The sequence below is a fragment of the Duncaniella sp. B8 genome (assembly GCF_005304985.1).
GTDB classification, from domain to species: domain Bacteria; phylum Bacteroidota; class Bacteroidia; order Bacteroidales; family Muribaculaceae; genus Duncaniella; species Duncaniella muris.
Genome location: NZ_CP040121.1, coordinates 3169554 through 3227224 on the forward strand (window position 1 = coordinate 3169554; position 57671 = coordinate 3227224).

The following is a 57671-nucleotide window of genomic DNA, read 5'->3' on the forward strand; positions in this document are numbered from 1 at the left end:
GCCAGACGTGAGGCTATACGTAAATCTCAGGCCGCTATGCAATATCTTCAGGAGTCTGCAATGATTGAAGCGCGCCAGGAAGTACGTTTGCTTCTGATAGATATAATTTATGCAAAGCAGCGTATTGCCGCTACAGAAAAGATCTGTGACGGTCTTTCTTCTCTTCAGAAAACGTTCAGAAAGGCTGTCGATGAGGGCAATGAGACAAAACTCGACTATAATAAGTCTGTGATTGAAAAGATTGCAGCAGAAAGAGAATTGAAAACATTGCGTGGAGAATATGCTGCGATGCTTGCCTCTCTGCGAGCTATGAACGGAGGCAAAGACGTTGAAGATCTGGTAGCATCAGTCGGGAATGTTTATCCGGAGGTGGATCTGGCTTCTCTTCGTCCGGATGTGGAAAATATCAGGGCAAAAGATCCGGCAATAGCGGCCATGAAAGCTGATGCTGAAGTTCAGAAGTCATTGCTTAAAGTTGAAAAGCGATCGTTGCTGCCTGGCTTTACTCTCGGTTATAGTCATGAATGGGAGATGGGCGACAGATTCAACGGATTTTCTGTTGCTGTAAGCCTCCCGTTCATTACGGGTAATAAAAAAGTAAAAGCCTCCCGTCTGCAGGTCAGGGCCTCTGAAATGCAACAGGAAATGGAACTGATACGCCTGTCGGCTGCTATGTCAGGTGACTACGAAAAGGCTCTTCTGTATCGTGAGCTTCTCGATCAGTATGAAGATATCATGAATGATAATTCCGATTTCGAACTCTTGAAAAAGGCTTTTGATGGCGGACAGATTAATTTTCTGACCTATATGCAGGAACTTAATTATTTCCTCGCCGCTCGTCGTGATTTTCTTGAGACACTGTATAATTACAATTGCGCGTTGGCTCGTCTTCAGCGCTATAACTGACAAGTAAAAGGGGTGTTCAATAACAGTTGTTATAGAACGCCCTCTAATATTTTGAATTGATCTTTTTTGATGGATATCGAAATTTGCAGAAAATCCTTTGTTGCAGGTCTGGCAGCTATGGCTCTTATGGCACCTCAACTGATGTCAGCCCAGCGCAAAGCTGTAGCTGCACCGATGGAAGACCGGAATCAGGTTGTAGATAACACGCTTGACAGTCTGAATAAAGCTCGTTTTGCCCGTCCGCTTGCCGGATCATCGCGCAAAGGTGACAATCCGGTGCTTTTCCTCGTGGGTAATTCCACCATGCGAACCGGCACTCTGGGCAATGGGAATAACGGCCAATGGGGATGGGGGCGTTTCTTCCCGGACTATTTTGACAGTGAGAAAATCACAGTCGAGAATCATGCACTCGGAGGCACAAGCAGTCGCACGTTCTATGAACGTCTCTGGGAGGATGTGTTGTCCGGTGTACGTAAAGGAGACTGGGTCATGATCGAACTTGGTCATAATGACAACGGCCCTTATGACAGTGGCCGGGCAAGAGCCTCGATTCCTGGAATCGGCAAAGACACACTCCATGTTACCATTAAAGAAACCGGAGAACAGCGTATTGTCTATACCTACGGAGAATATCTGCGTCGTTTTATCCGCGAGACAAAGGCGAAGGGCGCGAATCCGATATTGCTTTCGCTTACACCGCGCAACGCATGGGCTGATGCCGACAGTACGGTCATTGAACGTGTCAACGAAACATTCGGTCTCTGGGCCCGTCAGGTTGCAAAAGAAATGAAGGTCCCGTTCATAGATCTTAATGAGATTTCAGCCGCCAAGTTTGAGCGTTTCGGCAAAGAGAAGGTAAAGACTATGTTTTATATTGACCGAATCCACACAAGTGAATTCGGCGCAAGAACCAATGCAGCATCTGCTGCTGAAGGCTTGAGAGGATTGAAAAAATGCCGTCTGACATCTTTCCTAAAGCCTGTTGCGGCAGATACTGTCACCGGCAAAAGCCGGACTTCCGGCCGTCCCGTAGTGTTCACTATCGGAGACAGCACAGTCAAGAATGAAGATTCTGATGAAAACTCGATGTGGGGCTGGGGCAGTGTGCTTCAGGATTATATTGATCCGGCAGTGGCCTCGGTTGAGAATCATGCTGTAGCCGGACGAAGTGCGCGAATGTTCGTTGACGAAGGCCACTGGGATAAAATCTACAATGCCTTGCAGCCTGGAGACATAGTGCTCATCCAGTTCGGCCATAACGATGCCGGACCGATCAATAGCGGAAAGGAGAGGGCCGAATTGCCCGGCACGGGGGCGGAAAGCAAAGTCTTCAAGATGAAAAGTAACGGCCAGTACAAGGTTGTCTATACCTATGGATGGTATCTTCGCAAGTTCATAATGGATGCGAAGGAGAAGGGTGCTGTTCCGGTTGTGATCAGTCACACTCCGCGCAATAAATTTGACAACGGTCTGATTGAAAACAATTCAGCATCATTTGGCGCATGGACTGCCGAGGTAGCCGGGCAGCAGAATGTTCCGTTCATTGATCTGAATGGACTGATCGGCCGCAAGTTGCAGCATATGGCAGACCATGAAGGACTCCTGACGGTGAACCGTTGTTATAAAAACGACCATTCTCATTTTTCGCTTGAAGGTGCCAGGCTTAATGCCCGTGAGGTTGCCGAGATCGTCAACAGACTTTTGGAAGCGAAATAAAATTCTAGATCACAGTTCGTAAAACCACATAACAAAGCCAGGCTTCTGCGATTCAAGAAGCCTGGCTTTGTTTTGTTTTGAGGTCAGAAATATTTGAACAAATATCGAATGCGGGAAACTGTATTTCCCATACGGCGGCTAATTTTGCGGTGGAAACAGGTAGCTCCGTCACGGCTCTTTCATTTAACCTAAAATAAATAGCATATCTTCCCTTACCCGGTTCATTGAGAATCGGGTAATTTTTCCATGTCTGTATATCAAAGAGTTATTCTGGTATCAAAATCTTATTTTTTTCACTTTTGACTTAAAAATCGAATCAGTCTGGTAAAGCTCATCGAGATATGTCTGATCAGTTCGGCTATGCCTTTATTCTTATCTGATTGTTTCTTGCGAAGTCCTTTCCATATTGAGAACACCGAGTAAACTATTCTTTGTATGGTATCGAGGTTTCTGGCGGCTCTTGTTGACTTGCGTTTTATATTGTCCTGCTGAAGATTGTAGTCCAGCCCCCAGTGCATACTTTCTATTGACCAATGGTTGCGCACGAAGATTCCTGGCTTCGGAGTATGCGTAGGCATACTGCTGACGTACAGGCGTTTTTCTGAGGTGTGTACTCCTGTTGACTTTTTGACTGTGGACGATTCATACTCTATGATGGTCATGTTTCCGCCCCATTTCTTCTTGTCTGCGATAATGTCCAGTCCGTCATATACGCGGTAGGTTCTCGTCTCTATCCTGCCGTGGGCCAGTTCGGGACCTTCGGTGTAAGAATATACCGGTGTGTGTTCCACTAGCCTGTCCTCAATGCCGTATCGCAATGACGGCTGGTTGGCTTTGAGTTCTATCAGAAAGTCTCCGCCTTTCTTTCTGATTTTCTCGACAATATCCTTCTGCATAGACATTGCGTCGGCTGTGACAATCTTTCCTGCGACATCTATTTTATCAAGAAGTATCGGTATGGCCTTTATCTCGTTGCTCTTTTCCTGACAGGCTTCGGTGGCGATTGTTATGCCGGTGCTGAACGAATAGGCAGAGACGATATCCGGGCTTCGCCCGTTTTCCTGAACGGTGCCGCGCTCGGCTTTGCCGTCAATGCAGATTATTTCAATGATGCGGCTGGCGCAAGTAAGTCTTTCAAGGAATATGTCTGCGAACTGCTGCATCCTGTCGGCCATATCCATATCGTTGATGCCGTTCTCCACACGGCAAAGCGTGGCCTCAGATGGTACGCCGTTCCTTAACAGGCCCATTTTGTGTAATTTGTTGAGGTTGTATCTGCCGAACTCCAATATCTCGGCTCGTCCGATGCATCCGGCCATACGTCCGAGTATCATCAGCATGATGATATCGTTGAGGCTGTGACGGAAATTGCCTTTGTCCAATCTACGGAAATCCGGCACGGATGAGGCAAACGCTCGAAGTTCTTCCATGATACTGCGCCTTGTGTCAAATTTATTGTTATTACTGTCCGCTAAACTTTTTTTGAGCGATTGAAAAATTAGGGCTGGCACCTATTGCAGGAGTCAGCCCTAAATGGTTATTTTGATGTCGCCAAACTATCTTAAATAACCATGAGTAAAAGTAGTAATTTCTTCGGACAGCCGACATATGGTCAGCTGATAAAATCACTTGATCGTGAAAAAATAGTTGAAATCAGCCGAAAACACGGCGGAGAGAAGTATGTCAAGAGCTTTGACGGCTATACGCATTTGCTTACGATGCTATATGCTGTCATACAGCGCTTCGATTCATTGCGTGAGATAGAGACTTCTATGACAGCCGAGGTACGCAAACTCCATCATGTAGGCATTGACACTGTGCCCAGGCGGAGCACCTTGTCGGATGCAAATGCCAGACGTTCAGAGAAGTTCTTTGAAGATGTATACCGCGACTTGTATGCAGCCAATAAAGACATTCTTTCCTCGGACAGCCGACGCAATGGCACGGAAGAGTGGATAAGACGGCTTAGAATCATCGATTCCACTACAATCACGTTGTTCTCCAATGCTATTTTCAAGGGTGTTGGCCGTCATCCGAAGACGGGAAAGAAGAAAGGCGGCATCAAGGTACACTCGGTCATACATGCCAATGAGGGCGTTCACTGCGACGTGCAGTTCACTTCGGCAGCGACCAATGACTCCTTCATGCTTGCACCGAGCCATTACAGCCACAACGAGATAGTAGCACTTGACCGTGCATATATCAACTATGCCAAATTCGAGGAACTGACGGATCGAGGGGTGGTATATGTAACCAAAATGAAGAAAAACCTCAGTTATGAAATACTTGTGGACTGTATGCACCAGAATCCACAGGGACTGATGGAGTACCGTGAACAGGTCGTAGTGTTCCGTAAAGACGGCATCAACCACATTGCAAGAATAATCACATACGTTGACATTAAGAAAGGCAAGAAGCCAAAACTTATATCGCTTCTCACCAATGACTTCGACATGCCTCTGGAGACAATCGTGGCCATCTACCGTCGCCGATGGCAGATTGAGTCGCTTTTCAAGCAGATAAAGCAGAACTTCCCTTTGCGATACTTCTATGGCGAAAGTGCCAATGCCATAAAAATACAGATTTGGGTAACGCTCATAGCTAATCTGTTGCTCTCGGTCTTACAAAGCACCTTGCAAAGGCGTTGGAGCTTTTCTGGACTGGCTACAATCGTCAGAATTGTACTGATGTATTATCTGAATCTCGAAAAGTTCCTAAATCAGCCCGACGCTGACTTGAAAATCATGCTCGCAGAGGCCTCGGAATCCCCTCCTGAAGATCCCGAAAACTGCTGAGGGGGCTTGTCAAATACAAAAAGTAAGCCCAACTTCTGCTGTTCAAGAAGTTGGACTCACCCTTTTATGGTTTAGCGGACAGTAATAATTTATTGTGTACTTTTGCGGTATGATCAGGCGCATAGGCGTCAGTCGAACAGACTTGGTCAAGTGGCTTCATTTTTTTGGCGTAACTCTTTGATTATCACCTATAAAGTTACTAAAAATCTGCCACTTGGCCAAATTTTCATTGCACTTATTTTCTTGAAAATCAGAGGTTAAAGCCTCTCCACCCGTACTGCTCTCGCTATAAAATAACACATTTGTCGAGAATGAGACGAAATCTTAAATGAAAGAGCCGTGTAGCTCCGTGCAAAAAATATTTCTAAAGTTGTGGAAGTGAGAAAAATTTAACTAAATTTGCACTACACATCAGAGGATGATATTTATTGCAAACAACTTACCCGTAAGTTATCCGGCTTAGTCAAATCTGGTACATTTAACGAAGCGCCGAATAATGAATCGTGTAGGCTGCTTGTCCCGTCATAGGGGCACGGTCTGCCTTTTCCATTATTTGAGCTTCAAGGTTTACCAAAGCCTGACTAATCAAAATGAAAAAGGAATGTCCGCGCCCTTTTCGTTTGCTAAAGCGGACGCAGTGTCTAAATGCGTTAATGAACGACAACCTAAAAAATCTAACAGATGAAATACTCAGATGAATTCAAAGCTTTAGTGAATTATATGCTCGACGGATATATTGGGCATGGTAACCCAAATGCTAAAATTCTTTTTCTCGGCCAGGAGCCGGCAATTGATCGTGAAGCAAATATCGAGCAATATAAAAATGAAATTGCCGGTAATGCCGGACAGTGGCGTAATATTGTCTCCAATGGCATCGGTTATGAATCAGTTGACTCCTCGATAATTGAATTTGGCTCCCTCTTGCATCCCTGGGCTAATCAAAAATTTCAGGTTAGAAGCGGTTCAGAGGAAGCTGGTAATCTGAAAGGGACCGAAGGAACGGCAAGAACGTGGTACAACTATCAGAAACTCATCAATAAAATATTTGAGCTGTATTTAAAAGACAGAAAAACGATGACAAAAGAAGATCATCTTGATTTTCATCGTCTGTCTTTCCACACAGACATGAGTGATGCCGCCTATAAAAGTCACACTGAGTCTGTTGACGGTAAACAATCAGTTGTTGAACGCGTATCTATCCTCTCAAGCGACTTCTTTCGCAACTTCCCCATAGTGATCGCTGCAGTAGGGCACTTCCCGCGAGAGACTTACGGAGACGAATACTTTGGCGATATCTTCAACGTTGAGTTCCTTGGAAATGAAGAAACCGGACTCTATAAGTGGATGAATGTAAGTGTCCGAAATGAAGTGTCCAATCCGATGCTTCTGATTCACACTCCGCAATTTTCATCTTCAATCTCTGGCCGTTATCTTGATCAGATTGCAAAACGAGTTGTTGATTTTGCCAAAGAACACAACATCAATCTCATGCCTGAAGAATAATGGTCGCTCTACTTCTAAAACGATATCTATGGCTTGTTGAAACCCTTCGGAAATTTCCCGAAGGGTTGACACTCGCCGAGATTAACGACCAATGGTCTGATTCCGGGCTCTATAGGGATTGTGGAGAAGCGGAGATTGACCGGCGGACATTCTATAATCATCGCAGAGCTATCGGAGAACAGTTCGGCATTGATATAGAGACCATCAAAGCAGGCCCGTATAGTCGCTATAAAATAGATGATGATTCTCTCAATCACAATCAAACAATTGACTGGCTTTTGAGCACGATAGCAACAGAGAACATAATCACGCAATCACGTAATCTTTCGGACAAGATACTACTTGAGCCGGCTGACAAAGGAGCGATTCATCTCAATGTGATAGTAGAGGCTCTGAAATCAAACCTCATTATTGAAATTGATTATCAGGGTTTCCATATAAGTTCCCGGTCATATAAATCAATTTCGGTTGAGCCTTTGGCGCTTAAGATGTTCAAACGCCGTTGGTATCTTTTGAGCAGGAAGGTGGGGAATGGCGATTTAAGGCTTTATGCCCTTGACAGGATGAACGCCTGCAAATTGACTGATAACCGGTTTGACTATCCGGAGGAATTTTCGCCTGATGATTATTTCTCGAATTACTTCGGCGTTTCAACTGATGGTTATACTTCCGCGCCATGTCGTGTAGTGCTTCGTGCGCATGATGAACTTCCGCGCTACCTTGAAACACAACCGTTGCACCACAGTCAGGAAATCGCATTCAGAGGGAAGAATTATACAGATTTCTGTTATTACCTGATCCCGGCTTTTGATTTCGTGCAGGAGATATTGCTTCACTGTGAACAGCTCGAAGTCCTCCGTCCGCTTAATCTGCGAGAACATATTGCAAAAATACTGCAAAAATCGAGCAATTTTTATAAGTGAGAAGTTATCTTTCCCACACCGGTTGTAGCTTTGTGTCATAAAACAAGAGAACATTGAAAACATCGGTCAGACCTTTGCCATCTGTCTGCTGAATCCGGCAGACTTCGTTCCGAATTATCGGAGCGCACCCCAACGTTTGTTACTCGGCATCGACCCTGCACGCTGTTCACTTCGGTCGTGCATGTTCCATCACCTTTGCTTCGCTCTCGGTGATGTTAAATGCACTCCCTCGTTCACAGCGCACATTGCCGAAGCCTCGACCATCCGGCGCACACGAAAGTAAGACCGATGTTTTCTTTACTCTCGCAAATCGACAAAATTATGCGAGACCAAATTGTAAAATATCTAAAAGACATAACCATTGGCAATCCGAAGGAGCTGTTTGATGTGTTGAATTTCATAGCGCCGTTGATCGATGGCTGGAGTCTGACCGAACCCAAGTCCGGCAGACAGATAATGCGATTTGCATCCGTCAAAGCAAGACAATCCGCATATGTCGATTTTACAATACCTAAGAAATCAGGCGGATATAGGAAAATCAGTGCTCCGGTCAAACCCTTGAAGGCTATCCAGTCAGCAATCAACATACTTCTGCAAGCCATATTCGTCCCCGATGAACACGCCACCGGCTTCGTATTAAATAGAAGTGTCAAGGAAAACGCCTTGATACACGTGGGTCAAACCTGCATATTTAATATGGACCTTGAAAATTTCTTTCCGAGCATCACCAAACTTATGGTGCGCCAGGCTCTGCATCGGGAGCTTGGTGACAGATTGCAAAGCAATGATGTAATCAATATTATTTGCAGACTATGTACAGTTTCGGATAGTGAGGGTGTCGAAGTACTACCACAGGGTGCTCCAACATCGCCGGTTCTATCCAATATAGTTCTCAAAAGCCTTGACAAAGATATGTCAAAGCTTGCTGAAAGAATGGAATGTAAATATTCGCGCTATGCCGATGATATAACATTCAGTCATAGCAAATCAATTCGCAGAATGAGTCCCTTCTGGCAATCAAGACTTTATAACATTATTGCGAAGTACGGACTTAAAGTGAACGAGAAGAAAACAAAGACATTTGTACCCGGCACACGTAGAGAAGTTACCGGAGTCGTTGTAAGCGATAAAATCAACGTCCCGCGCTCTTACATAAAACAACTGCGAGTACTTCTGCACTTGTGGGAGAAATATGGCTATGCACAAGCACAAATCATCTTTACAAGGGATTTCTGCAAGGGTATGGAAAAGAATCTTGTCAATGTAATAGATGGTAAAATTAACTATCTTGAAATGATCAAGGGCAAAGATGACCCAACATATCGTAAGTTCAAAAGCAGATTCAGCCATCTTCAATGGAAAGAAAAGCAATATTCAAACCAAATACAGAATGCAATATGAACATCATTTATCTTCATGGGCTTTCCTCATCGGGACAGTCCAACACAGCAAAAAAGTTGAGGGAGTTACTACCGGAGGACAACGTTGTAACTCCTGACATTCCAGTCAGTCCAATAGAGACTCTTCAATTGTTATTGAGTCTTGCAGGAGAGTATCGCCCCGATGATACAATTGTAATCGGCACCTCAATGGGTGCAATGTATGCTTCTCAGATGAAAGGCTATCGCCGAATCCTTGTCAATCCCGCATTTCACGTCTCAGACCTTCTGAAAGAAAACAATGGTGAGAGACTACGATTCTTTTCAGAAAGAGAAGGCGGATGTGAATCCTTTGAAGTTACAGAAACACTAATCGATCAATTTGAAGAAATGGAGGCAAACCTGTTTTATGTCGGCGATGTGACTCCGGAGTCTGTAATCGGACTCTTTGGCGATAAAGATGATGTTTGCAACTGTCAGGAAGAGTGCTGCGATGGCTATTTTTACTGGTCGTCATTCAAGGGTGGTCATCGTCTTACTGAAGAAGTGATTAAAAACACCCTGCTTCCGGTTATCAACTGGATGAAAGAGCCGGATTACACTTCAAAAAGGATTTTTTTATCATTTGAGGATATAACTCCCGGCGATATTGGCTACATCGGCGACATGAACAACAATGAGAATGCCTTCAAAATATACAAGAAGGGTTTTGGTCGCAAGTGGTACGAAGAAATAGTGCGTGAGTATCAGGGTACGAAGCTGCTTGATGGCCGCGTAGTAGACTTGCATTTCCCCGTTCTTCCTGAAGGAGTGAATGAAGATTCCGTACAACTTGTCTATGGCAATCGTTACTGTCAGAACCCCTCGGTAGAGATCTATGGAGATAACGGCGTTCAAGTCATTGACGGTAAATTTATTATCAACGACAATATTCTTGTCCACAGAACTAATCGGTAATCATCGCGATTTCGGGGGCTGATACAGAAAACATAATTCTGATGCATTAAAACACACACTTATATGAAAAATTCTGCCGGTATGTCCGTTGAGGTACTGACCGGCAGAATTTGCTTCTTGGCATATGCGGTTTTTGATAAATCTAAAAAAAGGTAGCAGGACTATAAGCCGGGTTATGTCACCGCGGGACTTCTACACTTGGACCCGAAGATCCGGAAGGTTGCCGCGGCGCCCGTGTCATTTATCTAATCGGTGCCTCGCTTTGCTTCGGCACTCCAGCAGCCTACCCCCCGGCTATGGACGAGCAGCCCATTGTGACACTTCGCTATTGCGAAAGTTGTTCTGTCACGCGCCGGTATACATGGCCTTGCAACCCATAAGACGTGCGGCATGCCATGTTGCCATGACACCCGGTGGGCTCTTACCCCACCTTTTCACCATTGCCTGCCATCCAGACCCTTGCGGGACGGAATTGTCGGCAGGCTGTTATTTTCTGTCACGTTACTCTGCCGTCACCGACAGCTCACTGTTAGAGAGTATGGTGCTCTGTGTTGCCCGGACTTTCCTCTTGCCGCTCCGGAGCTCACCTCCATCGGCAAGCGACACAAGCGTCCTGCTACCACTGCAAAGTTACGAATAAATTTCAGGAAATCTTTGCCTGTGACGGTAATTTATAGTATTTTTACAGATAAAACCATATCGCCACCATGACTTTTGTTGAAGTTCTTCTGCCAGTTCCTATAAGCGGAACGTTCACCTACAGTGTGCCTGAGGCCTTGGCTGATTCCGTCAGAATCGGTTATAGGGTAATTGTTCCGTTCGGAAGAAAGAAGTTTTACACAGGTATTATTGCCTCTCAGACACAGGTGGCTCCTCAGGGGTATGAGGTAAAAGACATCGCTTTGATCTTAGATGAATGGGCCGTGGTCAAACATCCGCAGCTTAAATTTTGGAACTGGATGGCAGACTATTATCTCTGTACTCCGGGAGAAGTGATGAGAGCAGCCATGCCGGCGGGATTGAAAATAGAGAGTGAGACTTTCGTGTCTGCCGATCCGGATTATGAAGAAAAGCCTTATGAGAGACTCTCGCAAAGGGAAATGGTTGTGATGAACTATATTCTGGGCTGTGAGAAGAAGCAGCCTCTTGATCTGATCGGCAAGAAGACCGGATTTGCAAACATAGGCCCGATAATAAATTCACTTCTTGAAAAGGGAGCGGTGCAGATTTCAGAAAATCTTGTAGAGCGTTATCGTTCTCGTAAGGAAACTTATGTAAGACTGACGGTTGATAAAGGTGATTCCGATGGTTTGCACAAGGCTTTTGATTCTGTCAGGTCTGGCAGCATGCAGGAAAAAGCCCTTCTGGCCCTGATTGAGATTTCGGCTTTCATGCGCCAGGATTCGGAACTTCAGGAGGTGACACGCACGGAACTGATGGAGCGGTCAGGAGTAACGACTACTGTGATCGCGGCGATGGCAAAGAAAGGGATTGTAGATATTTATAAAAAAGAGATCAGCCGGTTTTCATATTCAGGACTTGTCACAGGTGAGTTGCCTGTACTGAGCGAAGCTCAGGCCTCGGCTCTCGACAGTATTCATAAATCATGGTTTGAAAAGGATATCACCCTTCTCCGCGGAGTCACTTCAAGCGGAAAGACTGAAATCTATATTCATCTGATTGACTATGTTCTGCGGCAGGGGCGGCAGGCTCTATATCTTGTGCCTGAAATAGCGCTGACAACCCAGTTGACCCGTAGACTGCAGAGGGTGTTCGGCGACAAGGTGGTGATCTACCATTCGAAATTCTCGGATAATGACCGTGTCGATATCTGGAAAAAGCTACTCGCCTCTTCAGACCCCTGCGTGGTTATTGGGGCCCGTTCTGCCGTGTTTCTGCCGTTTGCGTCATTGGGGCTTGTGATAGTTGATGAGGAGCATGAAAGCGCTTACAAGCAGCAGGACCCGGCTCCGAGATACAATGGACGCGATGCGGCTATCGTGCTGGCTTCAATGCATGGTGCAAAAACTCTTCTCGGAAGTGCCACTCCGGCAGTCGATACATATTACAAAGCTCTGACAGGACGCTTCGGGCTGGTTGAACTTACTGAACGCTATGAAGGTCTCCGGCTTCCTCATGTTGAGATAGTCGACATGGCGGCAGCGAGAAAGAGGGGAGAGGTTGAAGGCACTTTCTCTCTTCTCACCAGGAGACTTGTCAACGAATCTCTTCAGAGGGGCGAGCAGTCGATACTTTTTATCAACCGCAGAGGCTATGCACCGATAGCACGCTGCAAACTTTGCGGTTATGTGCCGAAATGTGAAAATTGTGATGTCTCGCTGACATATCACAGGCATTCCGACAAACTGATATGTCATTATTGCGGTACCCCCTACGGTGTGCCCGAAGTCTGCCCGGCATGCAAGGAACCGGGCATAGAAGTTCTCGGTTATGGAAGCGAACGTGTTGAAGAGGAAATCGACTCCTTGTTTCCGACAGCCTCGATCGCCCGCATGGATCTCGATACCACGCGCAGTAAGGACGGATATGAAACGATAATTGACAATTTCTCAAAAGGGAAGTCTCAGATATTGGTCGGAACCCAGATGGTGACCAAAGGTCTTGACTTCGGACGAGTGAGCGTGGTAGGAGTCATAAATGCCGACAGTATAGTGAATTTTCCGGATTTCCGTGCATCGGAGCGCGCGTTCAATATGATCGAGCAGGTGGCCGGACGAGCCGGTAGGAAAAGTGACAATGGAGTGGTGGCGGTTCAGACATATAATCCTTCTCATCCTTTGTTTGACTTTCTTGTCCGTCATGATTATGAAGGTTACTATCAGCGGGAAATTCAGGAACGCCAGCAATATAATTATCCGCCTTTTGTAAGAATAATATATGTATATATAAAACACAAGGACCCGGCGGCAGTGTCGGCTATCGCATTTGAATTTGCTTCGCGCCTGCGTGTGTTGCTTGGGAATAGAGTCAGTGGTCCCGACGAGCCATATGTGGCAAGAATTCAGACTTTATACATAAGACGTATAATGCTTAAAATCGAGACTCAGGCCTCGATTTCAAAAGTCAAGAGCCTGCTGAATGATATAAGGATAGAGATGACCAACAGCCGTCAGCTTTCAGGTGCGGTGCTTTACTACGACGTTGATCCAATGTAAGGCATAGCATAGCGGGACAGCCGCGAATGCTCCGATGGCATCGGCAAGTCCGTCAGCCCAGTCTCCGCTGCGGCCGAGTCCCATTGCATTCTGAATGAATTCCACAGCGATGCCGAACAGCGTCACTGCAAGGCTTGCAACCAAAGCCTGACCAATGGAGAGTCGCTTGCCGGCAACATGGCGTTCGAATATAAAGGTAAGCGCCAGTCCTCCGAACATGCAGCAGTGGGCAAGCTTGTCAGCCCCTGGAAATAAAGGAAGTTCCTCCTCCCCAAAAGGCTTGGGAAGGAGGGTAAGATACAGGATTATAACCGCCACAGCCAGCGTGAGCTGGTAGGACGGTATGAATTGTAATGCTTTCATTTATAGGGTGTCCGTTAGCGGGCAGCCATAAGATTTGAGCTGACCATGTCACGGTATGCCATAAGCCCGTTGTTAGAAAGTTCGACGATGCTGCGTGTGCCGTCAGGAGCAGGCAGCGCCACATGGGTGTCATCGATGAATGTCATGAGTTCATAGCTTTCGCCGCCGGGAATAGCAACGCTCCAAGTCTGGTCATCCTTGTCAAAATCAAGACGGACTACGGATTTGTCATTTTCAGAGGTTATGGTATAGCCTTTTCCATCGCATTCCACTATGTAGCGGCCATCTTTACCGTCAATCACTTTCTTGCCTGATGCTACGGGGTTGTCACCGCTCCAGAATTCAATCGAGTTGAGCACAATGACATCGGCAAGGCATGAAACTTCATAGACGGGAATGATCCAGAATGCGAAGAACACGAGTTCATTCACAAATTTGTTGCCAACTTGTTGGTTCCATGACAGAAGCTTGTTCGTAAGAGCGAAACTGCCGATACATGAAGTCGAGAGAAGAGAGCCTGTAAGTACAAGCGCGATTGCAACAGGTAAATAGCGTTTTTTCATAAGGATAAAAACATTAGTTGAAAGTGATTATTAAATATTATCCGGATTCGGAGTGTGGTTTGGCAATCAGGCTTTGATCCGTGCTTTGTTGTAAAAGCGGTAGACTCGGTTGACGTAGTCAAATGTTTCACGTCCACGGGAATATCCGTATTTTACCACCGGATCTTTATAGTATCTTGGATTTGATTTCCAAAGGATTGCTTTGGCCACATTGTTGTCCCATTTCTGAGGGTTTAGCCCATATTTTTTTGCAAGATTTATGGCGTCATAGACATGTGCTATACCGGAATTATAGGCGGCGATAACGAACTTCTTCCGCTCGTTTTCGTCTGGGACTTTTGCAGCCAGTTGTTTGTCAAGATCTTTAAGAAGCTTAAGCGCGGTTTCAATCGCTACATCATTTTTCATCACGCTTTTTGCTGTCTGGCCATAACCTTTTGCGGTCTTAGGCATTATCTGCATCAAGCCTCTTGCTCCAGCCCACGATACAGCCGTAGAGTCAAATTTGCTTTCTACATATGCTTGGGAGGCGAGAAGTTTCCAGTCCCAGCCATAGTTTGCTGCATACTGCTTGAACAGATGGTCAAATGGTGTGACTCTGCTTCCGTTGAATGCGTAGCGGCCTCCGGGTTCGTTTTTGCTCATTTCAAAGTAACGTTTGAGCAGCATTGCCTGTTCTTCTCTTGGCTTGTCACTGTTAAGCCATGCGTTGATGCTGTCGCCAAGCCAAGCTCTGTCCGGAGCTACAGCCCATGCTGCTCGTTGTTCGAAACTAAGCGGGAGAGTGATGTCGAGATCGTTGTAGTATGTCTTGTTGATTCGGGCAATATCGCTGTCTACAATGGTAAGCGGAATGGAGCCTTTGCTGACCATTGCGATGAGATCTTCTGTGATCATCGTGTCACGGCTGACAGTGTGGATGTTTATTCCGCCTCCGAGTTCATCGTTTAGATTGCGGATTCGGGCTTCGTATTTTGAATCGGCTTCTACGTAAACATCTTTGCCTACAAGATCAGTGACATCATCGATGAGTTCTGCTTCACCCTTTTTGGGTTGTACAAGTACTTGGGTTGTCACAGTTTCCGGGCCGCAGGCAACTACATTGTCTTTATATTCAGCTGTTATAGGCACTTCATAGGCTATCAGATCGACCAGTCCGGAGTCAAGCATTTCAACCGCCCGTGAAAGAGTAGGGGCGATCTCTATTTTCAGGGCTATATCCTTGTCGACCGCCAAAGACGTCACAAGTTCATAGTCATAGCCCATTTCCTGTCCTTTGTAGATAAAATATGCTTCAGGACTGTATAGTGTCACAACCTTCAGCGTGTCAGGCAATAGGTGGTTTCCGGCTGCTGATGTAGTATTACCTGACACTCCGTTCCGGCTACAACTGTAAAGTGTGGCCAGGCAGAGTACCAGTGTTATAGGAGCCAATATTTTCAAACCATTCTTCATAAGATATGCGTCGGGTTAATAGTTCTTTTCTCAGTTATTATATTTGCGCATAGTTCTCAATGAGAGATGGTGGTCAAGGGGACCTGGTCAGGTCAATATTCAAATACGCCGGCCGATGACTTGATTGTCAACTTGTTTGCAGGCGCATCCTCTACACGGCCAATTATACGTGATTCGATTCCGAATTCCTCGGCAATCGCCATTACCTTTTCAGCTGCTTCCGGACGGACATATATTTCCATGCGGTGGCCCATGTTGAATACTTTGTACATTTCGCTCCACGGTGTCCCGCTTTCTTTCTGTATCAGATCAAACAGAGGCGGAACAGGGAACATGTTGTCTTTGATTACATGCTTGTTTTCCACGAAGTGGAGCACCTTGGTCTGGGCGCCTCCTGTGCAGTGGACCATGCCGTCGATTTCAGAACGCATCTCGCTGAGAAGCTTCTTGATTACGGGTGCATATGTGCGAGTGGGGGAAAGCACCAGTTCTCCTGCTGTCAGGGGTGTGCCATCAACATGGTCTGTGAGTTTCTTCGCCCCGGAGTATACGAGATCTTCGGGCACGGCAGCATCGAAAGTTTCAGGATATTTTTCTGCAAGATATTTTGCAAAGACATCATGACGGGCCGATGTGAGTCCGTTGCTGCCCATTCCGCCATTGTAGCGACTTTCATATTTAGCCTGTCCGAAAGATGCAAGGCCAACTATAACATCGCCTCCTTTGATATTGGCGTTGTCAATCACATCGGCGCGTCGCATGCGGCAGGTAACGGTTGAATCTACAATAATGGTTCTCACAAGGTCTCCGACATCGGCAGTCTCGCCGCCGGTCGAATAAATGCCTACTCCCATCTCACGCAGCGTAGCGAGAAGTTCCTCTGTACCGTTGATAATGGCAGAAATGACTTCGCCGGGTATAAGATTCTTGTTTCGGCCGATAGTCGAGGATACAAGAATGTTATCGGTGGCGCCGACACAAAGAAGGTCATCGATATTCATTACAAGTGCATCCTGCGCGATGCCTTTCCATACAGACAGATCGCCGGTTTCACGCCAATAGGCATAGGCCAGTGACGATTTAGTGCCGGCTCCGTCGGCGTGCATTATGTTGCACCAGACAGGGTCACCGCCTAAGATGTCAGGGATGATCTTACAAAATGCGTGAGGGAATATCCCTTTGTCGACATTCTTGATTGCGTTGTGCACATCCTCTTTTGAGGCAGATACACCGCGGAGATTATAGCGCTGGTCACTCATAATTTCTCGTAGATGATAATTTAACAAACGTGAGTTGGAACTTGTTTGACAAAAGTTTTTACAAAATTACAAAATTTTTATCTAAACAACGAGCCCTCGTTATCCTTTTTGTGTATTCTGCAACAAATATCATGGGCGGTGGCATGGCCTGAATGTTATGTTCCGGCTTCATGACACTTCCGCAATCAAGTTTTGTGGTTTCAGACTGGAATCGAAAGCATGGGAATGTCTGAGTGAAACAGAAGTTTATGGGCAAGTGACGGGTTAAACAGCCTGGCAAATATATTTTTATGTGGGGTCGGAACGACTATGAGCTCGATCTTGTTCTGATTGTCAAGGACTTTAAATTCTTCAATCTCGTTTGACTGTGACAATTGGAGGGCTTTGAATGTATAGGCTGGATAATTTTTTACACAGTATTCTTTCAGATTGCCGAGAGCCTCCGCATCGCCTTTGGGCTTTTTCTTTGAAGGGATAGAGGCCAGTGTGACAGACAGCGATTGCTCCGGGAAAATTCGGTAGAGGGCGTCAAGCGCAAGTATGTCCTGCTGGCGGGACGAGGCGAAGTAAACCACTTCGCGGATATCGGCCACAGACTTGAACCTCAGCGATTCGGGCACAGTGAAGATGCTTGAGCGGCATGAATCAAGAACCTCTGCGGTAACACTTCCGAGCATATCTCTCGATTGCTTGTTTGCTCCGCGAGTTCCCATGACAATAAGCATTGGATGGTGTGTCGAGGCATAGTCTGTGATAACCTCTTCCGGCAAACCTTCCGAAACTTCCGATGAAAAAATGACCGGAGGAATCACTCCGTCTTTCATTTTATCACGCAACAAAGTTTCAAACTCTTTCATCTGCGAATTGCCGAGTTTGTTGAGCTCTTTTTCTTCCTGGATCTCCATGACTGCATCGGCAGAAGTGTCAAATGTCATTGCATCCGTCAATTGGAGCGATGCTGTGTTTGTCAGCATCGGATCTACGTAAGTGTGAAGAAGTTTGATTTTCGCTTTATGCGCTGATGCAATTCTGAATGCCATGAAACAGGCTTGTTTTGATGAATTGGAAAAGTCAATAGGTACAAGAATCTCGGCAGATCCATCGGCGCATTCTTTCAGTGCTGCCGGAGCGAAAATTTCTATGTTTTCAATCACTCTCAGAGCCAACGGCAGATCGCATTCTCTGATCCTGACTCTGATGCCGGAGGATACCACCGGGGTTGAAAGATTGACATTCTGTAATGTAACTTTCACTCCTTCGCATTCAAGAATATTCTTCAACTCATGTGCCTTTTCATAAGTGTGTATGGCGATTGTTATCAAACGGTCCTCCTGCATAGACGTTAATTTATTAAGATTTGATTATTCTATTGAAGTTAAGACTGAGCGGGCTGCTGCTTCCTTAAAAACAAATGGAAGAGCAAAAAGCCGTTGGCATAGCAGACTTTTTACCCTTCCAAAAATGTTATTATGCTATTTATAGATATACTTAATCTTCTTTATTCTGAGCCTGAATGATTTCAACAGCCATGTCATAGATAGTGGTGTCATCAAGAACTACTATGCCCCCATCAGGACCGGGTTCAATATGAACTCCACAATTCTTTCCGAACTCGTAATTTGTGCCGCCAAAGTAATTTCTTACAGTCTGGGGAGTGACATTGAGCTTGTCAGCGATCTGACGGATTGAACCATCAGGCAAACTGTCTTTGATGCGGCGAAGGTCGTTGAACGAGATAGTCTTAGTCATGATACTTATAGGTGTTTGGGGGTTAGTACTTTGTTTAATTAAATAGTGTTGTGGCTTGAAATGTTCCACGTCACTAAATTAAGTTTTAATTTCTAATCAAACAAATAAAAACGCTAAAAATTTCTATGTTTAATAACACCTTTTTTAACTAAACTTTTTCAATATAAATTAACTTAGTGTGTTTCAATAATTAAGAACCAGTCCGATAATGAAAATTAACGAACCGGTTCTTATGAGGTTTGGTTTTGAGATTTTACGTCTGGATATTATGACGTCACAGGTGGAGTCCGCTATATTTTTTCTACTGCAGCGGCGTTGATCCAAGCCCTGTGGGCATTGTCAACCTGAACATCATACCAAAGTGTGCTGATCGAGTCAGATGTCGAGCGGACAGAATCAAGGATCTGCACTCGCGTTCCTTCGTGGAGCAGCATTGCTTCCTGATCACGATCTTTTGGCTCACGGGGCGATGTGCTGAGAATTGTAGATGGTGCTGTCACTATGGCAACATCATCAGCCATAGCTATAGAGGCTGATCTGAAAGCCAGAAAAATGAAACAGAGACAGGCTATGAAAGCAACGATACCTCCGAAGAATCCGGTTTTGCGGACTGCCACCTGGCTGGAGAATATATATGCGACTACTCCGGTAAGCGTGATGACGAAAAACGCGAATGCAAGCCATGACCATGTGTTGGATTTTGCCGAATTAGCAACGGAGTCCAGAGCGTTTCCCATGAATGTACCGCGTTCTCCGGCCCGATCTGCAATCTTGGAGTTGACGAATTCCAGATTGTTGCGGGCATCGTCAAAGGTTGGGTTAAGGCGTAGTGCTCTTTCGTATGAGAGAATAGCTTTGCCCAGTTCTCCCATCCGGTAATAGCAGTTTCCAAGGTTGTAAAGAATTTCAGCTGATGTGCCTTCCTCTTTGATGACATGCTGATATGCGGCTGCGGCTTCCTGAAAATTGTCGGCTGTGTATGCTGAGTCTGCCTGGTGCAGTATGTCAGAAGCCTTGACCGGAATAACCGAGCAAAGACAGATTGCAGTCAGCAGGAATATTAGTTTTCTCATCGTTTGCAGTTTTCGAGGTTATTGATGACATTGACTCCCTTTTCATAGACATTGTCCATCCGGCTTGAGCTGTCAGGAGTGTAACGGGCCATTTCACAGTCGTCAAGCACTTCAACGAGCCCGGCTGTGCTTTCTTCCGAATATCCTTTTGATGCAAGAGTCGATGAAATATTCTCACGGGAGAGCTGAGACACAGGCATTGAAAGCTTGTCAGACAGATAGCCCCAAAGAGCCCGAAGCATTTCCTCATAGAACTTTTCACTGTTTCCGGCTTTCATGAATGCTTCTGCGGCTTTGAGACGTCTCTTTGCCACTTTGCTTGCTTTGGCTGTCCGGCGGCCGGTGACGTCTGCGGAGAGTTTTGTCTGGCGCCGGTTGATAACGATAAGCGCCACGGTCAATACGAGCAGCCCGGCATATAGTCCCCAATACCAGCCTTTGGTAACGACCAATATGTGCGCCTGTTGTGGGTTCTTTTCTCCAAGGTGAATGTGACGGATGTCTGAGTTTTTATTCTCGACATCTTTCTGTTCTGCGGACACCGGAGTTGACAACCCTTTTGCTACTTTGATTGAATAGGCCGGAGTGGTGAGAGTCACATATTGTTTGGACTGTGGATTAAAATATACAAATTTGTCACTGCCGATGGAGAAGTCTCCCACACTTTGGGGCACGAATGTATATTCGACAGTCATAGATCCGTAGACTTCATTTCCGTGGACTTCGGTCTGGATGTCGCTCTTAGGAGTATACTGCTCGAATTCAGTCGGGAAATCAATTTCAGGCTCTTTGACGTATTTGATATTGCCTGTTCCCTTGATTGTATAGATCAGAGTTGCCGGGTCATTGGTGCGGAATGTGTTGCCGACCATACGGCTGTCAATGCTGAATGAGCCTACAGCTCCGGTAAATCCATCGGGTTGAGGCTGGGGGAGGGGCAGGATGTTGAGAGAGCCGGTGTTAGAACTAACTTTGATTCTTGCTTCGCGTGGCTGGCGCACCTGGAACATACCCATGTTGACATTGTCATACTGGACCACTGAAATGTCATAATTGCCGGAGTTGATGGTAAGTTTGCCACTTTTCTGCGGGAAAATTATGCAGCGTTTGAGCACGGCTGTCATATAGTTCTGCCCATTGTATGTCTCCATCTCATTGAGTGAAGGCTGAACATCAAGTTCCTGAATCAGACAGCCGTCAAACGAAGGCTGTTTCGTCGGCATGAATGATGAAATGCTGTATTTGGTATAGAGCTTGATGGTACATCCGATAGCTTCCTGTTCATACGCGGATGACTTGGACAGAATGATGCGTACAAACACGTCATCACTGTTGACCCGGCGACCGGCGGTCTGAGTGTCGACATCATCGACATTGACCGGGCGCTGTGAAGCGGGTTTGTCACGGTCGGCGCTCTCATGAATTGTAAAAGATACGGCTTTGGTTGAGTAGCGCTTGCCGTCAGCCATGACGGATGCGGCAGGGATAGTATATTGTCCTGCCTTGCCGGCTTTATAGTAATAAGTATATTCAACCGATGATGATGAAACGGCTTTGCCGTTGGTCACCTGATAGCTTTGCCGCTGAGAGACCGAAGGACCGTAGAGAAGCGTACAGCCATTGATCTGAGAGACACTCAGGTCTGAACCGTCGGCGTTGCTTAATCTGAAAGTGATCGGGAAGCGGTCTCCTTCATAGACGCGGGTGGGCGGCTGAACTGAAAAACTGACCTGTGCGAACACATTCTGGCAGATCAGCAGAGTCCCTAATAATATAAATAGTGAAAAACGTTTCATTCCTTAAATTCTCAAAATTATAAGAGGTCGTTTAATGAGGGATTACCAAGGATTGGTAACGGGTCTGCGTGAAGGAGCGCCGTTCTTTTTCTTCTCTGCATTGATGCGGGCGCGAGTGGCGTTCTCTTCATTTTCCATAGCTTTCAGAATCTTTTCTGCATTTTGCTGACTTATGCCGCCTTGCTGTTGTTGCTGTTGTTGCTGCTGCTGATCCTGATTTTGCTGTTGCTGTTTATCCTGATCTTTGTTCTGGTCTTTATTTTGATCCTGATTCTTGTTTTGATCCTGATTTTGTTTCTGATCTTTGTCTTGATCTTTCTTCTCCTGATCTTTGTTCTGGTCTTTGTTCTGATCTTGGTTGTTTTGTTGATCCTGAAGGCGCTTCTGGGCTATACGCAGGTTTTCTCTGGCCTGATCATTGTCAGGGTTCTTGTGCAGGGCATTTTTATAGAGATCAATGCTTTTTGTATAATCCTGAGCGTTGAAGGCAATATTTCCGAGATTATAAAACGCTTTTTCTGCAATTGATATATTTTCGGCATCACGAGTCAGATTCTGAAGAATTGTAGTGGCTTCTTTCTGGGTCTCGCCTGATGCCGACCCTTGTCGCAGTAGAGAGGCTGCCAGGTTGAATTGTGCGATTTCGTTCATCGCATTTTCCTGCAGCGCTTTCCGATATGCGACTTCTGCTTCGGCATAACGCTCTTCGTGATAAAGTTTGTTGCCCTCCACAATATAATTGCGCTCATGCCTTGTCGACCCTGATTGTGCAAATGCAGATGCCAGAACCGATATAAAGAATACGAAAATTATAAGTCGTTTCATTTGTTTCCTCCTTCCTCTTTTGTGAAGAAACGATATTTTTTGAGCCATGATATTTTGCGTGTGACAGTAATAGAGTCAATAAGAAGCAATATCAAAGCTATAAAGGCTACAATCGGGAATTGTTCGCTTTGCGGGGAGAAAGATTTGCGTTCGAACTCACCTTGGGTTAACTCGTCCATTTTTGAATCAATGGCGTTGATAGCGGAATTAGAGGCTCCGTTTACATAAATGCCCTTACCGGCTGATGCAATCTGTGAAGCTGTAGCTTCGTCATGCCGGGTGACAACTTCTTCTCCGGTCATGGGATTGATCATATAGTGACCGTTGCCGAGGGGTATTCGGGCTCCTTTTGCAGTGCCGAGTCCGATTACATCCACCTGAATTCCGGCATCAGCAGCCCGCTTGGCCGCATCCACCGCATTGTCTTCAAAATTTTCTCCGTCGGTGATGACTATTATGGCTTTTCCCATGTCATCGGTTGGGGTGAATGAGTTCATTGCCATCTCAAGCGCGGCTCCGATAGCTGTTCCCTGAGTAGGGACCATGTCTGTGGTGATACCGTTGAGAAACATTTTGGCTGAAATATAGTCAGACGTGATCGGGAGCTGGGTATAGGCATCGCCTGCAAACACTATCAGACCGACTTTGTCATTGGTCATCTTGTCAATCAACTTTTCAAGTATGTGCTTAGCCCTTTGCAGACGGCTTATGCCATGATCGTCATCGGTGGTGGAGGCCAGCATTGAATTTGAAACGTCAAGACATACCATAACTTCTATACCGCGTGACGATGTAGTCTCTGAAGCGTCAGCATCACGGCCTCCGGTTGCGCGCGGGCGGGAAATCATAATGACCAGTACGGCGATAATGAGAAGTGCAAGGCTCATTTTGATCCAAGGCATATATTTTGAGACCTCAGGCATCAGGTGGGCGATAACTTCAGGTTTGCCATAGCGGTTCATTTTGCGCCGGCGACTCAGGCGACTCCATATGAAAAGGCCTGCCACTAACGGGAGCAGCAGAAGAAGATATAGCAGGTGTGGATAAGCGAACGAAATCATATTTTCAAATATATATTTCTTATGGAATTGTCCGGAACAAGGTGTATCTTAGCAACACCGCAAGACCAAACAGGCTTAAAGCTGCGATTGCCCAAGGCAGATAATCGTCTTCAGTACTTGTGAAGTTCCTTAAATCCATTTTAGTTTTTTCCAGCTGATCAATTTCGGCGAATATCTCTTTGAGGACGTTGTTGCCCGTCGCACGAAAATATTTTCCTCCGGTTGTTTCAGCGATGCTCCTCAAAGTCGCTTCATCAATAACTACCGGAAGGTTGACATATTCGATACGCCCGAACATGTTTTCCTGAGGGTAGGGGGCAGTGCCATTTGTGCCGATACCTATAGTGTAGACTTTTATCCCAAGCTGTTTCGCAATCTCGGCGGCTGTGAGCGGAGCGACATTACCGGTATTGTTCGAACCGTCAGTCAGCAGGATTATGCTTTTGGATTTGGCTTTCCCTTCTTTTATTCGGTTGATTGATGTGGCGAGACCGTCACCTATCGCAGTCCCGTCTTGCAGCATACCCATTTTTATGTCTCCGATGTAATTGGCAATCATGGATCTGTCTGTTGTCATCGGAATTGCGGTGAAACTTTCAGCTGCAAAAATAACGACCCCGATGTTGTCTCCTTCGCGCCCAGCCACAAATTTTGACGCAACTTCCTTCGCTGCTTCAAAGCGATCAGGTTTGAAATCTCTGGCGAGCATACTGGTTGATATATCCATTGAGATCACGATGTCGGTGCCTTCTACACTTGATGTATTCCATGAGTCGCGTGTCTGAGGGCGGGAAAGGACCACTATGACACAACCTATGGCACCAAGTTGCAATAAGAACAATATATGGCGCATGGCTGCGAGTCTGGACCGACCTACACGATCAAATGCCGATACGGTCGAAACCTCCATTGAGGCATGGAGACCACGCTGTTTGAATACATACCAGGCAATGAGAGGTATGAAAATTAGAAACAGCCATAGATATTCTGGATGTGCCAATAACATTGTATTATCTATTTTTTAGTAGATTCTTCTTTTGAGGGCTCCTGCTGGTCATCAGTTTCAGCTACAGCAGGACGAGGTTTTGTATCTTCGACAAACTGCATTGCAGAATTGAACGCTTTGACATTGTCATCCGGCAGCGGGCGTACTTTGGCGAACTTAACAAAGTCTGCCGTCTCAAGCACTCGTTCCATGTTTTCTTTTGACAGGCGTGTCTCTTCATTGGCGTTCAGCATACGTCTGATCTGTGTTGAGGTCATTTCCATTGCATTTATGCCGAAACGGCCATTGAGATAGATGCGGAGAATGTCTGTGAGACGGGTGTAGTATTCCTTTTCCTTGCCTTGCTCGCAGAGTTTTTCTGCCCGCAGACGTGAAAGTTCGCCGATAGCTTTTTCATATGGCGGTATCGGTTTGGGCGCAGGTGCAGCAAAGGGATTCTTCTTTTTCTTCATCATATAGAACGCGAATCCTCCAAGTGCAAGGACTACGATTAATGCCAGGATCCACAATCCATAATCGACAACGAAGTCAGGGAGGTAATCAATGAAACTGCGGTCCACGTCTGCTACATCAGCATAGTCATGGATAGTCTCCAGTGAGTCAACTACAACCGGATATACTTTCAGTACAAGACGGTTTGAAGCGATTGTTTCGCCTTTTTCAACGTATAAAATCGGATTCAGCCGATAGACACCTGAATCAAATGACTGGAGCACCAGATCCTGCTTGATTTCTCTGCGCCCGCTTCCGAGCTCCGTTGTGTCGGCTGTGAGATATTTCAGAATCTCTACTTTGTCACAGACGGAATCTCTCGGAATGACGAGGTGCCCGTCAGAATTTTCATCGGTGACAAGCTCGATATGCAGAGGGGTTGTGCGCCCCATAAGAAGGAATGCAGAATCGAGACTGACTTTCAGGCTGGAAATTCCGGCGAACGCTGATGCGGCGAGCAAAAAAGCAACTGTCAGCATCAGGTAACGGATATGTCGGACTAAATTCATGTTTGGCAATCAATTAAAGGGTCTTGGGCGGGCTGTGGTTTTATCAGCGTACACCCCGGTTTTTGAATAGGGCCATCAATGAATGGGCGAAATCCTCATCAGTGGCTATCGAGGCGTGATCAACGCGGCATTTGCTGAATGTTTCACTCATGGACTGCTGTCGTTCATACCACCATCTGCTAAAGGCCTGCCGAGTCCGTCTGGATGACGTGTTTATCCAGCGTGAGGTGCCGGTCTCAAGATCGGTCATCCGCATGAGCCCTACATCCGGCAGACTTGTGTCGCGTTTGTCATATACCTGAATGGCAATGATATCATGGCGGTTGCATGCTATCTGTAATTGTCGTGTAAAGTCATGAGTATCTATGAAGTCAGAGATCAGGAAAGTGGTACATCGCTTTTTCAGAGCATCTGTGAAATAGCGCAATGCAACGCTGATATCTGTCCCTTGATTTTCCGGTGTGAAATCCAGCAACTCTCGGATTATCAAAAGTATGTGCTTTTTGCCTTTTTTCGGAGGAATGAATTTTTCAATTTTGTCGGAAAAGAATATGACTCCGATTTTATCATTATTGGTGATGGCCGAATAGGCGAGGGTAGCGGCTATTTCAGCGATCATCTCTCTCTTTTCTTCTCCGACAGCTCCGAACAGACGGCTGCGCGACATATCGACAAGAAGCATCACAGTCAGCTCTCGTTCCTCCTCATAGACCTTGACATAAGGATGATTATGACGGGCGGTTACATTCCAGTCTATGTCTCTGACATCATCGCCATACTGGTATTCCCTCACTTCAGAAAAGGTCATACCTCTCCCTTTAAAAGCCGTATGGTATTCTCCGGCGAAGATGTTCTGGGAGAGGCCGCGGGTTTTTATGTCGATCTTTCTGACTTTCCTGAGTAGTTCGTTTGCTTCCATTTAGAAAACATTAGAAAGGGGATTTTACGAATGTGTCATCAGGGCACTTCGACCTTGTCAAGGATCTCGGAGATTACCTGGTCGGTGGTGATGTTATTTGCTTCGGCTTCATATGTGAGGCCGATGCGGTGACGCAAAACATCGTGGCATACGGCGCGGACATCTTCCGGAATTACATAACCGCGGCCTCGGAGGAACGCATATGCTCTCGCGGCTTTGGCCAGACCGATTGATGCTCGCGGAGACGCTCCGAAGCTGATCATTCCGGCAAGATCTTTGAGGTCATAATCGCCGGGGTTACGGGTTGCGAATACGATATCTACGATATAACGTTCGATTTTTTCGTCAAGATATATCTTTTCTACGATCTTCTGAACCTCCAGGATTTCTTCCGGACGGAGAAGAGGACGGACTTCAGGTTTTACACCGGAAATGTTCTGTCGTATGATAAGCTTTTCCTCTTCTTTGGTCGGGTAGCCGATAATGACTTTGAGAAGGAAACGGTCAACCTGAGCTTCAGGAAGCGGGTAGGTGCCTTCTTGCTCAATGGGGTTCTGGGTGGCCATCACCAGGAACGGTTCGTCAAGTTTGAATGTACGTTCGCCGATGGTCACCTGGCGTTCCTGCATGGCTTCGAGCAGAGCGCTCTGTACTTTAGCCGGGGCGCGGTTGATTTCGTCAGCCAGAACGAAATTGGCGAAAATCGGGCCTCGCTTGATCTGGAACTGTTCTTTCTGCACACTGTAGATCATTGTTCCGATCACATCGGCAGGGAGAAGGTCAGGAGTAAACTGGATACGGCTGTATTTGGCATCGATAATTTGAGCAAGAGTCTTGATGGCAAGGGTCTTTGCGAGACCGGGGACGCCTTCAAGAAGGACGTGTCCGTTAGATAGAAGTGCGATCAGAAGTGAGTCAACGAGATGCTTTTGCCCCACGATGGTCTGATCCATCCCACGTGTAACAAGGTTGATGAAATCCTTCTTGCCGGCAACAAGATCATTAAGTTCTCGAATATTAACCGATTCGCTCATAGTCTGAGTAGTGAGGGTTCTAAATTAGATATATAAGATATTTTAATCCGCTATAATAGATAAACGGTTTACAAAATTATAAATAACAACAATTATTAGGCGAGAAAAGTGTGTTAATTTTATATATTTTTCCTTTAACAATGACAACATCGCCGATATTGGAGTCGACGATGTTGTCTTAAGGTTTCTTTCTAGCGGTGTTGGCTTAACGGGGATATCTGGCGAGGATTTCACCGGCTTTCTGGCGCGCTTTCTTCAAACTTTCTGCATTGCCGGGAACAATTCCGTATTTTTCAGCATCCGGGATATCAAGAACCACTCCCGGCTGCATGTTGTTGGGGTTCCCGATTTTTGATTTGTTTTCTTCGTAGATGTAGACCCAATAATCTTTGCTCCCGAAGAATTTTTTTGCCATATCATGGATAAGGTAGCCTCTTTTAACGGTGTCTTTACGCACTTTCGGACTTGAGTTTTCTGCGACAGCAGGTTGTGTGGGGATTTGTTCTGCTTCAGCCTGAGCAACTTCAGCGTCCGATGTTACAGAATCTGATAGCATGGCAATTTCACCTGCGGTTTCCTCTGTCTGCATAGGAGTTGACTCTTCGGGAGTTATGGCTTCAGCCTGCTGACGGCTATTGGGGAATAGATGATCGATAGCAAGGTAGACTCCGCATGCCCCTATGGCAAGTCCAATAATCAGGCCTATGATCAGTCCCCACCAGAAATTGCCTTCCGATTGCTGTCCTTTGGCAGGACTGACGTATTCTTCCGGATCTTCTTCAAGTGGTATGATTTTCGGAGCTACAGGTCTTACCGGCTGTCGTTCCGCAAGATTGCTGTTTGCGGTTTTGGCCGAAGGTTCAGTTGCAGTTGCAGTTGCAGTTGCTTCAGCCGAAATTGTGGCAACGGGGGGCTTAATGGCTTCTTTCGGCTGAACCGGCTTTTCGTCGGTCAGGATAGTTTCCGGTTCAGGCGCGATTTCTGCTTTAGGATCTGGTGATGCCAGATGTTCTTCGGGCTGTATAGCTTCTGTGGATGTTTCGGGTTGGGATTCGATTGTTGTTGCGATATTCTCACAGATAATTGTTTCTTCGACCTTGGCCTCAGGCTCATGATTTTCTGTCTCAGGCAATGACGATTCTGTTTGATCTTTCTCGATGGAGAGCATTGATTCGGTGACCTCGTCATTCAGCGTAACAGGCTCAAATATTGCGAATGGGGCATTGAGCGTTTCAGCGAGATCTTTGTCAGGAGTGAACCTGATATCTTTTTCTCCATTCTCTTCTTCATAAAGCGCGAATTCGCCGAGGCCTTTGATTTTGACTGTTTCTCCTTTGATCAGTTCCTCAGAAAGTATATCAAAGAAATTTTTAGCAAAAATCTCGGCACTGTCTTCGCTTATGCCGGTTGCAGATGCAATACGTGCGGACAGCTGATGGAACGGTATTTTCTGATTCATTGTTTAGTCATTTTTTTTCGCAATACAATGCTGGGGGCAAATTCCATTCTGATGGCTGGCGGAACCAATGTGCGTTTGCCGTTTACTTCGTCGTAAACAATCGCCTCATCTGATTTTACAGATTTGAATGTTCCGAATCCGGGGATGGCGATTGAGTCAAGATCGGCTCCGCATTCTTTGAATACTTTGCACAGACCTTCAACGAGTGTGGCCACTTCTGCGTTTTCCCGGTTTAGTCTCTTGCCGAGTCGTGAAATAAATTGTTTGTTATCCACGTGTCAATCAAATAAAATGTCGCGAATTGCATATCGCGGACGTTGTTTAACTTCTATAAATATTTTTCCTATATATTCTCCGATCAAACCGATGGACATTAGAATCAGGCTCCCAAGGAACCATATAGATAGTAATATCGAAGCCCATCCGGCCTCAAGTTTGTCAGAATAGAGAATGGAGAAACCAACATAGATTCCGACCAGCAGGTCAATAGCCAGCAGGATCAGACCTATGAAGAAAACCCATCTCATAGGGCGAGCTGAAAAAGAGGTGATTCCGTCAATCGAAAACGAAAGCATTCTGACAAGCGGATATTTTGATTCGCCTGCGGCTCTTTGTTTACGGGCATAGGAGACGGTGTCGCTTTCAAGCCCTAACTGTGGAACAATCCCTCGGAGAAACAGATTTGATTCGCCATATTCGCTCAACAGTTCAAGAGCTCTTTGGCTCATAAGCCTGAAATCTGCATGGTCGTAGATGGTTTCAATGCCCATTTTCCTTTGCAAAGAGTAGAAAGCATGGGCGGTGGTTCGTTTAAACCAAGAGTCAGACGTTCTGTCATCCCTGACTCCGAACACTATTTCTTTGCCTGAAATAAAGCGCCGGACCATCTCGATTATGGCGTCAGTGTCATCCTGAAGATCGGCATCGATGGAAATAGCTGCGTCACAATGGTCTTTTGCGGTCATAAGCCCTGCCAAAAGCGCATACTGATGTCCTCGGTTGTGCGCAAGGGATATTCCTTTGACGCGTCGGTCTCTAAGGTGCAGATCGGAGATGATTTTCCATGTCGCATCCCGGCTTCCGTCATCGCAGCAGAGTATGTAACTGTCTGGAGAAGCTAATGATTGCTGCGCCATGCGGGCTAATATAGCCAGCAGTTTGGGAATAGAAAAAGGCAATACCGCTTCTTCGTTGAAGCAGGGTACAACAATTGCTATGACTGGCGGGGATGGCATATGAATTTTCTGGCAGCTTCGTTAAATGAGATTAAGGAGAGAAGGAGATGAGTAATGAAACCGTGGATTGTTGCCGAAATTAATAGTTGCGGGCAAAGAGTACTCTACGAGCCGAAGGCTTGCCGGTTACCATACAGACGCCCGGTGTTTGATCACCATCCAGAGGAATGCAACGGATAGTGGCTTTTGTTTCCTCTTTGATGCGTTCTTCGGTTTCGGTGGTGCCGTCCCAGTGAGCCAGGATGAATCCTCCCTTTTCAATCTCTTCTTTGAATTCCTCATAAGAGTCGACTGTCCGGGTCATGGATTCTCTGTGGTTTATTGCTTTCTGATAGATGTTTGCCTGAATTTCTTCAAGTAGACCTTTAATATAATCCGCGATTCCTTCCAGCGGGGCAACATGTTTCTCAAGCGTGTCACGGCGCATGACTTCGACTGTGCCGTTTTCGATGTCGCGCGCTCCGATGGCAAGACGCACAGGCACTCCCTTAAGCTCATAATCTGCAAACTTGAAGCCCGGACGCTTGTTTTCAGAGTCATCGTATTTTACGCTGATGCCCATCGCGCGTAGTTCGTTGACTATCGGGTCTACTTTGGCTGAAATTTCAGCGAGCTGATCACTGTTCTTGTAGATAGGTACGATGACCACCTGGATCGGAGCGAGGTGGGGAGGGAGCACAAGCCCGTTGTCATCTGAATGCGTCATGATGAGAGCGCCCATAAGACGGGTTGATACGCCCCAGGAGTTTGCCCATACATATTCAGGCTTGTTGTCTTTGTTGACGAATGTAACGTCAAAGGCCTTAGCGAAATTCTGTCCGAGGTTATGGCTTGTACCGGCCTGAAGGGCTTTTCCATCCTGCATCATGGCCTCAATTGTGTAGGTGTTGAGCGCTCCGGCAAAACGTTCGTTTGCGGTTTTTACACCGATTATGACAGGCATAGCCATATAATCACGCGCAAATTTGGCGTAGATGTTGATCATCTGGACGGTGCGATTTTCCGATTCCTCGGCTGTCGCATGTGCGCAGTGGCCTTCCTGCCAGAGGAATTCGGCAGTACGCAGGAACATACGGGTGCGCATTTCCCAGCGCATCACATTCGCCCACTGGTTGCACAGCACGGGGAGATCGCGATAGCTGTGGATCCAGTTCTTATATGTGCCCCAGATAATAGTTTCAGAAGTAGGGCGCACAATCAGTTCTTCCTCAAGGCGTGCATCAGGGTCTACTACAACACCATTGCCGTTGGGGTCGTTCTTGAGGCGGTAGTGTGTGACAACCGCACATTCTTTGGCAAACCCTTCGACATGCTCGGCTTCGCGGCAGAGGAACGATTTTGGAATGAGAAGCGGGAAGTAGGCGTTCTGTACACCTGTTTCCTTGAACATACGGTCAAGTTCGTGTTGCATTTTTTCCCAAATTGCATAACCGTAGGGCTTGATAACCATACAGCCTCTAACCGCCGACTGCTCTGCGAGATCGGCTTTGACCACGAGCTCATTGTACCACTGCGAGTAGTTTTCGCTGCGTTTGGTCAGATCCTTAAGTTCTTTTGCCATTTTTAATATGTTTCTGTGATAATATATTGCAATTATAATAGTCTGAAAGAGGTAATGACTGTTGCTGCTATTTCAAAAGCTGTCCCTTGCGGGCCAGTGTGATCATTTTCGGTCCTGGGATCATGAAAATCTCTACACGCCGGTTTTCGCGCCGTCCGTCGCGAGTGTCATTTGCCGCAACCGGATCAGTGTCGCCCATTTCGTAAGGGATCACTATCAGATCTTCATTGATGTTGTCAAGCATCCAGTCGTAGATTGAATTGTTGCGCTCATGGGAAAGACGCATATTATACGGAGCCGATCCGGTGTTGTCGGTATGGACGGAATAAACCATTTTCATCATGAACGGATCGGAAAATAATTTCAGTATTGGAGTGAGCCGCGAGGGTGCTGACGGAGATAGAAGAGTGTCGTTCGGGAGAAAAATATCATCAGAAAGGACTGTGACCACAACAACCTCATCGTTTCGGGTCATATCAACGATGTAGTTTTTTTTCGCCAGATCCTGGGCGAGTCTGGTCATGTATGTCTTGATTGCCGCATGCTCGTTTTTCCCAACGGCAGGGGTCAGGATATTCTCATCCAAACTCATATCCATAAAGCGTGTCTCATCATAATCCTTATATGGATCAGTGCTGTTGCTCTTTGCCGAGATCCAACCAGGCATTAAGGCGGCTAAAGCCGATAGAATTATTGACAGATATTTTTTCATATTGGCGAGAATATTTGTTATTGGATGCTTTTAGTCTTCGAAACAATCCAGTGATTGCTCATAGCGTAATTCTGCCATGACGAGCGCCTCAACGTCATCGGGGTTTATCGGAGAGTCGGGGTCCTTAGACAGCATTTTTCTGACATGCTTGATCAGTGCGTTGGTATTGACATCTTCGTCATCCGCTTCGGTGTCGATGTCGAGAAGTCCGTTGTCTTCATACCAATCCCAGATTATGTCGATAATGTTAAGAATCTCATCATCGACATAGAGTTTCGAAGACTCAGGAGAAAGAGCCCCTCGCATTACTTTTATGGCTTGCTTTTCATCGAATTCTTTCATATTGGAATCAGTCGTTTAGTGTCAGTATTTCTGAAGGTATATCTGTGTTGACGGTCTCGTTTTCCAGATCGATGGAGAGAATGAACTCATCGGCCACCGGAATCATCAGCTCTTTGCCGTCAGGCATTTTTACGATAAAGAGAATGTTCTGGGTGGAATCGTTGATATCAGAAATCTCTCCGATAACTCCGTGGGTCATGTCATTGACTTTAAAGCCGATCAGATCAGATGCATAAAAGCCGTCTTCGTCATTGTCATCATCCGGGAGATCGGAGCGAAGTATAAACAGTGGCCGGTTGGCAAGGCTTTGGGCTTTCTCTTCTGAATCTATGCCGTCAATAGTAATCAGAGAAGTATCGGCGGTTTTGGGTCTAACCGTCTGCAGGAAGAATGGAACGAATATCCCGTCAATAGGAACGATGACACATTTGACATCGTTCAGGTCAATGTCGGTGTTAATCGAGACGGAAATTTCGCCTTTTATGCCATGAGGCTTGTTAAAGCGACCTACCTCTGCTATTTCTGATAGTCTGATCACTTGGAGTGGCTTTATGGGTTATATGATGTTTTTTAGAAGAAATTGCTGTGTCTGCTTATCGCTTCTTTTTCTTTTTCCCGCTTGGCGGAGCCACGATTTTGAACTCGTGAAGAACTGTCGTCTCCGGAGAAAGCTGAATCTGACCATGTGAATACTCTGCCAGATCCTTGAAAATCTTTATGTCATCCACGCCATCTGAATTTGCAGCAAGTAGCAGCTTTTTCATGTGGTTGGCAATAAGCAGTACAAGCTCGCTTCGCTCTTCTCCGGGTTCCATGCTGACAGCTTTTGCGATCAATCGTTCCACATCCTTGCCATAGTGACGATAGCGGATATGTTCGGATGTATATGGAATCTTTTGGGGCACTGTATTCAGATTCTCGGCTTTGACAACTTCTGTAGGATAGTCAATATCAAGTCTGAAGTCGCTCATGATGGCGAGATGATCCCACAATTTCTGCTGATAGTTTTCTTCTTCACGCAGTTTGGGGAACAGTTTGCTCATGCAGTTGATTATGGAATGTGCGCAACGAGTGCGTTCATCCCGGTCTTCAATAGTCAGACAATGTTCCACCATCTGATGAATGTTGCGCCCGTACTCAGGCAATTTCAGATGCTTTAATTGTGTATTGTAAGTCAGCATTATATCGGGGTGGTTATGGGCCGTTTCTGGCACCTTTTAATTGAATAACATAAGGATATTCTCTTTCAGCGCCTGTTTGCTGATCAGGGAAATATCCTTATGTGATTAACGTTGGTCCGGTATTACATGTTCATGCCGCCATCTACCTGGATCACCTGACCAGATACATAGCTTGACATGTCAGAAGCAAGGAATGTCGCTACATTAGCGATGTCTTCAACCTGACCGGCGCGACGCAGAGGAATCTTCTGAGCCCATTCTTTGCGCACGTCTTCAGGCAGAGCTGCGGTCATGGCAGTCTCTATGAAGCCAGGGGCAATAGCATTGGCGCGAATGCCGCGTGAACCGACTTCCTGAGCGATGCTCTTGGCCAAAGCGATAAGACCGGCTTTTGATGCTGCATAGTTTGACTGTCCAGCATTTCCATGAACGCCTACTACAGATGCCATATTGATGATTGAACCCTGACGCTGACGCATCATGATAGGGAGAACAGCATGGATGAAGTTGAATGCGCTCTTGAGGTTTACGGCAATGACAGCATCCCACTGGGCTTCGGTCATTCGCATCATCAGACCGTCTTTAGTGATGCCGGCATTGTTGACAAGGATATCAATGTGGCCGAAATCTTCTTTGACTTTGCTGACAACCTCTTCAGTCTGTGCAAAATCAGCAGCGTTAGAGGCATAACCGACAGCGCGCACGCCAAGAGCCTGCAGTTCTTTTTCGGTCGCTTCCATATTTTCGTCGCGATTGAGGTCGGTGAATGCAATGTCAGCACCTTCCTGTGCGAATTTAACGGCGATGCTCTTTCCGATGCCACGGGCGGCGCCGGTGATGAGAGCTACTTTTCCTTCAAGTAATTTCATTTTCTGAATAGTCGTTTGGGTTTACTATATAGTTGATTTAAGTAAGAGCGTATTTAGCACGAAACTGATAACAGACTCCCTGATTCCTGCTGGGGTTATACCCAACTGGCTGAAATTGTCTCTCAGATGGCAATAGTCAATTCCTTGGAAAATCATCTGATATACTTCCGGAAGCAATGATGCCTGAAGAGGATCGAAGATGCCTTTCCCGACTCCCTCGTCAATCATTTCTTTGATGAGTTCCTGTTCTTTGGCTACAGCAAGCAGTCTTATCCGCTCAAGACGTTTATAGTCAAGCGTAAGATATGAAAGCAACTGGCTTGTGGTGGATGTCCGAATGGTTTCTTCCACGATGTCGAAGCGGGCATTCAGAAAACGGCGAAGTTTTTCTTCAGGCTCAAGATCGGAATTGACGATACCACGCAATTTCATGACTATGGCATCGCTCTCCCGCTCAATTACCGCTTCATAGATCTCCCTCTTGTTTTTAAAATAGGTGTAGATAGTGCGCCGCCCCTTGTCAGAAGCAGTGGCAATATCGTTCATTGTTGTCCGTTCAACACCATTGCTGGTGAAAAGCTGATGGGCAACCTCAAGGAGTCTTTCGCGGGTTTTCGACGCCATTGGTAGCTTTGGATATATGTTTTCACCTACAAAGATACGCTAATTATTTCATCAATGGAAAATAATTAAATAATGTTAACGAAAAATTCATATCAATTTTCTTCACCGGAAGCGCTTTTATCGGTGTTTTGCAGCCTCTTGGACGCTTGATCTGAACCGGCGAAGATTCTGGAAAGATGCTTCTCGCGAAAATTCTCCAAAAGTTCCCAAAAGCCCGGCACAAACAGAGTGCCTACAATGGCATTGACAGCCATGCCGAAGACAACGGCTGTGCCCAACGCAATGCGTGAATTAGCTCCGGCTCCGGTGGCGAAAAGCATAGGCAATACGCCGAAAACAAAAGCAAATGCAGTCATCATGATGGGGCGGAAACGAATGACACCAGCATCAGATGCTGCTTGTCTGACAGTCTGGCCGCTTTGGTGGAAGTCGCGTGCATATTCGACTATGAGTATGGCGTTCTTTGCAGAAAGGCCGAGCAGCAGGATTATGCCGATCTGTGTGTAGATTGAAATCGATTGTGACAGAAGCAGACACCCGATCACAGTGCCTAATATCGCCGTAGGCATAGATATGACAACAGCTATCGGATCGGTCCAGCTTTCATATTGTGCTGCGAGAACCAGGACTGTAACGATGACAGCAAACAGCAATACGAATGTTATTGTGGTCCCAGCCTGGGTTTCCTGATAGGCTTCTCCGGTCCAGGCATATGCAAACTGGTCACCTGCGGCTTCATCCAGAATTTCCTCCATCGCCTTTATGGTCTCCTTGCTTGACACATGGCCGGCCGGAGTCCCGGTAATTGAGGCGGTGGTGTACATATTATATCGGCTGACTGTTGACTGTCCGATGGCGGGTTCTATAGATATGAATGAAGAGAACGGTACCATGTTTCCGTTTGCATTGCGCACAGAGAGTCTGCCGAGTTTTCCTATACGGCTACGGGATTCACTGTCAGCACTCAGATTTACCTGATATGTACGCCCGAATTTGACAAAGTCGTTCACATAGCTACCGCCCATGAATTGAGCAAGTGTAGAATATATGTCATCAACAGAGAGTCCGAGCAGTTTGGCTTTGTCACGGTCCACTTTGATTGCATATTGAGGCACACCTGCCTGATATTGGGTGGTGAGTTGTGCGATTCTGTCATCCTTTTTAGCCGCTTCTTTCATTGCTGCCAGTACTTTCTGAAGGGCATCTGCGCCGAGGTTGTTTATGTCGAGTATCTGCATTTGCATCCCGGAGGTCATGCCTAAACCGGGTATGGCAGGAGGATTGATTGAAAATACTATGGGTTCCTGGTAGCTGCCAGCGATTTCACTGACATGAGCCATGATGGCATCCACATCCTGTCCTTTGCCTTTGCGCTGACTCCAGGGTTTGAGGACAACAAATAATGATCCCATATTGGCGCCAGACCCTCCGCCCATCATGGATGAACCTGAAATAGAGATCACATTATCTACTTCAGGTATTTTTTTTATCTGATCTGCCAGGCTTGTCACAATCTTATCCGTCCGGTCCAGCGATGCTCCGGTCGGAAGCTGCACGGATGTCATGAAATAACCCATATCCTCCTGCGGGATATAGCTGGTAGGTAGTTTCATGAATCCCCAGAATGCGAAAAGGCATATAATGACATATATTCCTATGGCGATCAATGGTCTTTGGAGCAAACATCCGATGGCGGATGTGTACTTCTTCATGACATTCCCATATCCTTTGTTAAACCATTTGTAAATAAAGAAATGAGGATTAGGGTCTTCTTTCTTTCTAAGAAAAAGTGCACACATAGCCGGAGTGAATGTCAGAGCGTTAAATCCGGAAAATGCAACAGAGGTTGCGATAGTAAGGGCAAACTGTTTGTAGAGTTCACCTGTGATGCCACTGATAAAAGCGGTAGGAATAAAGACAGATAGCAATACGAGAACCTCGCCTACCACAGGCCCTTGCAGTTCCTTCATTGCTTTCTCCGCGCTTTGTCTTGGCGTGAGTTTCCCTTCCTGCACGAGTCTGGCGCAATCTTCCACTACAACAATTGCATCATCGACCACAATTGCAATCGCAAGTACAAGACCGAATAAAGTCAGGGTGTTTATGGAGAATCCAAGCAGTTTCATTACTGCAAATGTTGCTATCAGTGAAACCGGAATAGCAATCATCGGAATGATTACTGCTCGCCAGCTTTGCAGGAAAATCAGGATGACGATCATCACAATGAGGGTTGTTTCTACGAATGTCACAAGCACTTCGTCGATAGAAGCGTTGACAAACGATGTCGTGTCCATGATCACTTCATAGTGGACTCCATCCGGAAAATATTCAGAAAGCTCATCCATTTTAGCTTTGACCTTTGTTGCGACATCAAGCGCGTTGGCGCCTGGACGCTGCTGCACACCGATCAGCCCGGCTTGCTTGCCGGACACATGTGAGATAGTTGAATAGCTTTCACTGCCTAATTCAACGGTTGCAACATCTTTCAGCCGTAATATCGAACCGTTCGGATCTGTTTTCAAAATGATATTGCCGAATTCTTCAGCAGTCTGCAATTGCCCGTCGGACGTCAAAGTAAATTCAAAATCGACATCGGATGGCGCCGGCGGTGCTCCGACACTGCCTGATGAAACTTCAAGATTCTGGGACTGTATCATTTCGCTGACATCTGAAGGCGTAATGCCGCGGACTCTCATTTTTTCAGGGTCAAGCCACACCCTCATGCTGTATTTGCCGGCTCCGAACGCACCTGCGCCTCCCACACCATCAATTCTTGACAACTCATCGATAATATTGAGCTGTGCGTAATTGGTCAGATACAAGGCGTTGTAGCGGTCGGGGTTATCTCCTTCGAGCGCAATGAAAAGTATGATGTCTGAAGATTCGGCCATGACCGAGACTCCCTGCTCCTTTACAGCTGTAGGAAGAGTGGCTTCGGCTAATGAAATTCGATTCTGGACTTTGACGACAGCATCGTCAAGATTTGTTCCGTTTTCGAAAGTAATGGTCAGGCTGTATGACCCATCGCTTGAGCTCGAACTCATATACATCATGCCCTCGACTCCGTTGATCTGTTCTTCGATCGGAGTTCCGACAACTTCGGCAATGGTTGCTGCATCCGCCCCCGGATAGGATGCTGACACCATAACCGTAGGCGGTGTTATGTCGGGATATTGTGACACAGGCAGGCTTTTGACAGTCATCAACCCAATCAATACCATTATTATGGCGATGACCGTGGCGAAAATCGGACGATCTATGAAGAATCTGGAGAACATAAGTGTGCGTTTAGGAAGATTCGGGACTCAGGTTGTGATTATTTTACAGTTACAGGCTTTACTTTCATGCCGTCAGTGACTTTCAGCATGGCCTTTGTCACATAACGGGAATCGGGGGAGATGCCTGAAAGGATCACTCTAAGAGAATCGTGATAGAGCGGACCAATGGATACAGGTGTGTACACGATCTTGTCTGAATCATTGACAACATAGAGATATTTGCCAAGCTGATCTGTGCTCAAAGCAGAGTCCTTTACCAGTATTGCCTTCTTTAATTTCTTATATGGCAGATTGATCTTGACAAACATTCCGGGGCGGAGTTCATCATATTTGTTATCAATCTTACATTGCAACGCGACAGTCCCGGTTGATGTGTCTACCATAGGAGCCATATATGTTAGATCGCCATAATATCTGTAACCGATGGTGTCTGAAAAACTCAGTTCGACATTTTTCAGTTCAGGCATATTCCGGTAATCATTGTTGTGTAGAAGTTCCAGCAATTTTTCGTCTTCAATTGAAAACTGAGCCGTCAGAGTCGAATTATTGTAGAGAGTAGTAAGGATCACCGGACTCCCTTCTCCGTTGATATATGATCCGACATCATAAGAGGCCGATGTAACATAGCCGGATATAGGGGCGATGACTGTGCAGTATCCTAAGTTTGTCGTGGCGGTCTCCAATGCAGCCTGTGCATTTTTTATATCTGCTTCTGCCTGTCTTAAGTCACTTTCGGCCTGAATGACTTCCATTTTAGAAACCGCATCACTTTCCAGCGCTTTCTTTACTGCATCGTAGTGGCTTTGGGCATAGTCTTTGGAACTTTTTGCCGTAGCGAGTTCAGCCTGCGCCTGCTGCACGGCATCGCGATATTTGCTGGCTTCTATGCGAAAGAGCACAGACCCTTTATTGACGTATTGCCCATTGCTGAAATTTTTGCTAAGCAACTGTCCGCTGACACGACCCACGACATCGACTTTGGCCTCAGGAGTGAAATATCCTGGATAAGTATTGGTCAGAGTCACAGAATCAGTTTCAGGGAATGCCACATCAACTGTTTCCTCAGCATCTTCGTAATTATGGCTATGACTCTTGCTGCAAGATGAAACCAGCATGGTGGCTATAAGGAGTATGCCTGATGATATAAACTTTGTATTCATGTCTTTCGTCTGGTTTTGCGTTTATGGATTATGTTGCGTGTTATTGGGCTGTGATGGAGCCTCCTAATGCTTTGTAAAGATTGATCAGTGACACAAGAGCATCCCCACGGGCTGTTATGAGGGAGTTGGCATATGTCAGTGTATTAATCTGAGCATCTACCACATTGGTGAATGGGGTAAGCCCCTGTTTGTAGAGACTGACTGACAGGTCAAACGATTCTGTGCTTTGTTTCAGACCGTTGGAGTTGCTGTCCATTGTCTGCAGTGAGGCAAGGTATGAACTCATTGCGTTGTCAACTTCATTGACAGCAGTCAGTACAGTCAGGTTGTAATTGTCAATCCCTTCTTCAAGTTGCTCTTTAGCTTCTTGAACTGCATATTTTCTACTGAAGCCATCAAATAGAGTCCATGAAAGGGTAGGAGTGATGGAATATTCAACACTGTTTTTGCCGAAAAGGTCTTTTGCGTTATGAGCGGCAACACCGATTGTGCCTTCCAATGACAGATTGGGGAGATAGTCCTTTTTGGCAATTCCGATTCGGGTTGCATATGACTCAAGCTGAGCTTCGGCCGCTATGATGTCCGGTCTCCTGCGGAGCAGATCTGCGGGAATTCCGGTTGCGACCAAATGGCGATATTGAGGAGGAATGAAAGCTGCTGACAATCGTGGCCGGATGGCATCAGGATAGACACCTAACAAAACAGCAAGCGCGTTGACAGCTTCGTTTAGCGAAGTCTCAAGTTGTGGAATCTGTGCTTCAGTTGAGTAATATACGCTCTCTGCTTGGGTTACATCAAGTTTGGACACAAGGCCTGCTTCAAAACGTGCTTTTGCAATTTCCACTACTTTTGCCTGAGAGGCAAGATGCTCTTTCGTGACAAATATTTTCTCCTGAAATGTCCTCATATTCATATAATAAGTGGCTATGTTGGCGGCGATACTCAACATGGCCCCGTCAAAATCGGCTTTACTTACTTTCAGCAGGCTTTTTTTATCTTTCACTTGAGATGCTATTTTCCCGAATAGATCAATTTCCCAGTTCATCTTAGCTCCAAGCGAAAAATGGCTTGATGTCGATGATGGAACTGAAGATCCTGAAATCGCACCGGCGTTTCGGCTATAGTTATAAGCTCCGCTCAGACCGACAGTCGGATAATAGCCTGACATAGCCTGACGGACTTGTATATTTGCCACGTTGATGCGCTTCACCGCCATACTGACATTGTAATTGTTTTTCAGACCTTCATCAATAAGCGAATCAAGCAGTAGATCGTCAAAGTTTAGCCACCAGTCAGTATCCTCCGGCGGTTCAGATGCAGTGACAGATGTAGAATAATTCCAGCTTGCAGGCATATTCTCATTCAAATAGCCTGTGCTGTTATCCTTTGCGGAAATTCGTGTTGAAGCGCATCCGATTCCACTCAAAATAGTTAAAGCGTAAAATATTTTTCTCATAGTCAAAAATAGTTGAAATTATAACATCCACTATCTGAAAAGGGTTTATTGATTTCAACTTATGACATAAAGAAATAGAATCGGTATTACATGTAATTAACTTTTGTGTGCATTAATGTTGCCCATGCGTGCATTTACCTTTGCCTTTGTAAAAAAACAATAGGCTTATGAGAACAACTAATCCAATTAACTCCACTGACAGACTCTATCTCACAGTCATGATTGGGCGCAGAACATTGGCTACACTTAGCGTCAGTGGAGTCAGTAGCCTCACTGAAGTCTATCGTCATGTATTGAACACAGCTCAGGGGCATAAGGGAGTCATGACATTATATTTGCGCAATAGCACCCAAGGGTGGGTGCAGCAACACACAATGGTCATTAATAATAATCCATCCGCACCCCACAAAGAGCAGCCTGCTGCCAGCTCTTCGTCATACCCGTCTCTGTTCGATCAGGGACTATTTGAATCCTAACAATTCAAAATTGTCCACATATATCTCGGTCACATTACGTTTGATGGCGTTACGGTCTTCCCAGATCCGATAACGAATTTTGCCCTCCACATAAAGACGTGACCCTTTGCGGATATACTTCTCTGCGAATTCAGCAGCTCCATCCCACATGACGATACTGTGCCATTCGGTGCGTTCCGGGACTTTTGATCCGTCAGGCAGTGTGCGCTCCCGTTCGTTTGTCGCCATTCGGAACGAAGCGATAGGCCTCGTCTCAATATAACGTATTTCAGGATCTGTCCCGACATTGCCTATTAATATGACTTTATTGACGCTCACGTTTTCTTCGGATTTTTGTTAGACAATGGCAAAATTAATCATTTTTTAGCGTATATGAAACAAATTTTAACCCCTGTGCGTTTATGTATATGACATAAATAATCTAAATAGTTTCTCAAAACACAAAGATGTATAATATGAAAGGTCTGATTTACGGATTGACACTTTTAGGAGCTTTTTCAATGGTTTCATGTGACGAAACAGCCCGACTGGCAAAAGAACTGCCTGGCAGCTGGGCCGGGACTCCGGAAAATTTCACTGATAATGCATCGGTGACGGCTACGATCATTGAGACAATTGATATTTCCTCAAACCCGGATATGATGCCAAAAGGTGTACATGGCGGCACTTTGACTATTGCCGGGATGCTTTCGGCTAATACTCAGATTGTGGGGCAGCCTGGATTCGTCGAACCACTTGGGCTGACTGTAAGCGGTCGTTCTACAATTAGCGGCACCTGGACTGTGATTGATGACGATGAAGTAGCTGTAAGCCTTGATCCGTCGACCTTGACTGTCAGTGTCGATCCGGACGCAGTAGTGGTAAATGGAGTTATTACTGAAATGAACGGGCCCCGCGTGGATTCAATCAAACCGTCGGTCGCTTCGGCTATCGGACAAAGTCTTAAAATGGCTCTTGTAAACCGTTATTCTGCTATCCGGAAACTGGACGATGTGAAAATCAAAGGGCCGTTGATGAAATTTGAAATAGGCGATACCAATTACGTCTTTACCCGTCAGAGTGCTGCTCAATAAGAAAATTTGCTTATCTTTGCCTGACAATTCAATCTAAAATACACCCTTTGAATGAACAGGAAAGGCAAACTATATTTTCGATACGGCACAATGGGCTCTGCCAAGACTGCTCTGTTGCTGACCACAGCCTATAATTTTGAGGAGAGAAAGATGAAATATGTCTGCCTCAAGCCGGTTGTCGACACCCGTGATCTTACAAACGTTATAAAATCGCGCATTGGAATCCAGCGTGAATGCAAGTGGATCTATCACGAGACAGATCTCTATGAACTCGCTCAGAGTCTTTTTGAGGAGTCTATGGCAGTTATTGACTGGTTTCTGGTTGATGAAGCCCAGTTTCTGACCACAGCGCAGGTCGACCAGCTCTCAAGAGTCGTAGATGACTTTGGCAGTAATGTCATCTGTTATGGGCTTCGTACAGATTTTCAGAGCCACCTTTTCGAAGGGTCGCGCAGACTGTTTGAGATTGCCGATACGATAGATGAGGTAAAATCCACATGCACTTGTGGCCGTAAAACAATTATAAATGCCCGCATAGACCGCAACGGAGATTTTGTTGAAGAAGGAGAACAGGTCGAAATAGGCGGTGATGACAGATATATCGCTGTATGTCGCAAATGTTGGCGCAACAAGAGGATAGAACAGTCCTATCGCTCCATACTTCCGTTCAGGGAGTTGGCCAAAGACTGAAATTCGGGGCCGCAAAAAAGCCTCCTAAACACACTCTGATTTATCATGAAACTGAAACTGATTTCACTGCTGGTAGCTTTTGCAGGACTTGTGCCGGTGGCACAAGCGGCCAATCCGGTTTCTTTGGTTGATGAGACCCTGACGTATGATGTGATTTACAAATGGGGCTTTATAAACAAAGTCGCGGGATATGCCACTATGTCACTTCGTAATGACGGAGATCTCTATCGTGCTTCGGTCTTTGCCGAGAACGCTCCTTGGGCCAACAGCATCTATATGCTGAGAGACACATTGTACTCTACTATGACAAAAGACGGATATTTTCCGGTGTCATATACTTACATAGCGCATGAAAATGGAAAATATAAAAAAGACGTATTGAAATTCTCGCATACAGGAAATACATTTTCAGCAGAAGCAGTCAGGTATAAAAAGCCGGGGAAAGGGAAGCCGATGACAAGTTCAACACTTCATCTTGAAGCCCAGGGAATGACAGTTGACATGCTGAGCTCGTTCTTTTATCTGCGCACTCTCGATTTTCCTAACATGAAGAAAGGACAGAGCGTCACTGTCAATATTTTTTCAGGCTCTAAGAAAGAAAAACTGAAAATAACTTATATGGGAACCCAGACCATTTCTCTCAATGGTGGCAAATTCCCTACTTACTATATAAACTTCACTTTTACACGTAAGGGTGTAGAAAGTTCAGCTCCCATTTCTGGATGGATCTCCACTGATGGGCAACGCATACCGCTCAAGGTGGAAGGGTCACTCCCTGTAGGCAAAGTCCGTGCACTTTACACAGGTCCCAATCCCTGACAAATATGCTCTATTTGTGGCAATAAAAGATATTGGTTTTGAAAAAGACATTATTGGCAATGACAATTGCATCGCAGCTCCTCTCCGCAGCATCGGTTTCGGCAGAGGAGCTTACATATAAGATCGTAGCGACAACCGATGTTCATGGTAACTTTTTTCCGTATAATTTCATTACGCGCACACCGGGAGAAGGCTCCATTGCCAAAGTGGCTTCAAGAGTCCGCTGTCTGCGAGATTCCATCGGTAGTGATCATGTCATACTTCTGGACAACGGAGATATCCTGCAAGGACAGCCGACGGCCTACTATTATAATTTCATAGCCACTGACAGACCACATCCCGTGGCGATGATGCTGAAATCTCTTGGCTATGATGCCGAAACAATTGGCAACCATGACGTAGAGGCCGGTCACGCCGTATATGACCGTTATAAAAATGATCTTGGCCAAATACCACTGCTCGGAGCGAATGTCATAGACATCGCCACCGGTAAGCCTTACTTCAAACCATATCATGTCATAGAGCGTGATGGGATCAAGATTGTAGTGTTCGGACTTCTTACTCCGGCCATCCCTGCGTGGCTCCCTGAAAATCTCTGGAGCGGTCTGAAATTTGAGGATATGGTGGAATCCGCTGCCAGATGGATTCCTGTCATAAAGGTAAAAGAGGCTCCTGATCTAATCGTCGGACTTTTCCACTCCGGTCATGATTCTTCGAAAAAGACCGGTGACTGGATTGAAAACGCTTCTTTGAAAGTAGCAGAAGAAGTGCCGGGTTTTGATATTATATTTATGGGCCATGATCATCAGGTCTATAATTCGGAACAGGTGGCCGATAGCGATGGAAAGTCACCTCTGGTTCTCAATCCCGCCAATAATGCCGTGAATCTGGCCGAAGCAGAGGTTAAATTTACTCTTGACGGCAGAGGGAAGGTATTGGGCAAAAAAATAAGTGGCCGGATTGTCCCGCTTACAGATCTGACTCCTGATTCAGTTTTCATGACTGAATTCAGCAATGTCAAAGAGGAAATTGACAGCTTTGTAAACAGAAAGATAGGTGTTGCCACCGGCGATTTTTCTGTGAGAGATGCATACTTCGGGCCTTCTGCATTTATGGACCTTCTGCATGATCTTCAGCTTGAAATCAGTGGTGCTGACATTTCTTTTGCCGCTCCATTGTCTTTTGATGCGGTTATCTGCAAAGGAGATCTTCATATGAGCGACATGTTTACATTGTACAAATATGAGAATATGCTCTATACAATGGCCATGACAGGTCGGGAGATCAAAAACTATCTTGAGATGAGCTATTCGCTTTGGACATCAGAGATGGCCGATCCGGAAGATCATTTGTTGCTTTTTACAAAAGAGGAGACATCTCCGGCAAAGGGCGATTACGCAAAATTGCAGAATCCTGCCTACAATTTTGATTCTGCCGCCGGCATAATTTATGATGTAGATGTGACCAAGCCACAGGGTGATAAGATTATTATAAAGTCGATGGCTGATGGTAGTCCGTTTGACTTTGACAAAGTATATAAGGTTGCCGTCAATTCCTATCGAGGCAATGGCGGAGGAGATCTGCTGACGAAGGGGGCCGGCATACATCATGAAGATCTGAAATCGCGCATTCTCAAATCTACAGACAAGGACCTGCGTTACTATCTGATAAAACTTCTTGAACAGCGCGGGTCAATAACTCCGAAAATTACATCAGGCTGGAAGTTCATCCCTGAAGAATTGGCCGGACCTGCCGCACGGAAAGACCGCACTGTTTTATTCCCGGATTGATGAAGGTGCGGTTTTTCGGATCTCAAGACCGGAAGTGTCATACATGACCCGCGCATGATTCGTCCGGATAGTTTCCTCATGAATGCAGACACCGCTTCTCTTCTCGATCTTTTTTCGAATCACAGTTCCGTTCTTGAAAACAATGCCATCTTCTTTGGAGAAGAATTCGTTCTCAGCGCAGATATGATATGCCGATTTCTGTTCTTTACTGGCCCTGAGTTCGCCCTGGAGGTATTCTCCATCCGTATATACAAGCAGTTGATATACATTGTCTGTATCATTCCGGAATCTGTAGTCAAGATAATTGTAGACTATACTCGTTTCAGTACCAAACGGTATTTGCCGCTTGTAGTCAGGGAATAGATCAAAGCCGTCATGATGGTGATGCTCCACAATGGTGAGATCCGAATGCAACACCATCCAGTGGATAAGGTTTGTAAACTGGCAGTGTCCGCAACCTATACCTGTTGACGGTTTATTATTTGAAATTGTAAGCCCCACTTTATACTCGTGTCGGGCTGTGTCAGGACCGATGAGATGCCAGAAAGAAAATGGCTCTCCGGGGCGGATTAGGATTCCGTTCACTTTGGGTGCGGAAAGAGCCAGATTGACCGCTTTATTTTCTTGCAACTCCAAGTCTGTATTCCCTAATCTTCTTCGGATGAGGGACGCGTGTTTGTAGATCATGACCGGGAGCTTTTCATAGCTCTTTATTCTTGCAAATCGCTGTCTGCTCAGAGCGTCCTTTATCTTGCGCAGAAAGATGTTCTTCTTGACTGAAATTTGATATGTAAGAGGCGATATTTCACAAAATAGTTTCCGTTTTCCCATGAAGCATTAGAGTGTGTGTAAGGTTCTTTGTCGTTTTACTGGTCATGAATCGATAATTTGGAACGCAGCTTCTCGCCCGGCACTGATTCGCTCAGGATAATGAGCATCACTGTTGATTGCAACTGGTATTCCGGCGGAGACGAGTTTTCTTATTGTGTCAGGTGATGGGAATAATCGTGGGGCGTATGTGGCAATCTGGCTTGGAGCAGCCCCGACCGGAGCTTCCCATGCTTTGGTATTCACTTCTGCTATAATCCCCTTGGCTGCGATTGCGTCGATAACATTGTCGAGATGTTTCTGATACCAGCGTTCCAATTCTATGCCAGGCTTGAAATGTGAAGCATTGAAGCCGATCTTGTCGAAATGCCCGATAATGTCAAAGCCTCCGGCTTCTATCATCTCAAGAGTGCGCTCATAGAATTTGTCAACCACATAGCGGATATCATTGTCAAAATATTTGCTCATTTTGTCAAGAAAATTCTCCGGGCGCCCATCGACATCAATCATCGTTTCTCCGTCAGCAACCGGTATGAAGTGGATTGAACTAAGCTTGTAGTCAAGAGGAAGCGAGGAAAAATAGTCATGTGAAGCACCCCAGGCCTCTCCCAGATAATCAATTTCCATGGAAAGATACAGATTGATCCTGCCGCGATATTCTTCCTTAAGTCGGTTGAATTCAGAGATATATTCCTCAACCTGTGATTGCTCCATATTGCATGGAGAATGGAAAGGAATTGGAGAGTGAGGGGTGAAGCCATAGTGCTTATAGCCTGCTTTCACAGCCGCATCTGCGAAGCGCGCCATATCGGCGCGCCCATCGCAGAATTGAGTGTGTGAATGCAGGTTATAAGATCTCGTTGATGAGATGATTTCCTTAACGGTCATATCGGCTATAATATGGTATACTTTTCAGGTCTGAGCATTGGCAATGCTCGTAGGATGTTTTACTTAGCAGTGGGAGGATTGGCTATGTTCTGTCGCATGTTCGTGTCTGATTCGATATTCTTCATGCGGTAATAGTCCATGATGCCAAGATTCCCTGAAAGAAATGCTTGAGCCATTGCCCGTGGCAACTCGGCTTCAGCTTCAATTACTTTCGCGCGGGCTTCCTGGGCTTTTGCCCGCATCTCCTGTTCGAGAGCTATAGCCATAGCTCGACGTTCCTCGGCCTTGGCCTGGGCAATGCTTTTATCAGCCTGTGCCTGGTCAATTTGAAGAGCCGCTCCAATGTTTTTGCCTATGTCAATGTCTGCTATGTCAATAGAGAGAATCTCAAAAGCAGTACCGGAGTCAAGCCCCTTACGCAATACGAGTTTGGAAATATTGTCAGGATTTTCAAGTACTTGCTTGTGACTTTCAGATGAGCCGATAGAAGAGACAATACCTTCGCCTACACGGGCGAGCACGGTGTCTTCTCCTGCTCCGCCTACAAGCTGCCGGATATTGGCGCGCACTGTTACGCGGGCTATGGCAATGAGCTGGATGCCGTCTTTAGCAACTGCTGTGACGTGAGGAGTTTCAATGACTTTAGGATTCACTGACATCTGTACGGCCTGAAATACGTCTCGGCCGGCAAGATCTATAGCTGTCGCCATTTTGAAGCCAAGATCAATATTTGCTTTTGATGCCGACACCAAGGCATGGACTACCTTCTCTACATTGCCTCCGGCAAGATAGTGGGCTTCAAGATCATCCCGTGACACATCGTTAAGACCAGCCTTGTGAGCTTCGATCAAGGCCCGGACGATGACTGATGCAGGCACTTTTCGTATGCGCATCAGAAAAAGCTGCATCAGTGAGATTCGTACACCGCTGACACGAGCTGAAATCCACAGAAAGAATGGAACATAATAGAAGAAAATGCAGATAATGATCACCAGTGCGATCAGAATCAAAATCAGGGTTACTTCCATAAGCGGTCGGTTTGATTGGTTAGAGAGTAATTTGTTTCAGTAGCGGATTCTTTGGCTTGTGCTGACACAATCATTTGGGAATGTCTGTTGCTTAGACAAGTCTTAGTCCATCACAGCCGTGATAATGCTGTTTTTTATTCTTTTCAGCTCTGCACGGCGGTGATCAAGCCCATTTTCAAGAGTCAGAATTTCATGCTCGACGCTTCTGTCGCCCGCAGCATATGCCTTTCTGAGTTCGGCGAGATGGGCCACGGCATCATCGTAGGCTTTCTGCTCGTCCAGATACTGTCTCATCGCTTCGCGTGCCATGCCGGAGGCGAGATCAGACACTGAAGTTATGATTTTGCCGTTTGGTAATGCAAATTCAAACCTGCGGTTGCTGCCTGATGTTTTTGATAATTCCAGTGATGCGATTTTGTCTCTGAATTTAGAATAATCTCTATCCGGATTCTGAGTCATGCCGATTGATGTGACTTTTGCGTAATCGGCCAGATTTGGGGTGTCTACCGGATAATTGATTCGTAGATCCTGAGGAATGAAGGTGTAGATTGTAACTGAATCTTTCAGCCCGTTTCGGTCTGTGGCCCACCATCCGGCACCGGTCTGCTCGTCTATGGCATACATATAGTCATTGTAAGGCGAGTTGTACGGCATACCGATATTAGATGGTTGCAGAAATCCGTCCTCATCACGGCGTGAAATGAAGATATCCAGATCACCCAATGAATTCTCTCCATCAGCGGCGAAATAGAGAGTTATCCCATCGGCCATCAGGAAGGGGTAACCGACCCAGCTGCCGTTTGAATTGCTGAAAATGGATTTATAATCAAACAAAGCCGCCGGGTTATCCCAGCTTCCGTCGGCCAGGCGGTAAGATTCAAACATTTTCGATTCGCCGTCATTTGCTGATCCATACCAGATCATATCCTCTCCGGATTCCGAAATATATGCAGGAGCCCATAAGCCTGAGATTGATTCAGAATCAAGATACTCTTTCGGGACAATACTCTCGATTTCAAATTCATCAGCCAGTCGGCCGGCGCTCTTGGCAAGTTTGATAAATTTGAAAAATTGATCAGCCGGAACGTTTATACTGTCTACAATCTGGATTTTTTCCACACGGTCAAGCATACTGCGTCCGAGATCTATCCTTGAACGCAGATAGTCAGTCCAGTCAAGAGTTTCATCTCCGTTGCCGTAAGAAAATCCCATATCTTTGGCGGCTTCGTTTTTTGTCCGTTTGGCCAGATATTTGTCAAGATATTCATCGGCTTTGTCAAAATCATATAGGTAGAAGTAACTCTCTGCAATGCCAAGATTACCGGAGTTGCCACCTTTTAGATAGAATGGAATAGCTTCCTGAAAACGGCCGGCATCTTTCAGCAGATCTGCTGCTTTCAGATTTGCTGCCTGATTTCTTGGTGCGTCCTTGGCTGCACTGATAGCCGCCGAAATTTCAGTATTGTCATCCCCTCGGAGCGGGGTTGCCGCTCCGAGTAAGGCTGAAAGGATAACTATATTTTTTAATAGTTTAGTCATATGGTCAGTATATGAAATTCGGTTTGGATGCCCAAATTTAGTAAAATTCGGGCAGATACGCAAACCTCTGTCGTCAGTCTTGTCCGGACAGGGCCTTGTCCATAGCAGCTGCAGCCCGTCGTCCATCGCCCATCGCGAGGATGACTGTCGCACCGCCGCGTACTATATCTCCTCCGGCATATATGTCGTTCAATGATGACTGCATAGTCTCTTCATTGACCACAATTGTGCCTCGACGGGAAATCTCAAGTTCTGGAATCGCATGGGGAATAAGCGGGTTGGGGGAGACTCCGACGCTGACAATCACGAGGTCCACTTCGATTTCGTCAATGGCTCCTTCTATCGGCACCGGTGACCGCCGGCCTGATGCGTCAGGTTCGCCAAGCTCCATGCGCTGCACTCTCATGGCCCGGACGCGGCCTTTGTCATCTGAGAGATATTCCACCGGGTTGCAGAGGGTAATGAATTCTACACCCTCTTCCTGAGCATGGTGTACTTCTTCAACGCGGGCCGGCATTTCTTCAAGGCTTCGGCGATAGACAATCATTGCTTTCTCAGACCCTTGGCGGAGAGCTGTGCGCACAGAATCCATTGCTGTGTTTCCGCCGCCTACCACAGCCACCCGATTGCCTTTCAGCACCGGTGTGTCTTCGCCGGGACGCCCGGCACCCATGAGGTTGATACGTGTAAGATATTCGTTCGACGACATGATGCCGATAAGGTTCTCTCCTGGAATACCCATAAATCGGGGGAGCCCGGCTCCTGATGCCACAAAAATCCCATCGAACCCTAACTCGTGGAGTTGGTCGTAAGAGATTGTCTTCCCGATCACACAGTCTTTGACAAAATCCACTCCTTCAGCGCGGAGAGCATCGATCTCGGCTTCAACAACTGAATTCGGCAGACGGAATTCAGGAATGCCATATTTCAAAACCCCGCCAATTTCATGGAGCGCTTCATAAACTATGACTTCATAGCCTTTTTTGATCATGTCTCCGGCAAATGACAGTCCGGCAGGTCCGGAACCGACCACGGCTATTTTCCGGCCGTTTCTTGCGACTGATGAATCACCATTCGGCTTGATGCCGTTTGCCTGATTGTTCATGCGTTCGAAATCAGCTGCAAAGCGTTCAAGATAACCGATTGCCACGGGCGCCTTTTTCATCTTATTATATATGCAGCGTGATTCACACTGCTTTTCCTGCGGGCAGACACGTCCGCAGACCGCAGGCAGTGCACTGGTCTGTTTCAGAACCGCTGCGGCAGCAAGAAACTCTCCGCGTTCGATATTCTTTATAAACGACGGGATATTGATAGATACCGGACATCCGTGGATGCACTGCGGATCGGGGCAGTCAAGGCATCTTGTGGCCTCGATAATTGCCTGCTCGGCTGAAAGACCTTGGTTTACTTCATGGTTGCACGTGATACGATAGGCTGCGTTCAGCTGAGGCATTATGGTGCGAGGTATTGATGAACGCTGTTTTGCGCTTAATGAATTGCGCTGTTCTTCACGCCACTTTGCATCGCGGCTTGTATTCTGATCCATTTCTGAATAAGGATATTGAGGTTAATATAAGAGGCTGGATTATGGTTGTTGCACAGATGAGTCGCTCTGAAAAAATCAGTTATAGGCTCTCAGACGCATCATCATTTCATCGAAGTCGACTTTATGGGCATCGAATTCAGGACCGTCAATGCAGACAAATTTGGTCTTGCCGTCAACAGTCACTCGGCAGGCGCCACACATACCTGTGCCGTCAACCATAATGGTGTTGAGTGAGACCATAGTCGGAATTTCGTATTTGCGGGTAGTCAGGGCAACGAATTTCATCATCACGGCAGGGCCTATTGCTACGACCTGATCAACTTTTTCTCGTGCGATCACGTCTTCAAGGCCGGCGGTTACAAGGCCTTTCTGTCCTTTTGATCCGTCATCTGTCATTATGATAACTTCATCGCTATACTCAGCAACTTCCTTTTCGAGTATTATCAGTTCAGAAGTCCTTGCCGCCAGAATTGACACCACACGATTGCCGGCTTCTTTCATCGCTTTTACAATTGGGAGCAGCGGCGCAACGCCCACTCCGCCTCCGCAGCAAACCACGGTTCCGACCTTCTCTATATGTGTGGCTTGTCCAAGTGGCCCGACAATGTCTGTCAGGCACTCTTTGGGTTCAAGAGCACAGATCTTGCGTGTGCTTTCTCCGACAGCCTGCACAACCAATGTGATTGAGCCTTTCTTGAGATCAGCATCAGCAATTGTAAGAGGAATGCGCTCGCCCCCATTTCCGGTGCGAACAATTACGAAGTGTCCCGGACGGCGGGAACGGGCTATCAGAGGTGCCTCCACTTCAAGTTTGACTACATTTTCGGAAAAATGCTCTTTCTCAATAATTTTGTACGTTGACATAGAGAATATTGTTGGAGTGATTGGTTTATTGATTTAAGGTTATTCCAAATAGATTATATTGCGGCATTGCCGGATGGTCTGATCCATAGACTTTAGTTTCTCAAGGCGTTCTGTCCAGTTGCCGAATCTGTCATGCTTCAGATACGTGTATGTTCTGACCTCTTCGACACCGTTCATATTATAGCATTGTTCCGTCAGATGCCCGCTTGAATCGTAGGCATAAGTCTGGACCCATTGCTCGTCACCTGAAACGGCCTCGACTCTGACAACCCGACCGGATTTATCATAAAACAGCCTCATTTTTATTGTGGTGTATGTGTCTTCGTCATCTTCAGTAGCCTCAATGAGGGTGATTGATGATATTCGCCCGGCTGAATCGCGTTCGCAGTCTACTTCGTCACCATCAATTTCGATAAGAGAACCATCAGAGTCAAAGGTGTACTCGTTTTGCCATTCAAGACCGGCATCATCCATGACGACGCATAGCGAATCAATCGGTCCGGCCAGGCAAAACATAGGGAGATCGTTGGCCTTGCAGATAAGGCTCATAAAAAATAACAATACGAAACTAACAGACTTCATTATGGAGTTTTGATGACCATTCTTATTTTCTTAGAAAACAAAATTAGTATTTATATCTCAATTAAACGCTAAAAAATACTAATTTTTGAATTGCCAGATGAACTTTTTGTAATTTTGTAATAGAAACACTATGAAAATGTCTGGTAACGATGCCTCAAAATTAAGAGAGCTCAGCGAGTCGCCGGCAGGAAGACTGCTGTGGCGGTATAGCCTCCCTGCTGTGGTTGGCATGTTGGTTATGTCTCTTTATAACATAATTGACCGCATATTCATAGGTCAGGGTGTAGGGCCGGAAGCTATCGCGGGACTGGCCATAACATTCCCGGTTATGAATCTGTCAGCCGCCTTGGGGGTCTTGATCGGCGCCGGAGGATCGGCGCGACTGTCAATATTGCTTGGTGCTAAAAATTATGATGATGCAAGACGCACTTTGTGCAGCTCACTCATACTACTGATGGCAATTGTGTGCTGCTATCTGTGTTGTTTCGCCATATTTATTGACGAGATTCTCATTGCGTTTGGAGCAAGTGAAGTTACACTGCCTTATGCCCGTGAGTTCATGCTGTATATTCTGCCTGGAATGTTCATGACCAACTTCGCTTTTACATTCAATAACTTCATGAGGGCATCAGGCTATCCGGTCAAGGCAATGCTGACAATGCTGATCGGTGCAGGTTGCAATCTGGTACTTGCTCCTATCTTCATATTCTATTTGAAACTGGGTATTAAAGGAGCTGCTATCGCAACGGATATCTCCATGATGATCTCAGCCTTCTTTGTCCTGTCTCATTTTTTCTCAAGGAAAAGCACATTGCACTTTTCCGGAAGCCGTGAAATGTATAGGCTGAAGGCTAAAATAGTACTACCGGTGCTATCCATCGGAGCTGCGCCTTCAGTAGTCAATGCCGCAGCTTGTTTTATAAATGTAATTATAAACAAAAGTCTCTATTTTCATGGCGGGGATATGGCGGTAGCTGCTGCGGGTATATTCACATCTTACACTTCGATGATGACAATGGTTGTTGTCGGCATATGCCAGGGAATGCAACCTATAATAGGCTACAATTATGGTGCCGGACGGCTTGATCGCCTGCGCCGGACATTCTGGCTTGCTGTAGGAGTGTCAACCGTCATTGTGACTACCGGTCAGACAATCGGATTGTTGTTTCCGGAATATATCGGTCGGGCATTTTCAAATGACCCGGCTTTGATCAGCGAGACTGCACGCTGCCTGCATATTTCATTGCTGGCGTTTACGGTTGTCGGATTTCAGGTCGTATCCACTACTCTTTTTCAGTCTATAGGCAAAGCAAAATCTTCCATATTCCTTTCTCTAACGAGGCAGGTACTCTTCCTGATACCTCTTCTGCTTGTTCTTCCGCCACGCATGGGGCTCGATGGAGTCTGGACAGCATTCCCGCTGTCAGACCTCGTTGCGACTATGGTGACAGCCGTGATGGTCTACTATCAACTCGCGCAATTCCGAAAATCAGCAGTGGTGAATGCCGGTTGCTGACCGGCAGAGTAGTAGAGGCGAGGCATATGACAAATCAACAAAAACAAACTTTACACCGTTGTATAAATAATAATGTAGAGTCTGTTGTCATATGAATGTTTCAACTGCGGATTTAAAAGTCAGAGACCGGATAATGAAAATGATGCACCTCGGTGTGGTGATACTGTCTTTGTTGCTTATCACTCTCATTACGCTGGATACATTGCGTAATGTCTCCTTTCTTGCCGATACTACCTATCTGAAAGTTCAGTTTTGGTGTTGCCTGTTCTTTATGGCCGATGTGTTTGTAGAGATGCTTTTTTCGGTTAAAAAGCGCAAATATCTGATAAACCATCTGTTCTTTCTGCTTGTTTCGGTGCCTTATCTGAACATATTGCATTATTTTGATATCCCGCTTGACAATCATGCCGAATATCTGCTGAAATTTGTGCCGATGATCCGCGCGGCTTACGTCTTTACAATAGTTACCGGCGCAACCACCTCGTCAAAGTGGGTCAAGAACATGCTTGCCACTTATCTGATAGTGTTGATAGTCGGTGTTTACTTTTGCTCACTCACATTTTTTGTCGCAGAGAATGGCGTCAATCCGGGAGTTACAGACTATTGGTCATCGCTTTTATGGTCGATCATGAGTCTTACAACTGCCGGATGCTCCATTCATGCGATGACGGTGACCGGGAGGGTCCTTGGAGTCGTGCTATCGGCAGTAGGACTTATATTTTTCCCGATTTTCACTGTGTTTCTGACTAACAGTTATACATCTGAACAAGATGCTGGAGGAACTACATCTGATAAGCAAGGGTGAAAATTGGTCATACATTGTGGCTGAATGTGATTCCGGCCGGTTTTACGCTTTATGGTTTTTCGGATAAATTTTGAGACAACCATCAAAATTTGTACCTTTGTCTGCAACTAACTAAATTCATCACTAAAAAAAGAAACATGCTTAAAAATATTCTTTCAATATCCGGTCGTCCCGGATTGTTCCGCTTGTCAAACCGCGGTAAAAACATGCTGATTGTAGAGTCTATTGCCGATGGTAAGCGCACTCCTGCATATGCCCGTGATAAAGTTATTTCATTGGGCGATATCTCAATTTACACCGATGAAGGAGATGTGCCTCTGTGGGAAGTTCTTGAATCTGTTAAAGTAAAAAGCAATGGCGAGCAGGTTGATATCAAGTCTATCGGCAACGATGCTGCCGTGCGTGAATACTTCGCTGGCATTCTTCCGAATTTTGACCGTGAGAAGGTTTACACTTCAGATATCCGCAAGCTTCTGACTTGGTACAATCAGCTGCTTGCAGGCGGTATCACAGAGTTCAAACCGGAAGAAGCTTCGGAAGAAAACGCAGAACCTGAAGCTTAAAAACCAGCGTGATGCTCAGCAAACAATTTGCAGCGAAAGATAGTGTTGTAGATCTTATAGATTATGACTATAATGTCCTCACTGTCCTCAGTCGTTTCTCACTTCCTCTTGGTTTTGGCAACAAAACCATAGAGGAACTCTGTGAGGAATCAGGCATAAACACCGATTCGTTTTTGTTGATAATAAATTTTCTCCTTTCAGGAGAGATTGACGCCGAGGCGCTACACCGGATTTCTCCGGTTGATGTGGTCTATTTTCTTCACAATTCGCATGACTACTATCTTTCATACAAACTGCCTCACATCCGTGCGAATCTCTGCAATGCTCTTGATGATACACATAGTGATATAAATCCTATAATTGTAAAGTTTTTTGATGACTACACAGATCTTGTCAGAAAGCATTTCAGTTATGAGGAGACCGTGGTATTCCCGTATGTAAAGGATATGTGTGAAGGTCGTCAGTCTGATTATAGTATTGATGTGTTCCGCCGTTCACATGACGATGAGGTTGCAGAAAAGCTTGCCGACCTAAAAAATATCATATTGCGCTACTATTCTACTTCCATGCCGTTCAGAATGTATGATGCCTTGGCGGATATATATAACTGTGAGGAAGATCTGAATTCTCATGCCCATATAGAGAATAATATACTGATCCCTCTTATGACACGAATGGAAAACAATCAGAGCCTATAAAATGATGCGCCATATAAACATCGGACTTCTCCTGCCCTCTGCCATACAGGCATCGGGTATGGCAAGCATATTGCGAAAATTTCAGGATGGGAATGTTACTGTCAAGGATATCAGTGCGTTGAATTATCTTGAGGAGATTGCGGCATTTCATCCGTCGGTACTTATTGTTGATCCGGCTGTTACAGGTATTGACTGGAGTGTGCTGAAAAGTGCATCTTCTCATCCGTTAAAACTGATAGCTTTGCTCTGCCAGCAATATCCTCAGGGTTTGTTGAAGTGGTTTGATTATACATTTTCCATCTATGATCCGGCGGATTCCATCATAGATATAATGCGGCGCAATATAGATTCTGAAGATGCCGATGACCGAGGAAAAGATCTTAGTCCTCGTGAAAAGGAGGTTATAGTGGGAATTGTTAAGGGCTTGTCCAATAAAGAAATTGCATCTGAAATGGGGGTTTCAGTCAATACCGTGATGACGCATCGCCGAAATATAGTTGCCAAACTTCACATCCACACTCCGGCAGGTCTTACAATTTATGCTATTGTGTCAAATCTTGTCAAGCTTGACGAGATAAAGGCTGATATGGGAAGGCTCTAACAGTATCGAAACTGATCAGGCAACAC

The 57671-nt window shown here is 45.9% G+C and carries 52 protein-coding genes, 1 other RNA gene and 1 pseudogene (1 of these 54 only partly in view); 17 read left to right on the plus strand and 37 right to left on the minus strand.

The genetic code is table 11. The features are described from left to right. Both FDZ78_RS13605 and FDZ78_RS13610 read left to right on the plus strand, forming a co-directional pair. A protein-coding gene (locus FDZ78_RS13605) for a TolC family protein (RefSeq protein ID WP_136408774.1) crosses the window boundary here: on the plus strand, window positions 1-906 show its 3' portion. It extends 273 nt beyond the left edge of the window; only the last 906 of its 1179 coding nucleotides appear in the window; its start codon lies beyond the left edge, outside the window; it ends in the stop codon at window positions 904-906. Window positions 907-1023: 117 nt separating this feature from the next. After that, entirely contained in the window at window positions 1024-2622 is a 1599-nt protein-coding gene (locus tag FDZ78_RS13610; RefSeq protein WP_124075972.1) for a rhamnogalacturonan acetylesterase, read from the plus strand. A gap of 293 nt (window positions 2623-2915) precedes the next feature. Here FDZ78_RS13610 and FDZ78_RS13615 read toward each other — a convergent pair whose 3' ends face one another. Beyond that, window positions 2916-4052 (minus strand): ISAs1 family transposase, encoded by a 1137-nt coding sequence (locus FDZ78_RS13615; protein ID WP_136408775.1) that lies wholly within the window; start codon window positions 4050-4052, stop codon window positions 2916-2918. A gap of 141 nt (window positions 4053-4193) precedes the next feature. On the opposite strand from FDZ78_RS13615, the gene FDZ78_RS13620 reads away from it, so the two are divergent. From FDZ78_RS13620 to FDZ78_RS13640, 5 genes are all read left to right on the plus strand, one after another. Next, window positions 4194-5417, plus strand: a complete 1224-nt coding sequence (locus tag FDZ78_RS13620; protein ID WP_124076696.1) for an IS4 family transposase — start codon at window positions 4194-4196, stop codon at window positions 5415-5417. A gap of 681 nt (window positions 5418-6098) precedes the next feature. Next, the gene (locus tag FDZ78_RS13625) at window positions 6099-6920 is read left to right on the plus strand and encodes a hypothetical protein (protein ID WP_124075830.1); all 822 of its coding nucleotides are present in this window, start codon (window positions 6099-6101) and stop codon (window positions 6918-6920) included. Beyond that, complete coding sequence (locus FDZ78_RS13630; RefSeq protein WP_124075831.1) at window positions 6920-7843, plus strand: YafY family protein; 924 nt, start codon at window positions 6920-6922, stop codon at window positions 7841-7843. Before FDZ78_RS13625 ends, FDZ78_RS13630 begins: the two co-directional genes overlap by 1 nt. 288 nt (window positions 7844-8131) lie before the next feature. Continuing rightward, on the plus strand, window positions 8132-9244 hold the full coding sequence (locus FDZ78_RS13635; RefSeq protein WP_160632102.1) for a reverse transcriptase family protein: 1113 nt from the start codon (window positions 8132-8134) through the stop codon (window positions 9242-9244). Beyond that, window positions 9199-10179, plus strand: a complete 981-nt coding sequence (locus FDZ78_RS13640; RefSeq protein WP_124075833.1) for a YqiA/YcfP family alpha/beta fold hydrolase — start codon at window positions 9199-9201, stop codon at window positions 10177-10179. Before FDZ78_RS13635 ends, FDZ78_RS13640 begins: the two co-directional genes overlap by 46 nt. A gap of 148 nt (window positions 10180-10327) precedes the next feature. Here the strand turns inward: FDZ78_RS13640 and rnpB are convergent. Further along, window positions 10328-10799, minus strand: an RNA gene (gene rnpB / locus FDZ78_RS13645) — RNase P RNA component class A. An 87-nt stretch (window positions 10800-10886) separates the two neighbouring features. Between rnpB and priA the strand changes: the two genes are divergently transcribed. Next, window positions 10887-13355, plus strand: a complete 2469-nt coding sequence (gene priA / locus FDZ78_RS13650) for a primosomal protein N' (RefSeq protein WP_136408776.1) — start codon at window positions 10887-10889, stop codon at window positions 13353-13355. Here priA and FDZ78_RS13655 read toward each other — a convergent pair. The 28 genes and pseudogenes from FDZ78_RS13655 to FDZ78_RS13790 all read right to left on the minus strand — a co-directional run. Further along, complete coding sequence (locus FDZ78_RS13655) at window positions 13317-13718, minus strand: VanZ family protein (protein WP_136408777.1); 402 nt, start codon at window positions 13716-13718, stop codon at window positions 13317-13319. The genes priA and FDZ78_RS13655 overlap by 39 nt on opposite strands. A 14-nt stretch (window positions 13719-13732) precedes the next feature. Beyond that, on the minus strand, window positions 13733-14281 hold the full coding sequence (locus FDZ78_RS13660; protein WP_136408778.1) for a DUF3332 domain-containing protein: 549 nt from the start codon (window positions 14279-14281) through the stop codon (window positions 13733-13735). Window positions 14282-14347: 66 nt separating this feature from the next. After that, window positions 14348-15715 (minus strand): transglycosylase SLT domain-containing protein, encoded by a 1368-nt coding sequence (locus FDZ78_RS13665; RefSeq protein WP_160631185.1) that lies wholly within the window; start codon window positions 15713-15715, stop codon window positions 14348-14350. A gap of 113 nt (window positions 15716-15828) precedes the next feature. Beyond that, the gene (locus FDZ78_RS13670; protein WP_123398231.1) at window positions 15829-16995 is read right to left on the minus strand and encodes an AIR synthase-related protein; all 1167 of its coding nucleotides are present in this window, start codon (window positions 16993-16995) and stop codon (window positions 15829-15831) included. A 200-nt stretch (window positions 16996-17195) separates the two neighbouring features. Next, window positions 17196-18332, minus strand: a complete 1137-nt coding sequence (locus FDZ78_RS13675; protein ID WP_136408780.1) for a universal stress protein — start codon at window positions 18330-18332, stop codon at window positions 17196-17198. A 151-nt stretch (window positions 18333-18483) separates the two neighbouring features. Then, entirely contained in the window at window positions 18484-18744 is a 261-nt protein-coding gene (locus FDZ78_RS13680) for a DNA-binding protein (RefSeq protein ID WP_107031485.1), read from the minus strand. A gap of 290 nt (window positions 18745-19034) precedes the next feature. Next, window positions 19035-19817, minus strand: a complete 783-nt coding sequence (locus FDZ78_RS13685) for a tetratricopeptide repeat protein (protein ID WP_136408781.1) — start codon at window positions 19815-19817, stop codon at window positions 19035-19037. Further along, window positions 19814-21613, minus strand: a complete 1800-nt coding sequence (locus tag FDZ78_RS13690) for a BatD family protein (protein ID WP_123398228.1) — start codon at window positions 21611-21613, stop codon at window positions 19814-19816. The genes FDZ78_RS13685 and FDZ78_RS13690 overlap by 4 nt, the downstream gene beginning before the upstream one ends. Before the next feature lie 42 nt (window positions 21614-21655). Further along, window positions 21656-22438 carry a tetratricopeptide repeat protein gene (locus FDZ78_RS13695; RefSeq protein WP_160631187.1) on the minus strand — a complete coding sequence of 261 codons (783 nt, stop codon included), beginning with the start codon at window positions 22436-22438 and terminating at the stop codon, window positions 21656-21658. Continuing rightward, complete coding sequence (locus tag FDZ78_RS13700; protein ID WP_107031481.1) at window positions 22435-23499, minus strand: VWA domain-containing protein; 1065 nt, start codon at window positions 23497-23499, stop codon at window positions 22435-22437. Before FDZ78_RS13700 ends, FDZ78_RS13695 begins: the two co-directional genes overlap by 4 nt. Before the next feature lie 19 nt (window positions 23500-23518). Continuing rightward, window positions 23519-24505, minus strand: a complete 987-nt coding sequence (locus FDZ78_RS13705) for a VWA domain-containing protein (RefSeq protein WP_123398226.1) — start codon at window positions 24503-24505, stop codon at window positions 23519-23521. Between the two features lie 8 nt (window positions 24506-24513). Beyond that, window positions 24514-25506 (minus strand): cell wall anchor protein, encoded by a 993-nt coding sequence (locus tag FDZ78_RS13710; RefSeq protein WP_136408782.1) that lies wholly within the window; start codon window positions 25504-25506, stop codon window positions 24514-24516. A 43-nt stretch (window positions 25507-25549) separates the two neighbouring features. Further along, window positions 25550-26425: a DUF58 domain-containing protein gene (locus FDZ78_RS13715; protein ID WP_123398224.1), complete on the minus strand. Its 876-nt coding sequence runs from the start codon at window positions 26423-26425 to the stop codon at window positions 25550-25552. A gap of 38 nt (window positions 26426-26463) precedes the next feature. Then, complete coding sequence (locus tag FDZ78_RS13720) at window positions 26464-27459, minus strand: MoxR family ATPase (protein ID WP_107031477.1); 996 nt, start codon at window positions 27457-27459, stop codon at window positions 26464-26466. Window positions 27460-27664: 205 nt separating this feature from the next. Beyond that, window positions 27665-28918, minus strand: a complete 1254-nt coding sequence (locus tag FDZ78_RS13725; protein WP_123398223.1) for an HU family DNA-binding protein — start codon at window positions 28916-28918, stop codon at window positions 27665-27667. After that, the gene (locus FDZ78_RS13730; protein ID WP_107031475.1) at window positions 28915-29193 is read right to left on the minus strand and encodes an HU family DNA-binding protein; all 279 of its coding nucleotides are present in this window, start codon (window positions 29191-29193) and stop codon (window positions 28915-28917) included. The genes FDZ78_RS13725 and FDZ78_RS13730 overlap by 4 nt, the downstream gene beginning before the upstream one ends. Window positions 29194-29196: 3 nt before the next feature. Further along, window positions 29197-30153, minus strand: a complete 957-nt coding sequence (locus tag FDZ78_RS13735; RefSeq protein WP_123398222.1) for a glycosyltransferase family 2 protein — start codon at window positions 30151-30153, stop codon at window positions 29197-29199. A gap of 79 nt (window positions 30154-30232) precedes the next feature. Next, on the minus strand, window positions 30233-31714 hold the full coding sequence (gene proS / locus FDZ78_RS13740) for a proline--tRNA ligase (protein ID WP_107031473.1): 1482 nt from the start codon (window positions 31712-31714) through the stop codon (window positions 30233-30235). Between the two features lie 67 nt (window positions 31715-31781). Then, on the minus strand, window positions 31782-32426 hold the full coding sequence (locus tag FDZ78_RS13745) for an OmpA family protein (protein ID WP_136408785.1): 645 nt from the start codon (window positions 32424-32426) through the stop codon (window positions 31782-31784). A gap of 30 nt (window positions 32427-32456) precedes the next feature. Continuing rightward, window positions 32457-32768 carry a hypothetical protein gene (locus FDZ78_RS13750; RefSeq protein WP_107031471.1) on the minus strand — a complete coding sequence of 104 codons (312 nt, stop codon included), beginning with the start codon at window positions 32766-32768 and terminating at the stop codon, window positions 32457-32459. Between the two features lie 7 nt (window positions 32769-32775). Further along, entirely contained in the window at window positions 32776-33306 is a 531-nt protein-coding gene (rimM, locus tag FDZ78_RS13755) for a ribosome maturation factor RimM (RefSeq protein WP_160631189.1), read from the minus strand. A 55-nt stretch (window positions 33307-33361) separates the two neighbouring features. Beyond that, window positions 33362-33946, minus strand: coding sequence for a DUF4290 domain-containing protein (locus FDZ78_RS13760; protein WP_370291911.1), 585 nt, complete (start codon window positions 33944-33946; stop codon window positions 33362-33364). A gap of 125 nt (window positions 33947-34071) precedes the next feature. Then, complete coding sequence (fabG, locus tag FDZ78_RS13765; RefSeq protein ID WP_107031468.1) at window positions 34072-34818, minus strand: 3-oxoacyl-[acyl-carrier-protein] reductase; 747 nt, start codon at window positions 34816-34818, stop codon at window positions 34072-34074. Between the two features lie 24 nt (window positions 34819-34842). Further along, on the minus strand, window positions 34843-35442 hold the full coding sequence (locus FDZ78_RS13770) for a TetR/AcrR family transcriptional regulator (protein ID WP_107031467.1): 600 nt from the start codon (window positions 35440-35442) through the stop codon (window positions 34843-34845). A gap of 92 nt (window positions 35443-35534) precedes the next feature. Further along, window positions 35535-38720: an efflux RND transporter permease subunit gene (locus tag FDZ78_RS13775; RefSeq protein WP_136408786.1), complete on the minus strand. Its 3186-nt coding sequence runs from the start codon at window positions 38718-38720 to the stop codon at window positions 35535-35537. Window positions 38721-38758: 38 nt separating this feature from the next. Next, window positions 38759-39880 carry an efflux RND transporter periplasmic adaptor subunit gene (locus FDZ78_RS13780; RefSeq protein ID WP_136408787.1) on the minus strand — a complete coding sequence of 374 codons (1122 nt, stop codon included), beginning with the start codon at window positions 39878-39880 and terminating at the stop codon, window positions 38759-38761. A 40-nt stretch (window positions 39881-39920) separates the two neighbouring features. Next, a complete protein-coding gene (locus tag FDZ78_RS13785) occupies window positions 39921-41336 on the minus strand; it encodes an efflux transporter outer membrane subunit (protein ID WP_107031464.1) in 1416 nt (471 codons plus the stop codon). A 473-nt stretch (window positions 41337-41809) separates the two neighbouring features. After that, window positions 41810-42130 (minus strand): annotated as a pseudogene (locus tag FDZ78_RS13790) (single-stranded DNA-binding protein); the annotation flags it as partial. Window positions 42131-42267: 137 nt separating this feature from the next. Here FDZ78_RS13790 and FDZ78_RS13795 point away from each other — a divergent pair. Genes FDZ78_RS13795 through FDZ78_RS13810 form a run of 4 tightly spaced genes read left to right on the plus strand, consistent with a single transcriptional unit; the run spans window position 42268 to window position 46184 of the window. Next, a complete protein-coding gene (locus FDZ78_RS13795; protein WP_136408789.1) occupies window positions 42268-42885 on the plus strand; it encodes a hypothetical protein in 618 nt (205 codons plus the stop codon). Between the two features lie 51 nt (window positions 42886-42936). After that, the gene (locus tag FDZ78_RS13800; protein ID WP_107031461.1) at window positions 42937-43575 is read left to right on the plus strand and encodes a thymidine kinase; all 639 of its coding nucleotides are present in this window, start codon (window positions 42937-42939) and stop codon (window positions 43573-43575) included. A gap of 45 nt (window positions 43576-43620) precedes the next feature. Further along, on the plus strand, window positions 43621-44394 hold the full coding sequence (locus FDZ78_RS13805; protein ID WP_107031460.1) for a DUF3108 domain-containing protein: 774 nt from the start codon (window positions 43621-43623) through the stop codon (window positions 44392-44394). Between the two features lie 59 nt (window positions 44395-44453). After that, complete coding sequence (locus FDZ78_RS13810) at window positions 44454-46184, plus strand: bifunctional UDP-sugar hydrolase/5'-nucleotidase (RefSeq protein WP_136409191.1); 1731 nt, start codon at window positions 44454-44456, stop codon at window positions 46182-46184. Here the strand turns inward: FDZ78_RS13810 and FDZ78_RS13815 are convergent. The 7 genes from FDZ78_RS13815 to FDZ78_RS13845 form a co-directional block, all read right to left on the minus strand. Then, a complete protein-coding gene (locus FDZ78_RS13815) occupies window positions 46170-47015 on the minus strand; it encodes a VanW family protein (RefSeq protein WP_136408790.1) in 846 nt (281 codons plus the stop codon). The two genes, FDZ78_RS13810 and FDZ78_RS13815, sit on opposite strands and share 15 nt — an antisense overlap. A 42-nt stretch (window positions 47016-47057) precedes the next feature. Continuing rightward, complete coding sequence (locus tag FDZ78_RS13820) at window positions 47058-47900, minus strand: histidinol-phosphatase (protein ID WP_136408791.1); 843 nt, start codon at window positions 47898-47900, stop codon at window positions 47058-47060. A gap of 59 nt (window positions 47901-47959) precedes the next feature. Further along, window positions 47960-48928, minus strand: a complete 969-nt coding sequence (gene floA / locus FDZ78_RS13825) for a flotillin-like protein FloA (protein WP_107031457.1) — start codon at window positions 48926-48928, stop codon at window positions 47960-47962. A 102-nt stretch (window positions 48929-49030) separates the two neighbouring features. Then, window positions 49031-50467 carry a hypothetical protein gene (locus tag FDZ78_RS13830; protein WP_136408792.1) on the minus strand — a complete coding sequence of 479 codons (1437 nt, stop codon included), beginning with the start codon at window positions 50465-50467 and terminating at the stop codon, window positions 49031-49033. 73 nt (window positions 50468-50540) lie between these two features. Then, complete coding sequence (gltA, locus tag FDZ78_RS13835; RefSeq protein ID WP_107031455.1) at window positions 50541-52016, minus strand: NADPH-dependent glutamate synthase; 1476 nt, start codon at window positions 52014-52016, stop codon at window positions 50541-50543. 75 nt (window positions 52017-52091) lie between these two features. Continuing rightward, the gene (locus FDZ78_RS13840) at window positions 52092-52880 is read right to left on the minus strand and encodes a sulfide/dihydroorotate dehydrogenase-like FAD/NAD-binding protein (RefSeq protein WP_136408793.1); all 789 of its coding nucleotides are present in this window, start codon (window positions 52878-52880) and stop codon (window positions 52092-52094) included. Window positions 52881-52919: 39 nt separating this feature from the next. Beyond that, window positions 52920-53429: an RHS repeat domain-containing protein gene (locus FDZ78_RS13845; RefSeq protein ID WP_160631909.1), complete on the minus strand. Its 510-nt coding sequence runs from the start codon at window positions 53427-53429 to the stop codon at window positions 52920-52922. 169 nt (window positions 53430-53598) lie between these two features. On the opposite strand from FDZ78_RS13845, the gene FDZ78_RS13850 reads away from it, so the two are divergent. From FDZ78_RS13850 to FDZ78_RS13870, 5 genes are all read left to right on the plus strand, one after another. Further along, window positions 53599-54978 carry an MATE family efflux transporter gene (locus FDZ78_RS13850; RefSeq protein WP_136409192.1) on the plus strand — a complete coding sequence of 460 codons (1380 nt, stop codon included), beginning with the start codon at window positions 53599-53601 and terminating at the stop codon, window positions 54976-54978. Between the two features lie 133 nt (window positions 54979-55111). After that, complete coding sequence (locus tag FDZ78_RS13855; protein WP_123611084.1) at window positions 55112-55783, plus strand: two pore domain potassium channel family protein; 672 nt, start codon at window positions 55112-55114, stop codon at window positions 55781-55783. 137 nt (window positions 55784-55920) lie between these two features. Beyond that, the gene (locus FDZ78_RS13860) at window positions 55921-56346 is read left to right on the plus strand and encodes a DUF5606 domain-containing protein (RefSeq protein ID WP_107031451.1); all 426 of its coding nucleotides are present in this window, start codon (window positions 55921-55923) and stop codon (window positions 56344-56346) included. 11 nt (window positions 56347-56357) lie between these two features. Next, window positions 56358-57044 (plus strand): hemerythrin domain-containing protein, encoded by a 687-nt coding sequence (locus tag FDZ78_RS13865; protein ID WP_107031450.1) that lies wholly within the window; start codon window positions 56358-56360, stop codon window positions 57042-57044. A gap of 1 nt (window position 57045) precedes the next feature. Next, window positions 57046-57645, plus strand: coding sequence for a LuxR C-terminal-related transcriptional regulator (locus tag FDZ78_RS13870; RefSeq protein WP_136408795.1), 600 nt, complete (start codon window positions 57046-57048; stop codon window positions 57643-57645). Window positions 57646-57671 lie beyond the last annotated feature (26 nt).

What these genes read in the sequence shown, in the direction of transcription:
- FDZ78_RS13850 (WP_136409192.1), top strand. Translation starts at nt 53,599, where the DNA reads ATGTCTGGTAACGATGCCTCAAAATTAAGAGAGCTCAGCGAGTCGCCG.
- FDZ78_RS13815 (WP_136408790.1), bottom strand. Translation starts at nt 47,015, where the DNA reads ATGGGAAAACGGAAACTATTTTGTGAAATATCGCCTCTTACATATCAA.
- FDZ78_RS13735 (WP_123398222.1), bottom strand. Translation starts at nt 30,153, where the DNA reads ATGCCATCCCCGCCAGTCATAGCAATTGTTGTACCCTGCTTCAACGAA.
- FDZ78_RS13710 (WP_136408782.1), bottom strand. Translation starts at nt 25,506, where the DNA reads ATGAATTTAGTCCGACATATCCGTTACCTGATGCTGACAGTTGCTTTT.
- FDZ78_RS13750 (WP_107031471.1), bottom strand. Translation starts at nt 32,768, where the DNA reads ATGAAAGAATTCGATGAAAAGCAAGCCATAAAAGTAATGCGAGGGGCT.
- FDZ78_RS13795 (WP_136408789.1), top strand. Translation starts at nt 42,268, where the DNA reads ATGAAAGGTCTGATTTACGGATTGACACTTTTAGGAGCTTTTTCAATG.
- FDZ78_RS13675 (WP_136408780.1), bottom strand. Translation starts at nt 18,332, where the DNA reads ATGCAGGAGGACCGTTTGATAACAATCGCCATACACACTTATGAAAAG.
- FDZ78_RS13785 (WP_107031464.1), bottom strand. Translation starts at nt 41,336, where the DNA reads ATGAGAAAAATATTTTACGCTTTAACTATTTTGAGTGGAATCGGATGC.
- FDZ78_RS13720 (WP_107031477.1), bottom strand. Translation starts at nt 27,459, where the DNA reads ATGAGCGAATCGGTTAATATTCGAGAACTTAATGATCTTGTTGCCGGC.
- FDZ78_RS13635 (WP_160632102.1), top strand. Translation starts at nt 8,132, where the DNA reads ATGTTTTCTTTACTCTCGCAAATCGACAAAATTATGCGAGACCAAATT.
- FDZ78_RS13860 (WP_107031451.1), top strand. Translation starts at nt 55,921, where the DNA reads ATGCTTAAAAATATTCTTTCAATATCCGGTCGTCCCGGATTGTTCCGC.
- FDZ78_RS13625 (WP_124075830.1), top strand. Translation starts at nt 6,099, where the DNA reads ATGAAATACTCAGATGAATTCAAAGCTTTAGTGAATTATATGCTCGAC.
- FDZ78_RS13775 (WP_136408786.1), bottom strand. Translation starts at nt 38,720, where the DNA reads ATGTTCTCCAGATTCTTCATAGATCGTCCGATTTTCGCCACGGTCATC.
- FDZ78_RS13840 (WP_136408793.1), bottom strand. Translation starts at nt 52,880, where the DNA reads ATGTCAACGTACAAAATTATTGAGAAAGAGCATTTTTCCGAAAATGTA.
- FDZ78_RS13870 (WP_136408795.1), top strand. Translation starts at nt 57,046, where the DNA reads ATGATGCGCCATATAAACATCGGACTTCTCCTGCCCTCTGCCATACAG.
- priA (WP_136408776.1), top strand. Translation starts at nt 10,887, where the DNA reads ATGACTTTTGTTGAAGTTCTTCTGCCAGTTCCTATAAGCGGAACGTTC.
- FDZ78_RS13695 (WP_160631187.1), bottom strand. Translation starts at nt 22,438, where the DNA reads ATGAAACGACTTATAATTTTCGTATTCTTTATATCGGTTCTGGCATCT.
- FDZ78_RS13830 (WP_136408792.1), bottom strand. Translation starts at nt 50,467, where the DNA reads ATGACTAAACTATTAAAAAATATAGTTATCCTTTCAGCCTTACTCGGA.
- FDZ78_RS13865 (WP_107031450.1), top strand. Translation starts at nt 56,358, where the DNA reads ATGCTCAGCAAACAATTTGCAGCGAAAGATAGTGTTGTAGATCTTATA.
- gltA (WP_107031455.1), bottom strand. Translation starts at nt 52,016, where the DNA reads ATGGATCAGAATACAAGCCGCGATGCAAAGTGGCGTGAAGAACAGCGC.
- FDZ78_RS13615 (WP_136408775.1), bottom strand. Translation starts at nt 4,052, where the DNA reads ATGGAAGAACTTCGAGCGTTTGCCTCATCCGTGCCGGATTTCCGTAGA.
- FDZ78_RS13690 (WP_123398228.1), bottom strand. Translation starts at nt 21,613, where the DNA reads ATGAAACGTTTTTCACTATTTATATTATTAGGGACTCTGCTGATCTGC.
- FDZ78_RS13855 (WP_123611084.1), top strand. Translation starts at nt 55,112, where the DNA reads ATGAAAATGATGCACCTCGGTGTGGTGATACTGTCTTTGTTGCTTATC.
- FDZ78_RS13845 (WP_160631909.1), bottom strand. Translation starts at nt 53,429, where the DNA reads ATGAGCCTTATCTGCAAGGCCAACGATCTCCCTATGTTTTGCCTGGCC.
- FDZ78_RS13820 (WP_136408791.1), bottom strand. Translation starts at nt 47,900, where the DNA reads ATGACCGTTAAGGAAATCATCTCATCAACGAGATCTTATAACCTGCAT.
- proS (WP_107031473.1), bottom strand. Translation starts at nt 31,714, where the DNA reads ATGGCAAAAGAACTTAAGGATCTGACCAAACGCAGCGAAAACTACTCG.
- FDZ78_RS13620 (WP_124076696.1), top strand. Translation starts at nt 4,194, where the DNA reads ATGAGTAAAAGTAGTAATTTCTTCGGACAGCCGACATATGGTCAGCTG.
- FDZ78_RS13780 (WP_136408787.1), bottom strand. Translation starts at nt 39,880, where the DNA reads ATGAATACAAAGTTTATATCATCAGGCATACTCCTTATAGCCACCATG.
- FDZ78_RS13725 (WP_123398223.1), bottom strand. Translation starts at nt 28,918, where the DNA reads ATGAATCAGAAAATACCGTTCCATCAGCTGTCCGCACGTATTGCATCT.
- FDZ78_RS13685 (WP_136408781.1), bottom strand. Translation starts at nt 19,817, where the DNA reads ATGAGAAAACTAATATTCCTGCTGACTGCAATCTGTCTTTGCTCGGTT.
- FDZ78_RS13655 (WP_136408777.1), bottom strand. Translation starts at nt 13,718, where the DNA reads ATGAAAGCATTACAATTCATACCGTCCTACCAGCTCACGCTGGCTGTG.
- FDZ78_RS13630 (WP_124075831.1), top strand. Translation starts at nt 6,920, where the DNA reads ATGGTCGCTCTACTTCTAAAACGATATCTATGGCTTGTTGAAACCCTT.
- FDZ78_RS13610 (WP_124075972.1), top strand. Translation starts at nt 1,024, where the DNA reads ATGGCTCTTATGGCACCTCAACTGATGTCAGCCCAGCGCAAAGCTGTA.
- floA (WP_107031457.1), bottom strand. Translation starts at nt 48,928, where the DNA reads ATGGAAGTAACCCTGATTTTGATTCTGATCGCACTGGTGATCATTATC.
- FDZ78_RS13810 (WP_136409191.1), top strand. Translation starts at nt 44,454, where the DNA reads ATGACAATTGCATCGCAGCTCCTCTCCGCAGCATCGGTTTCGGCAGAG.
- FDZ78_RS13705 (WP_123398226.1), bottom strand. Translation starts at nt 24,505, where the DNA reads ATGTTATTGGCACATCCAGAATATCTATGGCTGTTTCTAATTTTCATA.
- FDZ78_RS13800 (WP_107031461.1), top strand. Translation starts at nt 42,937, where the DNA reads ATGAACAGGAAAGGCAAACTATATTTTCGATACGGCACAATGGGCTCT.
- fabG (WP_107031468.1), bottom strand. Translation starts at nt 34,818, where the DNA reads ATGAAATTACTTGAAGGAAAAGTAGCTCTCATCACCGGCGCCGCCCGT.
- FDZ78_RS13715 (WP_123398224.1), bottom strand. Translation starts at nt 26,425, where the DNA reads ATGGAAGCAAACGAACTACTCAGGAAAGTCAGAAAGATCGACATAAAA.
- FDZ78_RS13700 (WP_107031481.1), bottom strand. Translation starts at nt 23,499, where the DNA reads ATGATTTCGTTCGCTTATCCACACCTGCTATATCTTCTTCTGCTGCTC.
- FDZ78_RS13640 (WP_124075833.1), top strand. Translation starts at nt 9,199, where the DNA reads ATGGAAAGAAAAGCAATATTCAAACCAAATACAGAATGCAATATGAAC.
- FDZ78_RS13660 (WP_136408778.1), bottom strand. Translation starts at nt 14,281, where the DNA reads ATGAAAAAACGCTATTTACCTGTTGCAATCGCGCTTGTACTTACAGGC.
- FDZ78_RS13680 (WP_107031485.1), bottom strand. Translation starts at nt 18,744, where the DNA reads ATGACTAAGACTATCTCGTTCAACGACCTTCGCCGCATCAAAGACAGT.
- FDZ78_RS13670 (WP_123398231.1), bottom strand. Translation starts at nt 16,995, where the DNA reads ATGAGTGACCAGCGCTATAATCTCCGCGGTGTATCTGCCTCAAAAGAG.
- FDZ78_RS13745 (WP_136408785.1), bottom strand. Translation starts at nt 32,426, where the DNA reads ATGAAAAAATATCTGTCAATAATTCTATCGGCTTTAGCCGCCTTAATG.
- FDZ78_RS13770 (WP_107031467.1), bottom strand. Translation starts at nt 35,442, where the DNA reads ATGGCGTCGAAAACCCGCGAAAGACTCCTTGAGGTTGCCCATCAGCTT.
- FDZ78_RS13805 (WP_107031460.1), top strand. Translation starts at nt 43,621, where the DNA reads ATGAAACTGAAACTGATTTCACTGCTGGTAGCTTTTGCAGGACTTGTG.